Annotated in this window: 49 protein-coding genes (1 of these 49 cut by a window edge); 26 read left to right on the top strand and 23 right to left on the bottom strand. The window is 56.5% G+C overall.

The window, feature by feature from the left end; genetic code table 11:
• Positions 1-47: 47 nt before the first annotated feature.
• Positions 48-3371 (bottom strand): TonB-dependent receptor, encoded by a 3324-nt coding sequence (locus tag AC5S16_RS00640; protein ID WP_493928632.1) that lies wholly within the window; start codon positions 3369-3371, stop codon positions 48-50.
• Positions 3372-3636: 265 nt separating this feature from the next.
• Between AC5S16_RS00640 and AC5S16_RS00635 the strand changes: the two genes are divergently transcribed.
• Positions 3637-4488, top strand: coding sequence for an ABC transporter permease (locus AC5S16_RS00635; protein ID WP_493928069.1), 852 nt, complete (start codon positions 3637-3639; stop codon positions 4486-4488).
• 3 nt (positions 4489-4491) lie between these two features.
• On the opposite strand, the gene AC5S16_RS00630 is transcribed toward AC5S16_RS00635, so the two are convergent.
• Genes AC5S16_RS00630 through AC5S16_RS00620 form a run of 3 tightly spaced genes read right to left on the bottom strand, consistent with a single transcriptional unit; the run spans position 4492 to position 8027 of the window.
• Positions 4492-5820: a TolC family protein gene (locus AC5S16_RS00630; protein WP_493928068.1), complete on the bottom strand. Its 1329-nt coding sequence runs from the start codon at positions 5818-5820 to the stop codon at positions 4492-4494.
• A 45-nt stretch (positions 5821-5865) separates the two neighbouring features.
• Positions 5866-6834, bottom strand: a complete 969-nt coding sequence (locus AC5S16_RS00625) for a tetratricopeptide repeat protein (RefSeq protein WP_493928067.1) — start codon at positions 6832-6834, stop codon at positions 5866-5868.
• The gene (locus AC5S16_RS00620; protein ID WP_493928066.1) at positions 6834-8027 is read right to left on the bottom strand and encodes an efflux RND transporter periplasmic adaptor subunit; all 1194 of its coding nucleotides are present in this window, start codon (positions 8025-8027) and stop codon (positions 6834-6836) included. The genes AC5S16_RS00625 and AC5S16_RS00620 overlap by 1 nt, the downstream gene beginning before the upstream one ends.
• A gap of 512 nt (positions 8028-8539) precedes the next feature.
• Here AC5S16_RS00620 and queF point away from each other — a divergent pair.
• From queF to AC5S16_RS00590, 6 genes are all read left to right on the top strand, one after another.
• Positions 8540-8932, top strand: coding sequence for a preQ(1) synthase (gene queF, locus AC5S16_RS00615; RefSeq protein WP_493928065.1), 393 nt, complete (start codon positions 8540-8542; stop codon positions 8930-8932).
• Positions 8933-9186: 254 nt separating this feature from the next.
• On the top strand, positions 9187-10449 hold the full coding sequence (locus tag AC5S16_RS00610; protein ID WP_493928064.1) for a spinster family MFS transporter: 1263 nt from the start codon (positions 9187-9189) through the stop codon (positions 10447-10449).
• A gap of 89 nt (positions 10450-10538) precedes the next feature.
• Positions 10539-12014 (top strand): hopanoid biosynthesis associated radical SAM protein HpnJ, encoded by a 1476-nt coding sequence (gene hpnJ / locus AC5S16_RS00605; RefSeq protein WP_493928063.1) that lies wholly within the window; start codon positions 10539-10541, stop codon positions 12012-12014.
• A gap of 77 nt (positions 12015-12091) precedes the next feature.
• The gene (locus AC5S16_RS00600) at positions 12092-12520 is read left to right on the top strand and encodes an EamA family transporter (RefSeq protein ID WP_493928062.1); all 429 of its coding nucleotides are present in this window, start codon (positions 12092-12094) and stop codon (positions 12518-12520) included.
• Complete coding sequence (locus tag AC5S16_RS00595; RefSeq protein ID WP_493928061.1) at positions 12517-12912, top strand: EamA family transporter; 396 nt, start codon at positions 12517-12519, stop codon at positions 12910-12912. The genes AC5S16_RS00600 and AC5S16_RS00595 overlap by 4 nt, the downstream gene beginning before the upstream one ends.
• 55 nt (positions 12913-12967) lie before the next feature.
• Complete coding sequence (locus tag AC5S16_RS00590) at positions 12968-14845, top strand: hybrid sensor histidine kinase/response regulator (protein ID WP_493928060.1); 1878 nt, start codon at positions 12968-12970, stop codon at positions 14843-14845.
• On the opposite strand, the gene AC5S16_RS00585 is transcribed toward AC5S16_RS00590, so the two are convergent.
• Entirely contained in the window at positions 14842-16080 is a 1239-nt protein-coding gene (locus AC5S16_RS00585; protein ID WP_493928059.1) for a M48 family metallopeptidase, read from the bottom strand. The two genes, AC5S16_RS00590 and AC5S16_RS00585, sit on opposite strands and share 4 nt — an antisense overlap.
• Before the next feature lie 316 nt (positions 16081-16396).
• Between AC5S16_RS00585 and AC5S16_RS00580 the strand changes: the two genes are divergently transcribed.
• Complete coding sequence (locus tag AC5S16_RS00580) at positions 16397-18832, top strand: ABC transporter permease (RefSeq protein ID WP_493928058.1); 2436 nt, start codon at positions 16397-16399, stop codon at positions 18830-18832.
• Position 18833: 1 nt separating this feature from the next.
• On the opposite strand, the gene AC5S16_RS00575 is transcribed toward AC5S16_RS00580, so the two are convergent.
• Positions 18834-19487: a carbonic anhydrase gene (locus tag AC5S16_RS00575; RefSeq protein WP_493928057.1), complete on the bottom strand. Its 654-nt coding sequence runs from the start codon at positions 19485-19487 to the stop codon at positions 18834-18836.
• A gap of 143 nt (positions 19488-19630) precedes the next feature.
• Here AC5S16_RS00575 and murJ point away from each other — a divergent pair, with 143 nt between their 5' ends.
• Entirely contained in the window at positions 19631-21163 is a 1533-nt protein-coding gene (gene murJ, locus AC5S16_RS00570) for a murein biosynthesis integral membrane protein MurJ (protein ID WP_493928056.1), read from the top strand.
• A gap of 12 nt (positions 21164-21175) precedes the next feature.
• Here the strand turns inward: murJ and AC5S16_RS00565 are convergent, their stop codons facing one another.
• From AC5S16_RS00565 to AC5S16_RS00555, 3 genes are read right to left on the bottom strand one after another with little or no spacing between them, the layout of a single operon-like run.
• Positions 21176-21658 (bottom strand): GNAT family N-acetyltransferase, encoded by a 483-nt coding sequence (locus tag AC5S16_RS00565; RefSeq protein ID WP_493928055.1) that lies wholly within the window; start codon positions 21656-21658, stop codon positions 21176-21178.
• Positions 21659-21665: 7 nt separating this feature from the next.
• A complete protein-coding gene (locus tag AC5S16_RS00560; RefSeq protein ID WP_493928054.1) occupies positions 21666-22076 on the bottom strand; it encodes a VOC family protein in 411 nt (136 codons plus the stop codon).
• A 3-nt stretch (positions 22077-22079) separates the two neighbouring features.
• Positions 22080-23714 (bottom strand): ankyrin repeat domain-containing protein, encoded by a 1635-nt coding sequence (locus tag AC5S16_RS00555; RefSeq protein WP_493928053.1) that lies wholly within the window; start codon positions 23712-23714, stop codon positions 22080-22082.
• Between the two features lie 250 nt (positions 23715-23964).
• Between AC5S16_RS00555 and AC5S16_RS00550 the strand changes: the two genes are divergently transcribed.
• Positions 23965-25275, top strand: coding sequence for a hypothetical protein (locus tag AC5S16_RS00550; RefSeq protein ID WP_493928052.1), 1311 nt, complete (start codon positions 23965-23967; stop codon positions 25273-25275).
• 232 nt (positions 25276-25507) lie between these two features.
• Here AC5S16_RS00550 and thiD read toward each other — a convergent pair whose 3' ends face one another.
• Positions 25508-26326: a bifunctional hydroxymethylpyrimidine kinase/phosphomethylpyrimidine kinase gene (gene thiD, locus AC5S16_RS00545; RefSeq protein ID WP_493928051.1), complete on the bottom strand. Its 819-nt coding sequence runs from the start codon at positions 26324-26326 to the stop codon at positions 25508-25510.
• A 224-nt stretch (positions 26327-26550) separates the two neighbouring features.
• Here thiD and AC5S16_RS00540 point away from each other — a divergent pair, with 224 nt between their 5' ends.
• Together AC5S16_RS00540 and pyrF are read left to right on the top strand one after the other, a co-directional pair.
• Positions 26551-27090: a septal ring lytic transglycosylase RlpA family protein gene (locus AC5S16_RS00540; RefSeq protein WP_493928050.1), complete on the top strand. Its 540-nt coding sequence runs from the start codon at positions 26551-26553 to the stop codon at positions 27088-27090.
• A 13-nt stretch (positions 27091-27103) separates the two neighbouring features.
• A complete protein-coding gene (gene pyrF, locus AC5S16_RS00535) occupies positions 27104-27850 on the top strand; it encodes an orotidine-5'-phosphate decarboxylase (protein WP_493928049.1) in 747 nt (248 codons plus the stop codon).
• A 558-nt stretch (positions 27851-28408) separates the two neighbouring features.
• On the opposite strand, the gene AC5S16_RS00530 is transcribed toward pyrF, so the two are convergent.
• The 4 genes from AC5S16_RS00530 to AC5S16_RS00515 all read right to left on the bottom strand — a co-directional run bounded on the left by AC5S16_RS00530 (position 28409) and on the right by AC5S16_RS00515 (position 32054).
• Positions 28409-31072 carry an ABC transporter permease gene (locus AC5S16_RS00530; protein WP_493928048.1) on the bottom strand — a complete coding sequence of 888 codons (2664 nt, stop codon included), beginning with the start codon at positions 31070-31072 and terminating at the stop codon, positions 28409-28411.
• A gap of 19 nt (positions 31073-31091) precedes the next feature.
• Positions 31092-31442 carry a PadR family transcriptional regulator gene (locus tag AC5S16_RS00525; protein ID WP_493928047.1) on the bottom strand — a complete coding sequence of 117 codons (351 nt, stop codon included), beginning with the start codon at positions 31440-31442 and terminating at the stop codon, positions 31092-31094.
• Between the two features lie 216 nt (positions 31443-31658).
• Entirely contained in the window at positions 31659-31838 is a 180-nt protein-coding gene (locus tag AC5S16_RS00520) for an Rcat domain-containing protein (protein ID WP_158748086.1), read from the bottom strand.
• Positions 31839-31877: 39 nt separating this feature from the next.
• Positions 31878-32054 carry a hypothetical protein gene (locus AC5S16_RS00515; protein WP_493928046.1) on the bottom strand — a complete coding sequence of 59 codons (177 nt, stop codon included), beginning with the start codon at positions 32052-32054 and terminating at the stop codon, positions 31878-31880.
• A gap of 125 nt (positions 32055-32179) precedes the next feature.
• Here AC5S16_RS00515 and AC5S16_RS00510 point away from each other — a divergent pair, with 125 nt between their 5' ends.
• From AC5S16_RS00510 to AC5S16_RS00500, 3 genes are read left to right on the top strand one after another with little or no spacing between them, the layout of a single operon-like run.
• On the top strand, positions 32180-33583 hold the full coding sequence (locus AC5S16_RS00510) for a sigma-54-dependent transcriptional regulator (protein WP_493928045.1): 1404 nt from the start codon (positions 32180-32182) through the stop codon (positions 33581-33583).
• A 21-nt stretch (positions 33584-33604) separates the two neighbouring features.
• A complete protein-coding gene (locus AC5S16_RS00505; RefSeq protein ID WP_493928044.1) occupies positions 33605-35539 on the top strand; it encodes an ATP-binding protein in 1935 nt (644 codons plus the stop codon).
• Positions 35536-36153: a hypothetical protein gene (locus AC5S16_RS00500; protein ID WP_493928043.1), complete on the top strand. Its 618-nt coding sequence runs from the start codon at positions 35536-35538 to the stop codon at positions 36151-36153. Before AC5S16_RS00505 ends, AC5S16_RS00500 begins: the two co-directional genes overlap by 4 nt.
• Before the next feature lie 18 nt (positions 36154-36171).
• Here AC5S16_RS00500 and AC5S16_RS00495 read toward each other — a convergent pair whose 3' ends face one another.
• Together AC5S16_RS00495 and AC5S16_RS00490 are read right to left on the bottom strand one after the other, a co-directional pair.
• Positions 36172-36852: an energy transducer TonB gene (locus AC5S16_RS00495; RefSeq protein WP_493928631.1), complete on the bottom strand. Its 681-nt coding sequence runs from the start codon at positions 36850-36852 to the stop codon at positions 36172-36174.
• Between the two features lie 52 nt (positions 36853-36904).
• On the bottom strand, positions 36905-37762 hold the full coding sequence (locus AC5S16_RS00490) for an NAD(+)/NADH kinase (protein ID WP_493928042.1): 858 nt from the start codon (positions 37760-37762) through the stop codon (positions 36905-36907).
• A gap of 86 nt (positions 37763-37848) precedes the next feature.
• Here AC5S16_RS00490 and AC5S16_RS00485 point away from each other — a divergent pair, with 86 nt between their 5' ends.
• Together AC5S16_RS00485 and AC5S16_RS00480 are read left to right on the top strand one after the other, a co-directional pair.
• Positions 37849-38133 (top strand): type II toxin-antitoxin system Phd/YefM family antitoxin, encoded by a 285-nt coding sequence (locus tag AC5S16_RS00485; RefSeq protein WP_493928041.1) that lies wholly within the window; start codon positions 37849-37851, stop codon positions 38131-38133.
• Positions 38124-38537 carry a PIN domain-containing protein gene (locus tag AC5S16_RS00480; RefSeq protein WP_493928040.1) on the top strand — a complete coding sequence of 138 codons (414 nt, stop codon included), beginning with the start codon at positions 38124-38126 and terminating at the stop codon, positions 38535-38537. The genes AC5S16_RS00485 and AC5S16_RS00480 overlap by 10 nt, the downstream gene beginning before the upstream one ends.
• A gap of 25 nt (positions 38538-38562) precedes the next feature.
• On the opposite strand, the gene AC5S16_RS00475 is transcribed toward AC5S16_RS00480, so the two are convergent.
• Positions 38563-39309, bottom strand: a complete 747-nt coding sequence (locus AC5S16_RS00475; protein WP_493928039.1) for a TlyA family RNA methyltransferase — start codon at positions 39307-39309, stop codon at positions 38563-38565.
• A gap of 96 nt (positions 39310-39405) precedes the next feature.
• On the opposite strand from AC5S16_RS00475, the gene AC5S16_RS00470 reads away from it, so the two are divergent.
• The 4 genes from AC5S16_RS00470 (at position 39406) to AC5S16_RS00455 (ending at position 43502) form a co-directional block, all read left to right on the top strand.
• Positions 39406-41028, top strand: a complete 1623-nt coding sequence (locus AC5S16_RS00470; RefSeq protein ID WP_493928038.1) for a mechanosensitive ion channel family protein — start codon at positions 39406-39408, stop codon at positions 41026-41028.
• 55 nt (positions 41029-41083) lie between these two features.
• Positions 41084-41323 carry a CDGSH iron-sulfur domain-containing protein gene (locus tag AC5S16_RS00465; RefSeq protein WP_493928037.1) on the top strand — a complete coding sequence of 80 codons (240 nt, stop codon included), beginning with the start codon at positions 41084-41086 and terminating at the stop codon, positions 41321-41323.
• Positions 41324-41505: 182 nt separating this feature from the next.
• A complete protein-coding gene (locus tag AC5S16_RS00460) occupies positions 41506-42429 on the top strand; it encodes an MBL fold metallo-hydrolase (RefSeq protein WP_493928036.1) in 924 nt (307 codons plus the stop codon).
• Between the two features lie 26 nt (positions 42430-42455).
• Positions 42456-43502, top strand: a complete 1047-nt coding sequence (locus AC5S16_RS00455; RefSeq protein ID WP_493928035.1) for a LacI family DNA-binding transcriptional regulator — start codon at positions 42456-42458, stop codon at positions 43500-43502.
• 365 nt (positions 43503-43867) lie between these two features.
• Here AC5S16_RS00455 and AC5S16_RS00450 read toward each other — a convergent pair whose 3' ends face one another.
• Both AC5S16_RS00450 and AC5S16_RS00445 read right to left on the bottom strand, forming a co-directional pair.
• The gene (locus tag AC5S16_RS00450) at positions 43868-44803 is read right to left on the bottom strand and encodes an RraA family protein (RefSeq protein WP_493928034.1); all 936 of its coding nucleotides are present in this window, start codon (positions 44801-44803) and stop codon (positions 43868-43870) included.
• A 57-nt stretch (positions 44804-44860) separates the two neighbouring features.
• A complete protein-coding gene (locus tag AC5S16_RS00445) occupies positions 44861-45298 on the bottom strand; it encodes a RidA family protein (protein ID WP_493928033.1) in 438 nt (145 codons plus the stop codon).
• Between the two features lie 245 nt (positions 45299-45543).
• Between AC5S16_RS00445 and AC5S16_RS00440 the strand changes: the two genes are divergently transcribed.
• Positions 45544-46563, top strand: coding sequence for an ROK family protein (locus AC5S16_RS00440; RefSeq protein ID WP_493928032.1), 1020 nt, complete (start codon positions 45544-45546; stop codon positions 46561-46563).
• A gap of 32 nt (positions 46564-46595) precedes the next feature.
• Entirely contained in the window at positions 46596-47924 is a 1329-nt protein-coding gene (locus AC5S16_RS00435; RefSeq protein ID WP_493928031.1) for a sugar porter family MFS transporter, read from the top strand.
• Positions 47925-48176: 252 nt separating this feature from the next.
• On the opposite strand, the gene AC5S16_RS00430 is transcribed toward AC5S16_RS00435, so the two are convergent.
• From AC5S16_RS00430 to AC5S16_RS00415, 4 genes are all read right to left on the bottom strand, one after another.
• Positions 48177-50003, bottom strand: coding sequence for a glycoside hydrolase family 15 protein (locus AC5S16_RS00430; RefSeq protein ID WP_493928030.1), 1827 nt, complete (start codon positions 50001-50003; stop codon positions 48177-48179).
• Between the two features lie 55 nt (positions 50004-50058).
• Entirely contained in the window at positions 50059-50439 is a 381-nt protein-coding gene (locus AC5S16_RS00425; RefSeq protein ID WP_493928029.1) for a DUF5615 family PIN-like protein, read from the bottom strand.
• A 2-nt stretch (positions 50440-50441) separates the two neighbouring features.
• Entirely contained in the window at positions 50442-51041 is a 600-nt protein-coding gene (locus AC5S16_RS00420; protein WP_493928028.1) for a DUF433 domain-containing protein, read from the bottom strand.
• 104 nt (positions 51042-51145) lie between these two features.
• On the bottom strand, positions 51146-52264 hold the full coding sequence (locus tag AC5S16_RS00415) for an energy transducer TonB (protein ID WP_493928027.1): 1119 nt from the start codon (positions 52262-52264) through the stop codon (positions 51146-51148).
• Between the two features lie 313 nt (positions 52265-52577).
• Between AC5S16_RS00415 and ileS the strand changes: the two genes are divergently transcribed.
• From ileS to AC5S16_RS00400, 3 genes are all read left to right on the top strand, one after another.
• Positions 52578-55457, top strand: a complete 2880-nt coding sequence (ileS, locus tag AC5S16_RS00410; RefSeq protein ID WP_493928026.1) for an isoleucine--tRNA ligase — start codon at positions 52578-52580, stop codon at positions 55455-55457.
• 179 nt (positions 55458-55636) lie between these two features.
• Positions 55637-56155, top strand: a complete 519-nt coding sequence (gene lspA, locus AC5S16_RS00405) for a signal peptidase II (protein WP_493928025.1) — start codon at positions 55637-55639, stop codon at positions 56153-56155.
• Positions 56156-56291: 136 nt separating this feature from the next.
• Positions 56292-57671 carry the 5' portion of an ABC transporter permease gene (locus tag AC5S16_RS00400; RefSeq protein ID WP_493928024.1) on the top strand. Its footprint extends 1080 nt past the window's final position, so 1380 of the gene's 2460 nt are visible here — the first part of the coding sequence; its start codon is at positions 56292-56294; the stop codon falls past the right edge of the window.

Here is a 57671-nt window from a genome sequence, read left to right as displayed (position 1 = left end):
GCCGGACTTTTTTTGCGAAAGAAGACATGTATGCTGGACGGCTGGTTCTAGAAGAATAGCTTTGCGGAGAACTGCAACTGACGCGGTCCGTAAAGCAGACTGCTGGTAGAAGTCGGCGTACCCAGCGGCAAGCCTGTTGTGGGGGCGATACAGCCTCCGGTAATGGCGCTGCTTGTGAAGTTGCTGCATGCGCCTGATCCGGCTGACACCAACGAATATCCAGTCGCATTCACTGACTGGTTGATGCGCTGGTTCAGCACATTGAATGCCTCACCCAGGATCTGGAAATTGATCCTCTCAGTGATGGGGAAATTCCTAGTCACGCGGAAGTCGATATTGCGGATTCCCGGCCCTGGGAAAGCATTACGGCTGGCTACCTGGTTCGGCGCCCTGCCATTGGTGGCAGTGCCAGAGCTCGAGCTCATGACTCCACCGGTAACACCACCATCCGCGCCTCCGCTGGGATAACCGCTGAGGCCCGCCGTGATGGGAAAGCCAGTGGACTCAGTGGCCGTGCCTGAGAAGAGGAAATCATCCAGAAGATGTTTGGCGAACCAGTTGTTCTGGAAAATCTGCGGCTGGTAAACCACGCTGCCTACAAAGCGGTTGCGCACATCGAGGTCGGAGCGGCCATATTCCAGCTTCAGGTTGTTGGGATCAAGCGGGAAATCCGATCCATAGAACGTCCCAAACGTGCCGGGCACCTGTGCGAGGTCCAGCGCCTTCGACCATGTGTAATTCACCAGGAGCTCAAGACCATGCTCAAAAGGCTTCCTGACGGTCACTGCCATGGAGTTGTACCAGGTGTTGACAGAGCTGAAGCCTGTGTTGATCGAGCCGATGGTTGCGTCGCGGCGATCTGTAGGCAGGTAGAACGGAAGTGTAAATGGCTGCCCGATCGGGTTTCCACTCTTATCGACCTGCTGATAGGTTTTCGTGCTGCTGGGCGTTTGTCCAATGAGATTGGCATCGACAAAAATCGGCAGGCGCAGGCCGCGCGTCCCGACATAGCCAATGGAGAGAGTTGTACGACCCGGCATCTCCTGTTCGACACCGAGCTGCAGTTCATGAGCAAGCGGCGGCACAAAGTTGGGATCGAGACCGTGGAAACTGGGCACTGGCGTGAAACCATTGGGCAGCGGGGTAACCGTGGAGGCTGCTCCGCCAAAACTGGTCGGACTAGGCACGCCATACAAGGGCGTTGAGTTCAGGCCAGGTCCTGGAGGCGTGAACAGCACATTCGGAAAGAGGGGTGCGCCTGTAGGCAGAGTGCAAGTTGGATTAGAGGTGGCGCCGCATCCACTACCTGCGCCGTTAAAGCTGAAGTTGGTCTGGTAAACACCGTTTTCTACGCGCATGGCATAGTACGTACTGCCCTGATTGAGCGCGCTGAATAACCCATAGCCGCCACGAACAACCGTTCCCGGATGCGGGTTCCATGCAAAGCCAATGCGCGGCTGCACACGGTCCAACACATTTTTAAGCGTTGCATTGTAAAAAGTCGTCAATGCAGTGCTCGTGTTGGGGTGCAGAGGCTGCGGCGTCAATTGCACGTCGTAGCGGACACCAAGATCGAAGGTGAGATTGTGCGTGATCTTCCACGAATCTTCAGCAAAGCCGTCAATCATCTTCATCCAGAAATCGTCTTTGCCGACGCCGGTTATCTGGTCGATAGTCTGCACAAATGTGTCGTAGTGCCTGCCTGCATAGGGATCCGATGCAGACGCGGGAAAAAAGTCCTGAACCCAATTGACAAAGTTATCCGATGGCCCGACGCCCCTGGTATAGCTGTAAAGCCCGCCGCCCTGGAAGAGGTTAATCATGACTTCGTGAACAAGATTCAGATCGCCACCGGCTTTCAGCGTGTGCTTGCCGTGAGTGGTCGAAAACACATCGGTGATCTGGTAACGGTGCTCATCCGGCTCCGCGGTGCGTGGAAGGGCATTGGGCAATCCATAGGTCTGTACGCTGGACAGCGAAACGCTCGGCCCTGGCGCATTTGCTCCTGCCGTTTCAAGATCGCGTCCCCATTGGAAGCGTACTTCGTTCACCGAATGGTCGGTCAGAGCATCGGTCCATTGCGCCACAACAAACCGCTCGTGATAATTCGTCGAGCCATTGGTTGTGACGGATGAATTGGTGTAGGACGGATTCGAGGCATAGCTGCTGGGCGAATGATAGTTGGAGAAATTGAAGTTGGCGAAGACATGATTGTTGCTGTTAATTTGCCAGTCAAGGCGCGGGAAGAAAATGTCCTGAATACCCGTGCGTGGATAGGAACCGGAAAGCGCCTGAAGATATTGAATTGCGTTCGTGCAATTCGTCGAGCCTGGACCACCGATGCTCGCAGGGCACTGTGAAGGCGTGATGTTGTTGCTGTGGTCGCCGAACGCGCCAGCGGGCGTGAGGGAAATATTTGCAGTTGAGCTGTAGAGTACAGGATTGACGCGACGGAAACCGTCATAGGTGAAGAACCCAAAAAGACGGTCGCGAAGGATTGGACCTCCCACACTGCCGCCGAACTGCTGTTGCTGGTGGATAGGCTGGGTAAGCAACAGAGGGTTATGAGTCGCAATTCCCTGCCCTTTGTTATAGGGGTCGAGAGCATTGAGTGAGGGATAACGCAGGTAGTAGAAGAGGTCACCGTGCAGATCGTTGGTGCCAGATTTGGTGATTGCGTTCACCTGCCCGCCGGCGGCCTGCCCAAACTCAGCGCTGTATGTGGCGGTGGCAACCTGAAATTCCTTAATGGAGTCGAGACTATAGATGTATGGCGCGCCGGAAGCACGCCCGCGTGCTTCAGAAAAGAGCATCTGGTTGTTGTTCGCACCGTCAACATAGTTGCTGTTGTAGAGGCCGGAGATGCCATGGAAGCTGATAAGCCCGCTACCGCCGTCATTTACTACATTTGGCGTCAACAGGACAAAGTCATCCCAGCGGCGGCCGTTCACGGGCAAGTTCTGCACCAGCTTTTCGCTTACTACCTGCGAAACTTCTGTCCGCTCCGGATCAAGCAGCGGCGCAGCAGCGGATACCTGCACTGTCGACTGCACGGAAGCAGGCGGCAACGCAGCGTCAACCGTGAGCGTGTCACCTACATGCAGAAGCAGGTTCTTTTGCTCGGCATTGCCAAAATCAGTCGCGGTAACGGAAACAGAATAGTGTCCTGGCTGAAGAAATGGCGCGACATAACTGCCGGCGCCATTAGTCGTGATTGAGCGGGAAGCGCCTGTATCGATATTTGTAACCGTCACGGTTGCATTAGAGATGGTGGCACCTGCTGTATCTGTTACCGTGCCGCTGATCGTGCCCGCTCCCGCGGTCTGAGCCCATGTGGCAGTACATGAACCAAGAAACACTACGAGTAACACTAGCCTCAATATGGTCCTCATGAGTAGTTCCCTTTTCTTTATTTCTTACTGTTGTATGTCCGAGGAAAAGAAAATCGCGCTATTTACGGCAACTGCGTGGCTGCCGGTAACTCTATGGATACTTCTATTGTAAGGGGTGAATTGTGGGGACCTGTCAACGAGGAAAGTTGCGATTGCATCTCTTTTCATGTGGAAAAGAGGGTGTGAATTTTAATCAAAAACTGCAGCCCTGAACGAAATAGCAACTGTTTGCTACTCTTTTTCTTTGGCAAATTTCTCCATTGGACGAACTCTCCGCCGCCAGCCGCTTGCCGTGATTGGTGCAGCGCTGCTTGTTCTCTTTACAGCGATAGCGCTGCTTGCTCCGCTGATTGCTCCTTATGACCCGGCATCCATTGATCTCACGCATCGACTGATGTCACCGAGCCATGGACATTGGTTCGGCACTGATGAGCTAGGGCGCGATATCTTCTCGCGGACACTCTATGGGGCGCGGCTTTCGCTGCTGGTGGCGACATCGGTGGTTGGATGCTCGTTATTTCTGGGGCTGATTCTGGGCGGGCTTGCAGGATATTACGGCGGTGCTATCGACACCGCGCTCAACACTTTCGTGATGAATGCATTTCTCGCACTGCCGGGAATTCTGCTGGCAATTGCGTTTGTCGCGTTTCTCGGGCCGGGACTGATTAATCTTGTGCTTGCGCTTTCGATCGGCGGCTGGGTTGGCTATGCGCGTCTGGTGCGGGCGCAGGTGCTGGCCATGCGCGAGCGAGAATTTGTAGAAGCGGCGCGGGCGCTGGGCGCAAACGATCTACGCATCTTTATGCGGCATATTCTTCCGAACATCCTGCAGCCCATTATTGTGCAGGCAGCGATCGGCATGGCCGGAGCCGTGCTGGCTGAAGCTACTTTGAGTTTCCTGGGATTGGGAGTTCCTCCGCCAGCAGCAAGCTGGGGCGCGATGCTCAATGATGGACGCTCACATCTGTTCGATGCTCCACACCTTGTCATCTTCCCCGCTGTTGCGGTGATGCTCTGCGTGCTCTCGTTCAATTTCCTAGGCGATGCATTACGGGATTATCTCGATCCGCGAACGCGGATGAGTGTCGGGCTGTAACGGCTATTTCTGGGGGGCGGATTTCGCCCAATCTTCGATGGTGCCGAGAGAGCGCATTAGGCTGAGCTGCGCGCGCAGGACGGCGAAGTTCGCGTCGAGCACATCTTCGTAACGTTCTCGCTCTTCGATGCGCGCCTGCTGCTCTTCCCGAGGCGTAAGCGGAGCGGCATTAGGAGAGCCGCTTCCCTGGTTCAGCTGTGTCAGGATGGCGTCGAGCTGTTCCTGCGCAAGCTCTGCCTGCAATTGCGCGATGCGCTGCTGGGCGGCCAGCTCCGCCAGACTGTTCTTCAACTGGAAAACCTGCTCATTGACTGTATTTTGCGTCTGGTCAGCTTCAGCAAGGGCGCGGGCAGCTTCCGCTTCGGAGCGCCGCTGTTTAGCTTTGAGCGAAGCATCAAAGAGCGGCACCTTGATCTGGATGCCGACGTTGAAGTTGTTGTACTGGAAGTTTTGATAGAACTGATTGTAGTTATTGAATTTTGCAAACAGACTGTAGTCGGCGCCGAAGGAGAGCTGGGGACGTAACGTCTGCCGGGCGTCTCCAAAAGAAACATACATTTTGGATTTTGCGTTGGCCTGCGCGGCCTGTATGCCGGCATTGAACCCGTTGACATGAGGGCCCAGGTTATTGGCGGACCTAAAGTCAGGAGCCGGCGGGATGCTGTCCGCTCTGGTAACAAAGGTGGAAGCCGGAAGCCCGGTAAGATGAGCGAGTTGCTGGCGCAGAAGCGCGGCATCGTCCTGCAGGTGGATGCGCTTGAGATCGATGCGCGCAGCTGTGAGCTGCACTTTGGTCAGCTCCATGCGGTTTTCTATGCCTGCGATGACCCTGTCCTGCTCAATGCCGACGAGCTTATTGGCATATTGCTTTTCCTGGGCGAGGGCGGCCATCGCATTCTCAGTTTTGTCCAGCTGGGCATAGTTCAATGACGTGTCAAGCACAACCTGCTCGCGGGTGTCCTTCAGACTGAACTCCGCAGCACGAAGCCCGGCGCGCGCGGAGCGCACATAATCTGGCTGCGAAAAAGTAAAGAGCAGCGATTGCGAAGTGACATTGAAAACCGAAGGCTCGCCCAGCGGAAAGCCGTAAGAATAGCCAAGGCTCGAGCCGAGCATGAGATTGGGAATATAGGCGTCCTTGGTCTCGGTCAAGGATGAGGCGGCGCGTTCCACATCTGCTCGGGCAACACGAACAGAAGTGCTGTTACGCAATGCGAGATCGACTACCGTGTAGAGGGAAACCTGGGCCGGCTGCGCTGTTGAAGGTGGTGCGAATGCAGCAGACAGCGCCAGCGCACTCAGCGTTATCCAGCGGACGTGTAGCGGTTTCAATTGCAAATAGCCTTCCTCGGAAATTGCAAGCTTTGATTCTATCTGCTATCTGCCGCTGTTTGTGGCCTGCGAAGCTGGTTGGTAATCCCTAGCAAGGCCTTGCGCAGCGGCAATCTGGGCCTGCGCGCCCTGCGCATCTCCGAGCTTCGTCAGAAGCTTCGACAACTGTACCTGCACGCGGAAGGCGGGCGCATCTTCCGACTTATTGGGCGAAGCAAGATACTGCTCCATCAACTGGCGGGCAAGCGGCAGTTCGCGTCCGGCGCGAATAAGAATGGACGCACCGTCAGCCAGGGCGATTCCATGCTTTGTGTCGGCCGCCGTTCCTGACTTCACGGCCTGCGCCATATCATCCCAGCGCTGGCGACGGCGATAGAAGGAGGCAAGGTCCATCCATGCGTCGGCCGGGTCTTTGGATCCGTTGATAGCGGTCTTGTATTCCTGTTCGGCGGTGGCGTAGTCCTTCTGGTTTTCCGCGATGCGGGCACGGACATAATGAGCGCGGTCGGGAGCAAAAGTATCCAACTGCTGCGCGATCTTCGCAGCCTTGTCGATTCCCCCGCCAACAATGGACGGAGCGTCGACATAGAATTCGCCGAGATCGGTAAGCGCAGCTTCATTATGTGGATCTAGCTTTGCGGCAGTCTCAAACTCCTGGCGGATCTGCTTCGCCATTCTGAAGGCGGTGATGAAAGAGACGCGGTCGGCTTTTTCGCCCATAGCGCGCGCCAGCCACAAGTGATAGTTGCTGCTACCTGGAGCAAGCTTCACCGCTGCTTTGCATGCATTAACGGCATTGTCCCACCGCTCTTCCTGCATGAAGATGCGGCATTGAAGATTAAGCGCTTCGGCATTCTGCGGTTGTTGAGCGATGACCTGACCGAGGGTATCAAGACCATGATCAGCGCGGCCGTGGTCGAGGTCGCCACGCACGGAATCGAGAGTATCTGCGTGTACGGCAGAGAGAGCCCACAGAAGCAGGCTGACCTGAATGAGTCGTCGAGTAAAGCGCATTACTGCACAATCTGTACGGCGACGCCATCGCTCAGCGGCACACCGTTGGTGGTGCCCAGCGCGACTACATCGCCTTCTTTGAGTCCTGAGGCGATCTCAATCTGTGTCAGGTTCAGTGCACCCGTCTTTACCGGCGTACGATGCAGCTTGCCGTTTACAACGGTATACACATAGGAATTGCCCTGCTCGGTATGCAGTGCATCCCGAGGAGCATTCAAGACATTTGCGAGGTCAGAAGTAATCACAGTTACGGTTACATTTGTGCTGGGGAGCAGAACGTCATCGGCGTCGTCAATCGCAATCAGCGCCTGGCCCACGTTGCGCGTAGTGTAACGAGTGATGGTGGAGGGCACACGCTCCACATGGCCATGCCATTCCATGTCCGGCTTGGCTTCCCACTTGATGGTAACGGGAAGACCTTCCTTGAGCTTGCCAATCTCGGGCTCGTCGAAATAGCCCACCACCTGCAATTTGTGCAGGTCGGCCATTTCAATCAGCGTCTTTCCCTGCTCGACAAATTCCGATTGCTTGAATGGAACGGAATATACCGTGCCCGCAAACGGCGCCTTCACATTAGCCTGATCTACTACTGCCTGCGCCGCTGCGTATGCAGCCTGAGCATCGTTCAGTGACGCGCGGGCATGGGCAATGTCGTTTGCGTCATAGCGCGAAGTCTTTCTTTTCTCGAGCACGGCCAGCGAAGTGTTTGCCGACGCCAGACGGTCTTTGGCGGAGGACACTTCCGCAGCCGAGGCTGCTCCCTGCACCTGGAGCTTTTGGAGCGTCGCGAGATCCCGCTGTGCCTGGTCGGTGCTCGCCTGCGCGGACTCTATCTGGCCATTCAGCGATAAGCGTTCTTCCTGCGTGCCGCCCTTCATGGTGGCATCGTAGGCGGCCTGCGCACCCTTGAGGTTCGCAAGTGCGGCGGCCAGTTTAGAGCGCGCATCAGCGTCGTCCATCGAGAGGAGCAGTTTGCCGGACGGCACCCTATCTCCTTCATGCACGTAAAGGGCCTTCACCACACCGGGAAAAGGAGCATTTGCCTCAAAATTCGAGACCGGCTCTACCTGCCCGTTCGTGCTACTTGGGCTCTTCAAACTGCCTCGTGTCACCGTAGCAACGCGAACAGGGAGCGTGGTGCGGGTAAGCAGGTGCACGGCATAAAAAATGAGCAGCACCGCGATTGCTACCACTGTCCAAATCACGCCAGTACGGGTCGTTGTCGTTCTTTGTGTCGCCATCCGTAGACCGAAAGTCAGTATATAAGACTCAATAAGATGCGGCTTGGCGCCAAGAAATATGCACGGGGGTCTCTCAAAGTGAAAGCAAGGCCCTTCCTTCGTTAAGAAGGTGACAAAATCCAGTGGTATCTCAGTTCGAAGATTGAGCTGTATTCTGCTTATCGCTCCGATGAGCTTCGATCCAGGCAGCGGCATCGCTGGCACTTGGAAATGGAATGGTGGTGAGGGCAAAAGACATGCTGGTCAATCCGCCACCCCACATCCGTAACACCACTGATGTGCCGATAACCATAGCTGAATAAAGAGGCAAGGTTAGTTTGCCTTTAAGACTAAGGTTTCTCGTCAACAGCTATAGGTGTCCAGACAATCATGATGTGGCCCCGTTTCCGGGTTCATGGTACTTCAAAATTCATCTGAAACACTACTAAAGCCCAGACATGATTGCGGTGCTCTAGAATGAAGATATGGCTCTTTCAGAACGTTACACCGATGAGCACGCAAAAGCGGGCCTCGATTACAAATTCCCCGAGATCGAAACCTGGAAGAACCAGTTTCCCGGCTACGAGATCGTGATTGATGACCCGGAGTTCACCTCAGTCTGCCCAAAAACCGGGCTGCCTGACTTTGGCGTAATTACGCTGCGCTATATGCCGCGTGAGCTGTGCCTTGAGCTGAAGTCCTATAAGGAATATCTCTTCTGCTACCGCAATCTCGGCATTTTTCAGGAAAACGTCGTGAACCAGGTGCTCGAAGATGTGGTGAAGTCCTGCAAGCCGGTATGGGCTGTAGTGAAAGGAGATTTCCGGCCACGCGGCGGGATTTCAACGACAGTCGAAGCACGCTGGCCCCGGGACTAGGGACTGGCCGTCCCGGGCAGGCGCACACTTTGCGTGCCATTCTTGCCAAGGAGAACTGACTTGACTTCCCTTCCGCTCCCGATGGTCGCTCTTATTGGCTGCTGATGCTTTCCTCTTACGAATTAAACTCCGTGAACTCTGTGCTCTCTGTGGTGCAATCTTCTATCAAAATCTTCCCACAGAGGATACGGAGACCACAAAGCGCTCAACGGACCGGCTGCTCTATGAAACGGCTGATATGATTCCCTCACTGTATGAAGGCGATTTCATCAGCCGGACCATCGGCAGCGCGGACCGCCGCGATGGCGCTGTTTCTGCTTACCTGCCTGAACCTCTTCAATTTCATCGACCGCTATGTGCTGCCGGGCGTGCAGCCGCTGATTCAGAAGGAATTTTCTGCGAATGACGCGCAGATGGGGCTGCTGACTTCGGCCTTCTTTTTTACCTACATGATTGCTGCCCCGCTTACGGGATGGCTCGGCGACCGTTTTCCGCGCCGTCCTCTGATTGTGCTGGGAGCGCTGCTCTGGAGCGCTGCAACGCTGTTGACAGCGACGGTGCGCAGCTATGAAACGCTGCTGATTCGTCATGCGGTTGTGGGCATTGGCGAAGCAACTTTCAGCATTTTCGCCCCTTCGCTGCTGGCCGATTACTATCCCGAAATTGAGCGCAATCGCGTGCTCAGCATCTTCTACATCACGATTCCGGTGGGTGCGGCGCTAGGATATCTCTCAGGGGGCGTGCTGGGCCAGCACTACGGATGGCGCGCGCCGTTCTTCATTGCTGCGCTGCCGGGCGTGCTGATTGCCGCTGCCTTCTGGTTCTTTGTGAAGGAGCCGGAGCGTGGTGCGGCGGATGAGCTTAAGCCAACAATCTCGCGCATTACTCTTCGTGGATTGGTGCGCAATCCTGCCTTCTGGACAGCGACGCTCGGCATGGCCATGTGGACTTTTGCCGTCGGCGGTATCTCAACCTTTCTGCCGACTTTCTTTGTCCGCTTCGGCGGATACTCAGTGGCGACAGCGGGAATTGTTACTGGCGGAATTACGGCCATCGATGGATTGATAGGCACGGTTCTCGGCGGATGGCTCGGGCATCGCTGGCTGCGTAAGAATCACCGCGCTCTCTATCTTATTTCTGCATGGAGCATGCTGCTGGCGATTCCCGCATGCGCAGCTGCGATCTTTGGGCCACGGTCTCTGCTGGTTCCTGGAGCCTTTGTTGCCGAGCTTATGCTGTTCCTGAACAATGGGCCTCTGAATGCGTGTATTGTGAACTCAGTGGCCGCGCCGATCCGCGCTTCGGCCATCGCTATTAATCTGTTCATGATTCATGCATTGGGCGATGCTTTTTCACCGCGCCTTATCGGCCATATCTCGGATATGACTTCTTCTCTCAGGATCGGGCTGGGCATGACACTGATTGCACTGGGCATTGCCTCAGTGATTCTTGCGGCTGGATCTCGCTTTGCGCCTGTACTGCCGGAGAGTGCCAACAGTGCAACCGCGTCACATTGAGCTGTAACTTACTCAATTCCGAGGGTATATCCGCAGATACCCGCAGGCCCTGAAAATGTGACCCGGATGTTACACTTAAGGTTACGCACATGCCACTGAAAACACTGTTTCTGAACCCGCCCTCGTTCGAGAATTTTGACGGTGGCGCCAGCTCGCGCTGGCCGGCCACGCGTGAGATCGAGTCCTACTGGTACCCGGTGTGGCTTGCCTATCCGGCAGGCATGCTTGAAGGTTCGCGGTTGCTGGACGCGCCTCCACACCACGTCTCGGCGCAGGAAACGATCGAAATCGCCAAGGGCTATGAATTTCTGGTGCTGTTTACCAGCACTCCGGGCTGGACGGGCGACCAGAAGCTCGCCGAAGCCATCAAGCGGGTCAATCCAAATATCCGCATTGCTTTCGTCGGACCGCCGGTCACGACGTCGCCTGACCGCGCGCTGCAGGAGTGCGAAGTCATCGACTTTGTCTGCCGCCGCGAGTTCGATTATTCGGTCGTCGAATACGCCAACGGTAAGCCGCTCGACGAGATTCTGGGCATCAGCTATCGCAAAGACGGCAAGGTCGTGCATAACCAGGACCGGCCGCAGGTCGAGAACCTGGATGCGATGCCATGGGTCACGGACATCTATGCACGTGACATGGACGTGACGAAATACAACGTGCCCTTCCTGCTGCATCCCTATGTCTCGCTTTACTCGACGCGCGGATGCCCGGCGCAGTGCACCTTCTGCCTGTGGCCGCAGACACTTTCGGGCCATGCATGGCGCAAGCGCTCGTCTGACGATGTTGCCGCGGAAATGGCGCACGCTAAGGAGCTCTTCCCGCATGTGAAGGAGTTCTTCTTCGACGACGATACCTTCAACATCCAGAAGGCGCGCACCATTGAGCTGTGCTCGAAGCTCAAGCCTCTGGGACTAACCTGGTCCTGCACCTCGCGCGTCACTACCGACCGCGAGACATTGAAGGCCATGCGCGAAGCCGGATGCCGTCTGCTCATCGTCGGATACGAATCGGGCGACCCGCAAATTCTGAAGAACATCAAGAAGGGCGCCACTGTCGAGCGCGCCCGTGACTTCACGCGCGACTGCCATGATCTTGGGCTGACCATTCACGGCGATTTCATCCTCGGCCTGCCAGGCGAGACGAAAGAATCGATCCGCAACACGATCAACTTTGCTAAGGGACTCGATGTTGAGACCATCCAGGTCTCGATTGCGCATGCCTATCCGGGGACGGAGTTCTACGAATTCGCCAAAGAGCACGGCTTCATCATCAACAACGGCCAGATGGTCGATGATCAAGGCCACCAACTTGCGCATATTGAGTACCCCGGCCTGCCGAAGGAATACGTGCTCGAAATGGTGCACCGCTTCTACGACGAATACTACTTCCGCCCAAAGGCCGCGTGGCGAGTGGTAAGCAAGGCGATTGTGAACCGTGACCTGCCGCGCCTGTATCAGGAGGCGAAGTCGTTCCTGAAGCTGCGTTCGCAACGCAACAAGATTGTGAAAGAAAGCAAGCTGCAGAAGACGAATGAAACCAACCCGGTAAGCGCGGAAGTTTAACCGGCTTATAGCAGAGAATTTTGTAATCCCGGCCAGCCATGTGCTGGCCGCTTTCTCTTTTCATGACAAGAAGCACGATGACATTCCGGCGGTATCTGGTGCTGGCCTTCGTCACTGTTTCTGCACCATTGGGTGACTCATTTCTCGATCGCGGCATGAAACAGATTGGCCCGGTGTCGCTTGCGCATATCACGACGTTGTTTCACGCCGTCGCCACGCCGTGGGTTGCCGGAGGCATTCTGCTGCTGATCGGTTTTTTCGCCTCGTGGCTCACTGCCCTTTCCTGGGCAGATCTGACTTACGTTCTACCTGCATCCGCATTTGGAAACGTCATTGTCGCGCTGCTGGCCAAATTCTGGCGGCATGAAGATATTTCGTTTTCCCGCTGGATAGGGATTTTTCTCATCACTGCAGCGGTTGGATTCGTGATGCAGGGGCCATCCTACACGGAACACGAAAAGCCCGATTCTGCACCAACAAAAACCCCAGAAAAGGTCTGCTCATGATAGCGCCACAGCACTCAACGCTGGCAAATGCGGCGATGATTGCAAGCATTATTGTTGCCGCTACGACGGGAGACATTCTGATTGCTTCCGCTATGCGCCAGATCGGCGATCTGGATGAGATCAAGGTACATTCCGGACTGGCCGGCGCTATAAAAGCTGTTGTCACCAATACGCGATTCTTCTGTGGTGTAGCAGCGATGGCAGTCAGCTTCTTTTCTCTTCTCTTTGCTTTAAGCCATGCGGACCTGAGCCTGGTCGCTCCCGCCTCTGCTTCGCTTACGATTGTGACCAACACCCTGGCTGCGAAAATTTTTCTGAAAGAAAATGTGGACAAGCGGCGCTGGATTGCGGCGCTCTGTGTCTGCGCGGGCGTGATCCTGCTGGCTCATTAAGCGTGATACAGTCAATTTAATCGTTTAATCGTTGCAGCACCTATTTCCGGATTCGATGGCGGAATCTCTTCATACCGGCGATGTACAGGAGGTTACCGTCGACCTCTTTCGCGACAATCCCAATCCTATGTATATCTATGACGTCGAGACACTGCAGTTTCTCGATGTGAATCAAGCGACGGTCGACACCTATGGCTGGTCTCGCGAAGAGTTACTCCGCATGTCGCTTCTCGACATCCGTCCGGAGGAACAGCGCGAGATTGTCAGCGTCGCCGCGAGAGCCCCGGGACCAAAAGTATCTTTCGGCCCATGGCGTCATCGCTATAAAAACGGGACAGAGCGGCTCGTGCGTGTCACGCTGCACGACATTTATTTCAACTCGCGTGCTGCCCGCGCCATCACTGTTATTGACATTACCGATTCGATCCGAGCTACCGAATCACTGCGGATGAGCGAAGCTGAGCTACGCGCCCTTACGGACAGGCTTCCGGTGGCGCTCCTCTATCTCGATGCTCAGGGGAAATGCCGGCGCGCCAACCGCGCTTTTAAAGAATGGTTTGACATCTCCAGCGAAGAACTCGTCGACCAGGATTTCGAGTTTTTTATCCATCGCGGAGATGGTCAGCAATACGAAGGCGAGATGCGCCAGGCATGGACGCAGGCTTCACTGGGCGAAGCAGCCACCTTTGAGAAGGCAATCCTCATCCACAACAGAAAACGCAACATAGAGGCGACTTACACCCCGGACTTCGATGCTGCAGGCAATGTCCGCGGAGTGATCATACTGCTCCATGACATTACCGAACGCCGCGCGCTTGAAGACCAGTTTCGGCACGCGCAGAAGATGGAAGCAGTTGGACGTCTGGCCGGCGGCATCGCCCACGACTTCAACAACATTCTCTCTGTCATCAATGGCTACTCTTATCTTCTGAAGCAGGAGCTCGAAAACAAGAGCCGCCTTGAAGGCATGGCTGTTGAAATTCATCGAGCCGGCGAACGTGCCGCACGCCTGACGCAGCAGCTGCTGGCCTTCAGCCGGAAGCAGATCAGCCAGCCGCGCATTGTGCGCATTGACGAACTTGTCAGTGAGGATGAGACCATGCTGCGCCGTCTGATGGGCAATGAAATTCAAATCATTGTTCAACAGAAGGCCGAAAGTGCTTATGTCAGGATCGATCCTCAGCGGTTCAGTCAGGTTCTGCTCAACCTCGCTGTAAATGCACGCGATGCTATGCCGGCAGGCGGAATATTGACCATTCGAACCTCCGCCAATTGCCGTGAGGCGATCATAGCTGTCGAGGACACAGGCTCCGGCATGACAGAAGAAGTAAAGGAGCACCTCTTTGAACCATTTTTTACCACTAAGGTCGAAGGCAAAGGTACAGGGTTAGGGCTTGCGACCGCCTATGGAATCATTCGCGATGCAGGCGGCAGCATCGCAGTGAAGTCTGTGGAAGGTCAGGGCTCGATTTTTACTATGACGATCCCGCTTGCGGGCAATTCTGAAATGCAAGAGGCAACGCGACTGCCTGAAGAACACAATCATCGCGGCAGTGAAACCATTCTGCTCATCGAGGATGACGCCAATATTCGCTTCCTGCTGGCGCACACGCTGAAGACCTGCGGGTATAGCGTGATGGAAGCAGCCGATGGAGCCGAAGGGCTGACCATCGGCCGACAATTGTTGCCCTCGATCGACGCTGTAGTCAGCGATGCACTGATGCCGAAAATGAATGGGCAGGAAGTGATTGCGGAGCTGCGCCGCCTGCGTCCGGACCTGAAGGCTATGCTGGTAAGCGGCCACACAGACGCAGGTCTCGAAGACCTGGCCAATAAAACGCACGTTGCGTTCTTATATAAGCCGGTTCCGCCGGAAACACTGATCGCGGAACTGCGGCGTCTGCTCGACGCCGCTCCGGTCAGTCAGACTTAATTGTTATTGTCGCGCCGGTGTAGTGTTGGCCGGTCGTCGCCACCCTGCTGCGGATTATTCGGATCCGCATTGGGATCGGCTGTGCTCACGCGCCGTAGAGTCGGCTTTCCATTCTTGGTATCGGTCAGCTTGCGCTTATTCTCGATGCGCGCAAGACGCGCCTTCACATCGTCAAACTCCGACGTGGTTACGAGGTACTGGTCCCTGGCGGGCAAAATCTTGGCGATCTCTTCCTGAGTGTGCTGGATTCTGTCCGGAGTCTGCGGATGGTTGGAGAATGCCTTGGCTACCGCTCCCGGCTTGGTCTTCTCAAGATTCTGTACCTTTTCAAAGAACGTGACGAAGGCCTGAGGATCGTAGCCAGCGCGGTACATGTACTGCACACCGAGGTAATCGGCCTGTCCTTCGAATTCACGCGAGAACATCAGGAAGGTCATGGGGACAGCGAAGCTCACGGCTTCATAAATGCCGTAGCCGGTCCAGCTATAGCCCGTCATCATAATCAACGGAATCGTGCCCAACTGCGCGTAGTTCATGCGCGTCATCTCACGCGCTGCGTGGTGCGCGCAAACGTGCGCCGTCTCATGCGCCATAACGCCGGCGAGCTCTGACTCTTCGTCAGCTGCCAGAATCAGCCCTGAATTCACATAGAAGAAGCCGCCAGGCAGCGCCATGGCGTTGATCTCATCGGTGTCGATCACCTTGATCGTAAAGGGTACTTTGCAGTCTGAGTTCTTCACGATGTTCTGGCCGATACGGTTGACATACTCCGTCACAACCGGATCGTTGATCATCTTCGTGCTTTTCTCAATCTCGTCGGCGTACTGCTTGCCCATCTTGATTTCGGACTCGGTCGAGTACCAGTTGCCCAAGCCGCGCCCGCCGATGTTCCGCGTTCCAACAGCGTTCACATCATCGACGCTGCCCTGCTTTACATGGACCTCCTGAGGCTCCATGTTTACGGGGGGCGAAGTCTGTGGCGGGTTATCCTTCTTTGCAGCCTGCTGATCGCTGGTCTGACCGGATGGGATGGTGGGAGGCGTAGGAGTGTTCGTAGGCGTCTGCTGCGGCTGGCTCTGCGGCGCTGCGCTCGGCGGGCCTTGTGTCTGAGTCTGCGTTGGATCTGAAGGCGTGCCGCTCGGAGAAGGGCTCTGCGCAAACACTGCCGGGGCCAATGCCAGACTGGCGGCCAGCAACAGCTGAGGAGCAACTGTTTTACGAATCATTGTGGCCATAGAGCACACTCCTATCCATATAGACGATAGTATGCTCCTTTTTATAGACGATAGTATGCTCCTTTTTGTCAGCTTCTGCGCGGAATCCAAGCGACTGAATCCGTGGCATTTCATGGAATCAAAGGAAACATCTTCTGCCCTGTATCGTGCCAGATTCAGCTGCAGCCGTCCATTTCCGGTCAACTTGTTTCCGGAATCGAACACTTTCCTCATGTCCAGATGGCGGTTGGCCTGCAATTGATTGAAAAATCTACTTATTGCCCCAATAGCATGTTGGCCTTCTACATGCTTTTACCTCTCATTTGGGGGCCGATCAATGTATCTGCGCTACACACTACGCCAGCTTCGCAAAAATCTCGGGTTCACACTTACTGCGGTGCTGACCCTCGCCATCGGCATTGGAGCAACAACGGCCATCTTCAGCCTGGTCTATGCTGTGCTGCTGCGCCCGCTGCCCTTCCCGCAGCCTGACAGATTGGTCTGGCTGAGCCAGCAGGATCACTCACTTCCTGGAGTTGTACCCGAATCCCCGAGTTATCCCGATTACTTTGACTGGCGCGCGCAAAACCATACTTTCAGCGGTATCGCATCGTTTCGCGGAACCACTGCAACTTTCTTCCAGAACGGCGAAACGCAGCTTCTGGAAGCGCAGATTGTTTCCTCAAATTTCTTTCAGGTACTGGGTGTCGCTCCCACGATTGGCAGGGATTTCCACTGGGATGAGGAAAAAGCAGGCAATCATGCGGTGATGTTGAGTTATGAAATATGGCAATCAGCCTTCGGGTCAGCGCAGAACATTGTGGGTCAATCTATCAAGCTTGGCGATTACAGCTATCTTGTGGCTGGAGTCATGCCAAAAAACTTCCAGTTCCCACTCGGAAGTTCTGCTCCTCAGGTTTGGCTCTCGATTGCTACGGATGCAGATGGAGTTCATGGAAAAGATTCGGCAACCACTCAGCGTGGAATGGACATGCTGGAAACCATCGGGCGTTTAAAGCCTGACGTCACTCTGGATCAGGCCAAAGCTGATCTTGGAGTCATTGCAAACAACCTTGCGCAGCAATACCCGGACAATAACAAGTGGTACACGTCAGCGCTCATTGAACCCGAGCTTGACCATATCATCGGTGATACCAAACCCGCGCTGCATGTGCTTTTCGGAGCCGTCGCACTTGTCTTGCTGATCGCCTGTGCAAACGTTGCCGGCCTGCTGCTCGCCCGCGGATCGCAACGCCGCGCGGAATTTGCTCTGCGCACAGCTATCGGCGCCAATCGCGGCGAAATTATTCGTCAGCTGCTTTCTGAGTCCGTGATCTTGTCATTATGTGGCGGCATCGCCGGAATCGCCATGGCTGGTGGAATGCTCAAAGCAACCATCGCCCTGCTTCCGATAGATATTCCTCGCATCCATCAAGTCAGCGTGAATGAGACAGTTCTCGCATTTGCTGTCGCCGTCTCCTCACTCACCGGGCTGCTCTTCGGAATACTCCCTGCCTGGCGCATGTCGCAAGTTGAACCGTCTTCCGCACTGCGCGAAGGCATGCGTTCGATAAGCAGCGGACAATCCCGGCACAGACTTCAGAACGCGCTCGTCATTGTGCAGACCGCCATCGGCCTTATTTTGCTTGTCGGGTCAGGACTGCTGGTTCGCAGTTTCATCCATGTGCTGCAGGTTGATCCCGGCTTCGATGCAAGACATGTGCTGACAGCAAGGATCGGCCTCTCACGTGAACGTTATGGACACGACCAACGCTATCAATTTTTCGAACAGGTCTTGGAGAAAATTTCAGCCCTTCCAGGAGTACAGTCTGCATCCGCAGGATGGCCGCTGCCTTTTTCACATAGCTCTGCCACGGTCTCTATCGCAATTGAAGGAAGGCCTGTCGCCAAAGGAGATGAGCCCAGTGAAGCACTTGGTGTTGTTATGCCCGGCTATTTTGAGACGATGCGCATCCCGCTTCTTTCAGGCCGAACATTCACAAAACAGGACAATGTCAAAAGCGCTCCTGTCATGATCGTTAATCAGGCATTTGCTAAAAAATATTTTCCCCGGGAAAACCCCATCGGCAAACACATCCGCGCGGAACTTGGTGATGATGTGGTCGAGCATCCGATGCGTGAGGTCGTCGGAGTTGTGGGAAACACTAAGCATAATGGCCTTACCGCCAACGCTGCGCCTGCCTACTACCTGCCTTATGCGCAAGCTGTAATTACAGATCCGTATCTCACCATCCGCTCCAATGGCAATCCGACAATGCTGGCAAATGTTATTCGTAAAACCATCTCAGAGATGGATGCAACTGCTCCTGTCTACCAGGTCTCAACGCTTGAAGACTATGTTTCAAAATCTGCTGCACAGCCACGTTTCCAAACCATGCTACTTACTTGCTTTGCCGCGATTGCGCTGTTGCTTTCAGCAATCGGACTCTATGGATTACTGTCCTATATCGTGACCCAGCGCACCTTTGAGATTGGCCTTCGCATCGCCATCGGCGCACAGCGGCAAGATGTGCTTCGGATGATTCTGCGCCGCGGGCTGCGGCTTGCAGTCGTAGGTCTTGCCGTTGGTCTTGCGGCTTCGGCGGTTCTCACGCGCTTTCTGACGCACATGCTCTATGGCGTGAAGCCCATCGACCTGGTCACTTTTACTGTTGTCAGCTTCGTCTTGCTTGCAGCTTCGGCGCTGGCGAGCTTCGCTCCCGCATGGAGGGCCTCGCGGCTCGATCCGATGAAGACACTGCGCGACCAGTAAATTACTTCGTGGGCTCTGCAGCGGTCGGAGCCGGCTGCAGTTCCAGAGGAACGAACTGCCCCGATTCCATATCGAGGGCTTCGAGCGTGCCGTTGGGAATGTCGTACGTCCAGCCATGCACCAAGAGCTGACCGCTTTCGAGGCCTGCCGCAACATACGGATGTGTACGTAGGTGCTCTACCTGCTGCACCACATTGGCGCGGATCAGCGCGAGCAGCCGTTCATCATGCGGCGCATCCGGCGGAAGCGTCTGCTCGACCATGTCGAGCGCGTTAGCAGAAAAATGCAGCCACGCGGCGACATTCGGCAGGCCGTCGAGACGCCGATGGTCTAGCACCCCCTGCATGGCTCCGCAGTCAGAATGGCCGCAGACAATCACATGCCGCACCTTGAGCACGCAGACCGCGTATTCGATGGTGGCCGAGACGCCGCCCAGCATGTCTCCATAAGGAGGCACGATGTTTCCCGCATTGCGGCAGATGAACAGATCGCCCGGGCCGGTCTGCAGAACCAAGTCTGGAACGATGCGCGAGTCAGAACAGGTGAGAAATAACGCTTCGGGATACTGCACCGAGGCGAGCTTCTGAAACAGCTCCTTCTTTTCAGGAAACACCTGCTCGCGAAACTGTTTGTATCCCTTAACGAGGCCTTCCATCTCCTTCCATCTTCAGGCATGCGCCTCAAGATGTGCAACGGAGGGTGAAGAAGTGACCGAAGGAAGCGTAGTTCGAAGAACCGTATAATCATGGTTTGACCGAACCCAATCCACGCAAAAAAACTTCATCGCGGGCAGCGGCTGTGGCCGTTGCCGCAGGCATTCTTTCGAGCCGCATTGTCGGGCTTGTACGCGAACGTGTCTTCGCGCACTACTTTGGAAATTCCGGAGCAGCAGACGCATTCCGCGCTGCATTCCGCATTCCCAATTTTCTGCAGAACCTTTTTGGCGAGGGCGTACTCTCGGCTTCGTTCATTCCCGTGTATGCGCGCCTGCGCGCAGAAGGCAGCGATGAGGAAGCATCGGAATTAGCTGAAGCGATCTTTGCGCTGCTCTTCCTGATTACATCGATCCTGGTACTTGCTGGAGTCTTTGCTGCTCCGTGGCTCATTGATGCGATTGCGCCTGGTTTTCATGGCCCCAGGCGGATACTCACTATCCATCTTGTTCAGATACTCTTTCCCGGCGCTGCATTGCTGGTCTTTTCTGCATGGTGTTTGGGGATTCTCAACAGCCATCGCAAATTTTTTCTGTCTTATGCAGCACCAGTGATATGGAATATCTCGATCATCGCGGCGCTCTATTGGAAAGGCGGACATCAGGATCAGGATTCGCTTGCCGTAACTGCTGCCATCGGCTCGGTCATCGGCAGCGGATTGCAGTTTGTTGTCCAGCTGCCGACGGTGATGCGTTTTCTCTGGCCGCTGCGATTGAAGCTACACTTCGGCTCGGAACAGGTCCGCATCGTTACTCGAAATTTCTTTCCTGTCTTCATCAGCCGCGGAGTGGTGCAGATCAGCGCTTATGTTGATTCCATGCTGGCGAGCTTTCTTCCTATCGGAGCAGTATCTGCTCTGGGCTATGCACAAACGCTCAACACGCTGCCTGTCAGTCTCTTCGGCATGGCGATTTCTGCTGCCGAACTTCCTGCGATGTCGAGTGAACTGGGTACACAGGAAGAGATCGCCACGGCACTGCGCAACCGTCTCGCAGCCGGCCTGCAAAACATTGCATTCTTCGTCGTTCCTTCGGCTGTCGCGTTCATCGTGCTGGGCGACATGATTGTCTCTACCATCTACCGCTCGGGACACTTTCAAGGGAGCGACGTCATCTTTGTCTGGAGAGTGCTTGCAGGTTCGGGCGTTGGCCTTCTTGCTTCTACTTCTGGACGCCTTTACTCCTCGGCTTTTTACGCGTTGCGCAACACGCGCACACCGCTGAACTTCGCCATCATCCGTGTAACGTTGACACTGGCGCTGGGATATCTATTCGCGCTGCCATTGCCCAAGTTGCTCGGAATTGACCGGCTATGGGGCGTGGCTGGTCTGACTTTGTCAGCAGGCATGGCCGGATGGGTTGAGTTCACACTGCTGCGCCGCGCTCTCCATCAGCGCATCGGCGTTGTTCCATTTTCCGGCTCGCGACTGGCAAAGCTGTGGCTGGCAGCCATCGTGGCCGCAGTGATTGGGTATGGCGTCAAGCGCATCTTTCCTATTCACAAGGCGCTGGTGCTTGGCCCCAGCGTGCTTGTGGTGTTCTCTGTGTGCTACCTGGCGCTGGTGATGATAATGGGCATTGCTCTTCCGGGAAGCCTGAAGCGACTGCTGCGCAGGTAATCTCGGAGTCTGTCATTCTGCCGTGATCATATCCCTATTCAGGACTATCTCAATATCTTTCCAGACCAGGAAATATTTATTCAGATCTTCGGCGCCATGACGCCGATAGAAGCGTTGCGCCGGCAGATTATCCGGAGCAACATTCACACAAATGCGCCGGGAATTCTGTTCCACAAACCAGGCCGCCAGCAGACGCAGCAACTCCGAAGCAGCCTCACTTCCGCGCCTTTCCGGAACAACATTGATCCACTCGAGTTCGCCGTCACATTCATAACGCTGTGTAAGGTGCCCTGCTATGAATCCGATGACGGAATCCTTGTCTAACGCAACAAAGCTTATGCGAGGCTTCAGAGCTCGCTGTGGATATAACTCGCAGTTCAAATATTTCGAAATGCGATCACACCAGTATTCTTCCGTTTCCCATTCCTGAGAGCGGATGCGAGCCATAGCTGGAATGTCAGATTCTTTAGCCTGCCTGTAATTGAACTTGAGCATGCGGATTTTACGACTCCTGCTTTACCGACCACTGAAAGCACAGGTTGTATCCATCCGGGTCGTGCAGATAAAGCTGCCTCATGCCATACCAGGCATTTTTGGGTTCCTTAATATCGAGGCCCTTTTCCCGAAGATAGCGGTACACTGCATCCACGTCCCGATGGCCGAAGTACAGACAGGTATCGTCATGAGTCAAAACCCGAGCCTTGTCCGGAGCAGGCGGTCGATGTTCGCGCTCATACGCGGTATTGAGCATCAGCTCCACGCCATTCAGCTTGAGCCAGGCCCAGTCGCAGTCTCTGCCGGGAGCCGACGAACCGATCACCTCAAAGCCGAGCACATCGCAGTAAAACGCAAGCGACGTGGGCATATCGAAGACCTGAAGCAGCGGCGTCATGCCGCGAACATCGATAGCCATCGTTCACTCTCCATGCTGCGCAGCCATTTTCCCATATTGCCGCAACAGCGCATCCACCTCTTCATAGCCGCATGGAAACATCAGGCCATCCATCGATGCTCCTGAGCGAAGCAGCACTTCTACTGACTCCGGAGAACGGCTGTCCTTCCAATAGGAATCGATGCATGCGCGCACAGCGAGGGCGAGAGCTGTCCGTCCGCGCCCGTCAAGCGCATTCAGGGGAACACCGCGCTCAAGAAGCAGTTTCACTGTTGAATGTCGCGCGCGCCACGCCGCCACATGGAGAGCCGTACTGTTTTTCTCGACCTCCCAGTAGCCATCGCCTTTGTATAGCACTGTTGGATTCACCCCAAGATCAAGCAATCGCCGGACGCCTTCGGTGTTTCCGTTTCCGCTAAACTCAGCCAGCAGCGTTCCGCCTTCTGCTAAGAGTTCCTGCACCAGATTCGGCTCATGCTGTGCAATGGAATGAATCGCATCATCATCTGCATTCGCACATGCGGCGATGAGTCTGTCGACGCCTTGCAGCTCAGTGGGAAGTCCACGCCGTTCAAATTCTTCAAGCACATCACCGCGACCTCTCCGGGCAGCCATGGCTACAGCAGACCTGCCATAGCGGATATTTTCCAGTGCGGGATCGGCGCCATGATCCAGCATGGCCTGAATGTTTTTCAGGTGATTGTCCCGCTCGATGGCGTGTTGGAACGGAGTTGTTCTCCAGTGCATGCCCCGGTTGGGATCGGCTCCGTGCTCGAGCAGATACACTATGCCGTTGTAATCATGCCAGTCGGCTTTGCGCAGCAGCATGGTTGCGAGGCTTTCACCGCTGAGCTTCCCGCTCTCAAGCATGATTTTCAGGACTGTATTGTCATAGCCTTCGGGCACATGGTATGGGGTCTCCTCGTCATTCGGGTCGGCTCCGCGTTCCAGAAGGAGCCGCGTCAACTCTGCGTGTTGAGCAATCCCCGCCGCACCGTAGAGTGTTCCCTCCCACGCCGGACGCGGGTTGGGATGGTCGATCATCTCGTACCAGCCGGTGTTGGCATTCGCTCCCGCATCGAGCAGCGCACGCGCCGCTCGGACAAAGCTTTCCGAGCGCTCGTGATCGAGCCGCAAATACCGCGAGAAGCAAAGGTATGTCAGAGCATCCCATCCTCGCGGACCACCTCTGGCCGTAGCATTTTTAGAATCCTGTGCAAGAAAGCGGCGCACGCCGGCATCATCGCCAAGAACTGCCGCGGTATAAATGCTGGCTGATGCTGCCTGCGGATACTCGCCAAGAATTGCTTCCGCCCGCTCCAGCGTTCCTGCCCTGTGCCAGTCATTCATAGGAACGCACGCAGCCTGCAGGAAGGCGAAAACAGGGTCTTCAAGCGAGACTACGTCGCGCTGGATGTTTACGGTCTCGATGTACCCAGCGAACCTGGGCCAGCTCATGAATCCGTGTTCGCGGGCGATTACCAGCTGCGCATCGGTGAGCGCAAATCTGGCAATCCGAAAACCATCCGGGCAAGGATGATGCTGTTCGACGCGCTCCATCGCTTCGGAATCGCCGGCTTTGAAGCTCTCAGCAAGCTCCTTTGCTTGTTTCTTGTATTGTTCGAGGTTAGGGCGGGACGGTAATTGTCGTACGGGCATACGAAGCTCCTTTCGTTGCATGCCTGGAGTCCGCACGAATCAGGCTGGAAAGAAGATTCGCAATCTTCGCTGAATTGTAAAGGTGGGCACTGCCCTTTCCGCGGACTGGATGCGCCCTTCGCGCTGACTGCAAGCGTAATCGCGCGCCTCAATCGAAGTCAATGACCTTAAGCTTGTCTTCACTTTCCTCGTGCTAGGTTCGATCTGTTCGCGGCTCTATATTTCCCAAGCTCGACCGTCCAAGAGGCAGATGCGCTACAGATTCACGTTTGTATTTCTCCTGGCAGCCTGCTCAGTCTGTATCGCGCAACAAGCCACGATTCCTGCAGGGGTTCCGCTGCGCATCCAGATTGACAAGCGCTACCCCATCACGCCGGGCACAAAAATTGAAGGGCATCTGATTGCTCCTGTCTATCTTGTCGATCACGAGATACTGCCCGTTCATACGCTGGTGACAGGTTCTGTCGTTGCTGCGCATCCCGTCGATCATGCGACACGCAGGGATGCAGTGCTCAACGGGGACTTCACTCCGCTGGCCATGCCGGAACTGCACTTTGACCAGATCATGCTGCCTGATGGGACGACCGAATCCATATCGACGCACGTGGTCCAGCGCGACGGAGCGATCGTGCGCATGAAGTCGGGCAAGAAGCCTTCCATGACACAGCAGGCCGAGGAGCAGATCAAGCAGCGCGAGCACGATACGCTCGACCAGATCACGAAGCCGGGAAAATCGGACCGACTGCTGCACATGCTCTATGCCCAGATGCCTTATCACCCGCAGCGCATCTGGCCGGGAACACAATTTGACGCCGAGCTGACTGCCCCGCTCGCGCTTCCGCAAAAGGATCCACCTGCTCCCTTGCCGATAAAGGCGCTCGATGAAAAATCTCTTACAGGTACGCTTGAAGCGCGCCTTACAAAAGATCTGACCTCCGCCACTGCCAAACAAGGCGAGGTAGTTGACGCTGTGCTGACTAAACCTCTGCTCGACAATACAAACAAGCAAGTACTCTTGCCCGAAGGCACGCATCTTGAAGGAGTCGTACTGCAGGCAAAACCTGCACGCCGCTTCGCCCGCAATGGCAAGCTGCGTTTCACCTTCCGGAGTATGGAGTTGCCGCAGTCACTTGCTGCCGCTCAGGCACCGACTTCCGGACCTGTGTTGCAATCACCTACGCAACCTTCAACAGAACGCCAGATTCATGGACGGATGATCTCGTCAGAAGCCAACCGGCAGCAGAACGTCGCGATTGACTCCGAAGGCGGCGCCCAGGCTACCGGAGGACCGGATAAATACCTAGCTCCCCTGGCGCTGGGCCTTCTGGCTGCTGCCGCCGGAGAAGGCGACGGTGACAATGTAGTAAAGAATGGTGTTGTCGGCAATGGATTCGGCCTTATGGCACGCATAGCTACCATGGCAACTGCCAACAAAAGCGTGGCCATGGGCTTTGCTTACTATGCTCTGGCGAAATCCATCTACAAGCGCTGGATCGCCAAGGGCAGCGAACTGACATTCCCCAAGAACACGCGCCTTCAGATTGAGCTCTCAGAGCGTTGAAAATCTGTATGCTCTCGAATCTTCACTCTCTCCACACTCATCAAAAGAACAGTTCAAACAGGAGAGAATCCATGGCCGCATTTTGTGCTTGCTGCGGAGCAGAAATTACACCCAATGCAGGACCCTGCGTAATTTGCGGCACGCCGCAACACGGCAGCCTGCCTTCCGGTTCCCGGTTGGTTCCAGTTCCTCAGCGTAAGCTTCTCAAGGAAAATACCCGCGATTCCGCAGCTTAATGCCGGCTTTTCAGCATAAACAAATGATGCATCGGCCCCTTGCCGCGACCGACCGGATAAGCCGCTTTGAGCGCTGCGGCCACATAAGCCTTGGCTTCCCGTGCTGCGGTTTCTGCATTTTTGCCATGGATCAACTGACAAAGCAGCGCTGACGAAAGAGCGCAGCCAGTCCCGTGGGTTGAGTTGGTCTCGACCTGTTCTCCCTCAAGCCATGTGGGCCGTCCATCCGGGGCAAGGAGAAAGTCGTCGGGGTGGTCAAGATGGCCTCCTGTCACTAAAACATGGAGATCAGGATTCCCTGCCTTCGTTGCCAGCTGCTGCAATTTTTTGGCGGCATCCGGAATTTCATCCCGCTTTAAAGTCTTCACCTGAACCAAAGCAGCCAGTTCATCCAGGTTCGGCGTAATCCAACCTATCTGGCTGAGAAGCTCGCCCCGCAGGCGGTCGACTCCCGCCGGACTCAGGAGTTCTTTACCTGAGCTGGAGCGAATGATGGGATCGAGAACGATCCTGTGGCGCTCGATTCCTGCGGAAGACAGAAACGCTGCTACTTCTCCGACTGCGTCCGCCGTGGCCAGCATCCCGATCTTTGCTCCGGCAGGAGTTACGTCTTCCCGCAGGCATGCCAGTGTCTCCCGAATGGTTGCCGGGGACAGCGGTTCTACCCGCTGGACTCCTAGGGTCGATTGGACGGTGAGCGCTGTAATGCATGCCATTCCATAGACCTGATGGGCGGCAAAGACTTTTAAATCTGCAGTGATTCCAGCACCGGAAGACGGGTCGAACCCGGCAATCGTCAGTGCTATGGGCCGCACAGATTGAGAAAAATCCTTTTTCTCTTGCCCGTCGTCAGCAGAGTTTGTTATCACTCTTTCATCTTAGTGCCAGATTTCTACCGGGCCTAAGGCGAAGACCATCCCGCCGAAATGGGATAGCGTTTACCACAAAAGCTGGATTCCAGCAAGTGAAAAATCTGGCAACCCCTGATTTTGGTTTGACTTAGGTCATCTGCCTCCCTACAATTCTTAATGGAGGTCTCGTGAACGCTATCGGCAGCGATACGAAACGAAATCCTAAGCTCTCGACCTATGCTGGGGTATTGCTGACCGCCATGGTTGGCCTCTTCAGTGTAAAGACCGCGGTGCCGGTTTCCACCCATAACCCGCAGCCGCCTGCGCTCCCCGAACAGAAACCGGATGCCAAGAAACAGGATGCTCCCAAGAAGCGTCATTGGTACCAGCTTGGCCGCGCCTCCTGGTACGGCGAGGACTTCCAGGGACAGCAGACTGCCAGCGGCGAAGACTTCGACATGAACAAACTAACGTGCGCCCATCGCAGCCTTCCTATCGGCTCGCTGATCCGGGTCACGAATCTCCGCAACCACAAGTCCGTTGTGGTGCGCGTGAATGACCGCGGTCCCATGCTCGAAAGCCGCGTGATCGACCTTTCTTATGCCGCTGCGCATTTCCTTGGTTTCAACAGCAGAGGGACGGCGCCTGTGCGCCTCGACCTGGTGGACACGAAGAAAGATCTGGCCCAGTTGACTTATCCGCTGACGCCGGCTTTAGCAAAGCCGTAAAATCGTCTTCGATATGTCCCCCTCTCAGCAAGCACCACAGGAAACCCCTGCGCGCGATCTGACTTCGGCGCAGGGGAAACTGATCGTTGCCCTTGATTTCCCTTCCGCTTCGCAGGCTCTCTCCCTTGTCGATCACCTTGAAAATCAGTGCCGCTGGTTCAAGGTCGGGCTCGAACTCTATCTTGCCGCCGGAAACAGCGTTGTCGAAACTCTCAAAAGACGCGGCTATTCCGTCTTTCTGGATTTGAAGCTGCATGATATTCCCAACACCGTGGCGGGAGCGGTGCGCTCGGTCGCAACCTTAGGAGCAGACCTGCTGACCGTACATGCAGGCGGGGGGCCTGCCATGCTGGCTGCCGCGGCTGGGGCTGCCGCTTCGGTGTCCAGCGCGCCGCGACTGCTGGCGGTCACGGTCCTCACCAGCATGGACGCTCAACAGCTGGCGGCCATAGGGATTCCCTCCTCCCCGGCCGAGGAGGCGCTCAGGCTGGCCAAGGTGGCGCACGGTTCAGGGATCCATGGACTTGTGTGCAGTCCGGAGGAAGCAGCCGAGATGCGGCGGGCGCTGCCGGATTCTATCCTGGTGACTCCGGGGATTCGTCCGGCGGGATCAGAGGTGGGAGATCAGAAGCGTGTGGCTACGCCTGCCGCGGCTCTCACTGCGGGAGCTGACTATCTGGTGGTGGGCAGGCCGATCACTCAGGCTGCGGACCCGGCGGCTGCTGCCGGCGCCATTCTTGAAGAGATGAAACAGTTCTGAGAGGGGTACCCCCCTCCCCCTATGTAGCACTTCGTTTTATTTGTTTTCAATGACTTACGAGGGGGTCACCCCCTGCTATGTGATTGATTCTTCTATTGCTTGTGCACTACTCCAGTGTTTTCATATATTTAGAGGGTAATCTGTTTGGGGTATTACCCTACGGGGTGCAGCGCTCAGGGTACGGATTTGTGGTCTCACTCATCTTTACTACCCCACTCAAGCCAAATGAAGGCTTGAATAGGCCCACCCGCTGCCGTCTCAAATCCGGGCCTGAAGGCCCTCTTCGTTGCTTCCTTATTCACCGGGCTAAAGCCCGGTGCTTCTACCCGTTCCATTCGTGCGCATCTTCGACAGCAGTCATGCACGTCTTCGACGGCGGTCTTTCAGGATTCAGGGACAGAAATGCCCGCGAGAAGCGGGCATTTCTTTGAATTCTTCCTCTATTTTTAGAATATCAAATTCAGCGAGGTGGTACGCCAAGTTTCTTTGGCTTATAAGCTGCTCTGTTTGTGTATCTTATGCAAATGTTGAGCACCGTGGAGGCTTGACATGAATTGCCTATTCGAGCCGGAGCGCGGTTATTGGATCGACGCGAGTCGCTCGTTTTGCGGGAATCCAGATGGCAAGCAGCGCGACGGCGCTCAGCAGCAGAGGCGTGACGACGAAGGCAACCGGGTCCAGCGTCTTTACTCCGAAGAGAAAGCTCGCCAGAAAGCGCGTGAGCCAGAAGGCCCCGCCGACGCCGATGATCACACCGATGAGGGCGAGCGTCATTCCCTGCCTGATCACCATATTGCGAAGATTGGAAGCCTGTGCCCCAAGCGCCATGCGTACACCGAGCTCCTGCGTGCGCTGCTGTACAGAGTAAGACATCACTCCATAAATACCGATGGCTGCCATGAACAAGCCAGCAGACCCGAAGACGGTAAGCAGCAGCATATTGAATCGCTGACGCGCTGTGTTGCGCGCCTCGATTTCGTCCATGGTGCGGATATGCGCAACCGGCAGGCCGCCGCTCGAGTCGCGCAGAGCAGTGGCGATGGGCGCTGCCAGCGTGTGCGGATCAACCTGGCTGCGGACGATCCACCAGAGCGGCGCTACGCGCGAGTTGAGCGCGGTTTCGAGGTCCGGCATCTGCGCCAGCGGGATGTACATGATGGGAAAGGGGGCGCGGTTCGGGCCGCCGTCGTGCGTGTCGCCGACGATGCCGACGACCTGACGGGGGCCTTCGGCAAAGGCCGGGCCGGCACCCGGCGCGATCTGGATGCGGTCCTTGAGGGGATCGCCTTTGGGCCAATACTGGCGGGCCATGGCCTCATTGATGATGACGGCGCCTGGAGCTGCTGCATCATCCTGCTGGGTAAAACCGCGTCCTCGCAACAGCGGAATTTTGAGCGCATTGAAATAGCGCCAGGAAATGGAATAGAAGCCAGCGTCGCCGGTGAAAGGCGAATTCCCCTTGGGGCGTCCGACCACGTCAAAGATCATGCCGAAACCACCAGCCATCGGCAGGCAATTGGTTACGCCAACATCGATGACACCGGGAACGGAGAGCACACGATCCGTGCCGTCGCGAATGACCTGAGCCACAGGCGCTGTCGTCTGGAAGCGTCCGCCGCTCATAGACATGGCCATACTGATGACATTGTGCGTGGCAAAACCGGGATCGACGGCCTGCAGCTTGAGGAAGGTGCGGATGAGCAGGGCGGCTCCGATGACCAGCACGAGAGTGAGGGCCATCTCGCCGATGATCAGCGCGGAGCGGAGCTTGCCGCTGCGAAAACCGACGCCGGAGCGGCTGCCGTTCTCATTGAGCGTAGCGGCCAGATTGGGCCGCGATGCGGTGATGGCCGGCATGAGACCGAAAAGGATTCCTGTGAGAACAGAAATGCCAAGCGTAAAGAGCAGGATGTTGATGTCGAGCGTTACCGCCGAGCCATCTTCTCCGATCCGTGGAATGTTGCCGGGATTGATGCCGAGCAGGAAGCGAACACCTGCAAAGCCAAAAAACAAGCCGAGCAGTCCGCCGGCAAGCGAGAGGGTAAGGCTTTCGGTAAGCAACTGCCGGATGATCTGGCCGCGTCCAGCACCAAGCGCAGCGCGCGTAGCGAATTCGCGCTTTCTCGACGAGGCCCTGGCCAGCAGCAGATTGGCGACATTGGCGCAGGCAATGAGGAGAACGAAGCCGACCGCTCCTAACAGGACAAGAAGCGGAAAGCGCGTATCGCCGATCGTCGATTCCTGCAGCGAGGCGACATCGAATCCGCCATTAGGCGGGAGCGAATCTTTGCCATAGATACGGCGGTATTGGTCGGCGGCGAGGCGCAGCTGCGCATTGGCCTGCGGCAGCGTCACACCGGGCCTGAGACGCGCGGCTACGGTAAAGTAATGAGCCATGTCCTGCGAGTTCAGATCAAACTGGAAAGGCACCCAGAGATCGGCGGGCGTCTCGGTCACGAACCCGCGCCCGATCACGCCGACAATCAGATAAGGCTCTCCGTCAAGCTGGATGGTCGATCCAATAACATTTGGATTCGCCCCGTAGCGGTTCTTCCACAAGCCATAGCTCAGCACGGTAACGTGCCCGCCGTGCGGGCTGTCTTCCGCAGCGGTAAAGGCGCGTCCGGCAACAACCGGAGCGCCGAACATGGCGAAGTAATCTGCAGAAACGTGCATGCCCTGCACCTGTTCCGGATGATCTCCGCCGGTGATATTCATTCCGGCGCCGCCGAAGTCGTAGGCCGCGACCTGCGAGAAAATATTCGTCTGCTGGCGCCAGATGTTGAACTTAGGGATGTTCGCGCCGGCGAATGTACCCTGGGCGCTGGTGTTTCTCAGCTGCATCAGCGCCTGCGGATCGGGATAGGTCAGCGGCTTGAGCAGCACCGTATTGATGACCGAAAACACCGCCGTGTTCACACCGATGCCGACGGCAATCACAAGAATGGCGACCATGGTGAAGCCCGGGGTCCTGGAGAGCCCGCGCAGCGCGAAGCGCAGGTCGCGCCACAGGTCTTCGACCCAGGGAAACGACCGATAGCGCCACACCCGCTCACGGGTCGAGCGGGGGTTGCCGAAGCGCACATGCGCCTGGCGGCGCGCTTCTTCCGGAGAAAGACCGCGCGCGGCGTTGGCGTCCTGTGCATGGGCAAGGTGAGAGTCGATCTCCTCGGCCAGGTCTTTGTCTTTCCCGGTCCGGTCCGTGAAGCGCCGTAAGCTCATGTGCGTTTCCCTTCTGCTTTTATTCGAATGATTCACCCAGAATGAGGCCGATGGCGCGCGTCATCCTCCGCCAGCGCCCAGTCGCTGCGTTGAGCTCTTTGTGTCCCCTGGCGGTGAGCTGGTAGAACTTTGCCCTACGGTTGTTCTCACTGACTCCCCACTCGGAGGAAACCAGGCCGCGGTCTTCAAGACGATGGAGCGCGGGATAGAGCGATCCCTGTTCGACTTCGAGAGCATTCTCTGAGGTGTGCTCGATGACCTGAGCAATGGTGTGGCCGTGCGCTGGTCCCATCACCAGGGTGCGCAGGATGAGCATGTCCAGCGTGCCCTGCAGAATATCTCCGGCATCCGGCGGCCGTTTCGTAACCACAAGCGCCTCCACTCGAATGACTATGGGGAACCATATTACTCCACTCGAATGGCTATGGGAAGGCCTGTTTGTTGACGGTGGATATAGCACCGGCTTGCGCAGAGCTGAGGATCAAGTAAGAAGAAGCGCATCCGGCGCAGAGTGCAGGAAAAAGAAAACCCGCCTTCTCGCTCCATGCTGGGGAGAAACGCGGGTTCCGGTGTTGATTTCTGCTGTTTAAAGTTTTTCGTAGAAGTCGCAGGCTGAGCAGGAGATATAAACTCCGCCCGGGATGCCGCGCTCGCGGTCCTTTACCCGCTTCACGATGCGGGTGGGCTTGCTGCACTTCGGACAGTCGGTGCTCTTCGACGTATCCATTACCTTCTTGCGGTCTGCTGTCTTGGCGATTTTAGCCATGGGAAACTCCGTCTCCTTACAAATCTCGAATCTCGTTTGCTATGTCTTTGCTGTGTCCTTTGGGGGCTTTTTCATCGGAGTGGAGGTGGTCCATCCGGGAAGCGCGTCGACAAAGCCGGGCGTCCTGACTTTCTTCTGCCCCATGGACAAAAACCTGCGCGGACGCGGTTCTGCCTGCTGGACTTTGTGCAGAAGAACATCGGACTTTACTCTCACAATTTTACAACACCTGGGGTAAAAAATTCGTATGGACGTTTCCCTGTGATTTTACGCAGCAAAATTTGTTCCACCGTGTTACAAACGAAGGAGCTTTCCCCCAAGCGAGGTTGTACAGAAGTAGTATGCCGATTCAAGAGAAAGTCTTGATCGTTGAGGATGAAGAGAATGCCCTCACCGGTCTGGCAGAGCTGGTTTCCGGGTGGGGTTACAGAACAGAGACTGCACGCGATGGTCTGGAAGGACTGGAGCGGGCCCAGGCATGGCAGCCTGGAATTGTTCTTACTGATTTAAAGATGCCCAGGATGGATGGCCTCGAACTGCTGGAACGTCTGGGTGAACTCAAACTCGACGGTACTGCTGTCATCGTGCTCACGGCGCAAGGCAGCATTGAGCAGGCCGTGGAAGCGATGAAGATGGGCGCTTATGATTTTATCCAGAAGCCCATTGACCCAAACCGGCTGCGTTCGATTCTTTCAAACGCAAGCCGCCAGCGCGAGACACAACGCGAACTCGAAGTCACGCGCCGCAAGCTGCGCGAGACCGGAGTGCTGGGTTCGCTTGTCGGCTCTTCCAAGAAAATGCAGGAGCTCTTCGGGCTCATCGAGCGCGTGGCTACGAACAACGTCTCGGTGCTGATTACGGGCGAGAGCGGCACGGGAAAAGAACTGGTAGCGCGCACGCTGCACGATCTGAGTCCGCGCAAGGTCAAGCCCTTTGTGGCGGTGAACTGCGCTGCGATTCCGGAAACGCTGATCGAGAGCGAAATCTTCGGCCACGAAAAAGGCGCATTCACCGGAGCTCTCGAACGGCGCGCGGGATGTTTTGAGCTGGCTGAAGAAGGCACACTGCTGCTGGATGAAATCGGCGAAATGCCGATCGGCACGCAGGCCAAGCTGCTGCGCGTGCTCGAAGACCGCAAGCTGCGCCGCCTGGGCAGCAAGGTCGAGTCGCCAGTGGATGTGCGGGTGCTGGCGGCGACGAATAAGGATCCGGAAAGCGCGGTGAGTGACGGCCATCTGCGCGGCGATCTTTTCTACCGATTGAATGTCTTCAATATCCATATGCCTCCGCTGCGCGAACACAAGGAGGACATTGCCGAGATTGTTGACTCCATGCTGCAGGACATGAATGAAAAGCATGGACGGCAGGTTGCGGGCATAAGCGAAGAGATGATGGCGCGCCTGATGGCCTATGATTGGCCTGGAAATGTGCGCGAGCTGCGCAATACCATAGAGCGTGCAGTCATTTTGTGCGGGGATGGCTACCTGGAGCCGCGGCATCTGCCTCCGGGCTTCGGCACCAAGCCGACGAAAGCTGTTCCTGAAAGTGCTGGAAATGTTGTGCAGGTCGAGGTTGGAACGACGGTGGACGAGGCGGAGCGCCGGCTCATTATGAAAACTCTCGAATCGACCAACAACAATAAGACCAAGGCTGCTGAAATTCTGGGAATCAGCCTGAAGACGCTGCACAACAAGCTGAAGGAATACGGAAACGCGAACGCCAGCGTGGAGGCAGTCGAGGAGTAGCCTCCTCCGCTCTCTTTTTGCATGCGGCTTAAGACAAAACTCGTTGTTGCGATCACCGGACTTGTGTTCGTAGTGGCTTCTGTCTTCTCAGGGCTCTACTTCAGCCGGATGCTGCAGCAGCACATCGAGCAGTCGTACAATGCAACCGACATTGTGGCCCACCAGGTCCGCTTTGCGACCCAGCAGTCCATCGAAAACGGAACTCGCAATCAGGTAATCGACCTGAACGATCCAACTGCGGTGCGCGAAGCCGTCGCGCATGCTCTTCGAAACGACCCCGGGCTGAATGCGCTGCTGAATTCGGTGATCAGCTACTCGCCCACAGTGTTTGACATCACCATTGCCGACCAGGAGGGGCGTGCATATCTCAGCACCGATCCGGCACAGCAGGACCAGCCTGTTCCGCACCGTCAGAATTACGCGTTCCTGCAGAACGCTTCCATGTTCGAGATTCTGGGAGTGGTCTTCGGACCGCCGCGCGTCTATGATGTATCGCTCGGCCTCGACCGCAACGGGCAGCCCTTCGTTACGGTGCATATCGGCATCCGTACGACCTTCCTGAGCAATGCTCTCCGCCCGTGGTGCCTTGAGGCGCTTTACCTGATTGGCGTCGCTACTGTCATCACGCTTCTGCTTGCGGCAATCGTGGCTAATGTGGCGCTCAAACCTATTGAGCTGATCAGCCGGCGCCTCGACGCGTTAACAGCCGGTGTCCAAACTCAAGAGAACGAATTAACAGCTGAAGTCGAAACGAGCGGCGACACCGTATCCCAGGTCTCGCATAAGATCGAGCGCCTTGGCCGCCGGATGCGGAATGTTGAAGAGGTCTTCTCCGCACTTAAGGAAAACCTGGATCAGATCCTGTCGAACCTGCAGGACGGCATGATCCTGTTCACCCATGATTCACGCGCCGTCCTTGTATCGAGTTCGGTGGAGCGCTTTCTCAGCAAGAGCCGCGATGAAATTCTGGGCTCGGTCGCGCAGGAGATATTTGATCGCTCTACAGTCCTGGGCCGTGTCGTCCGCGAGGCCTTCGATCGTGGAATCGGCCTGGTGCAGGAAGAGATCACTACAGAGACCGGCCGGCGGGTTGAGGTTTCGCTCGACTTCATCCATGACGACAGTGTTCCGCAGCAGCGACATGGCCTGGGCGCTCTGCTTACGCTGCATGATTTTGAATCGGTGCAGGAGATCGAATCAGAGCTTGAAATCTCAAGACGCATGGCCGCCATTGGCCAGCTCACGTCAGGCGTCGGCCACGAAGTCAAGAATCCTATCAATGCCATCGTTGTGCATCTTGAACTGCTGCGGAACAAGCTGAGTTCTCCGGATGCTCCGGCAATCCGGCATCTCGATGTAATCCAGAGCGAAATTCAGCGCCTGGACCGGGTGGTGCAGACGCTGGTTGACTTCTCTCGCCCGGTGGAATTGAAGCTTCATGAACAGGATTTGCGAGCTGTCGTGGAAGCTGTATTGGCTCTCGCCTCCGTCGAACTTGAGACGCGCAATGTGCGGGTGATGAACTTCATGCCCAGCCGCCCCGTGATAGCCAAAGTGGACTCTGACCTGATGAAACAGGCTCTGCTGAACATTGTGCTGAACGGCGCCCAGGCCATGGCCAATGGCGGCTCCCTGAAGGTTCAGCTCACGGAAGATGGCCGGTCCAGCTATCTGAGGATCACGGATGAGGGCGAAGGCATTCCGGATGAGATTCGCTCGAAAATCTTCAACCTCTATTTCACGACCAAGAAGGACGGCAGCGGCATCGGCCTGGCCATGACTTACCGGATCGTCCAGCTGCACAGCGGCCAGCTTGACGTAGAATCACAGGTAGGCAAAGGAACCACGTTTACTTTACGGATTCCAGTCGTTAATACAACAGAAACGAAACTGCGCGGCCATCTGGAAACAGGAACTACGAGCAGCGCATCATTTGTGAAGGAGCCTTGGCGATGAACACCGCACGTCAGACTGCGGTGATCGCAGTATTTCTTGTTGCTACGCTTTCGGGGTGCTGGCGGCATAAAGACAAGCCTGTGCCGCAGCAGGCGCAGGCGCCTGTTCCCCCGCCTTCGGCCATGGTGCACAACCCCACTATGCCCGCTCTGCCGCCTCCGACCCCGCCGAACGTGATTCTGGCCAGTGTGCAGGAACCGCCTGCGCCCGCGCACCACCGATCAACGCCCCGTCGTAAGCCCTCGCCGGCGAAACCTACAGTAGCTGCCGACCAGACTGCTTCTACTTCCACTGAGAAACCTTCGTCAGGACAACAGTCGCAGGTGGCAGCCAGCGGCACTCCGTCTGACCTTTCGCCGATTGGGCAATTGACGTCGGGCGGAGATGTAACCAACATTCAGCAGCGGCACGACATCGAACAGCTGATTAACAACACCGAAAAAGGTCTGAACGGCATCAACCGCTCCCTCAGCTCGAACGAGCAGCAAACCGCTACGCAGATCAAGACTTTTCTGACGAAGGCCAAACAGGCACTGAACGCCAACGACCTTGATGGCGCGAATACCCTGGCGACCAAGGCCAAAGTTCTGCTCAATGAATTGACGAAAAAATAGAGCTGCAGCGCCCGGGCATCAGTTCGCGATGGGATAGTCACGGTTAAACGGAAACACTACCTCTGCGACCGAAGGCATGGCTTTGCCGTTCAGCATCGCGGGACGAAACTGCCAGGTGCGCACGGTGTCGAGCGCAATCTGATCGAGCGCGTTGCCGATTCCACTGACAAGCCGAGCTTGAAGGACATGTCCGCTAGCGTCGAGGTCCACATCCACAATAACTCTCTGGTCAGTCTGCGGCAGCAGGGAGCGGTCCTTTACCTGCGGCGAAGGAGAAACAAGCGGAGATGCAGGGTCCATGCTCTCGGCGTCATTGCCTGCACCAGTTACGCCGGGATTGCTCTTCTGTCCGGAAGACTGCGCATCGCCCTTTGCCGGCGCGGGAGAAGCCTGCTGCGCTGTATTTGAGGGGGCGGGCGTGAGCCGCGCCTTCCGCACCGGCTGCGGGCGAATGGAGGTGTCGGCTACATCAGGCATCCTGGTAGAAAGGCCGTTCACCAATGCTCCGCGATTGTACGCGATGGTGGAGATGGCCCGGACTGATCCTCGAGTCTTGGGATAGAAGACGACAATACGACGCGCGCGGATGGTACCGGTCACAATCAGCGCGAGAAGCAGCACATGAATCACAGTCGAGGCTGCCGCCACATAACTTACCTGCTTTCGCTCCGGCTGCTGATCGTGAAACAGGCTGTGCATCACGGCTCCATCTCCTCTGTGAGGTGTTAGACGGCTTGCACTGCAAATAGGCTTATCTCTCTCCCCACTTGAGCTTCGAACGCAGTACGTCGAAGAATCCGGTGGAGCCCATCCGCACCAGGCTCACACGATACTCCGACTTCCGACAGCGTAACTCATCGCCGACACGCAGGGGAACAGCTTCCTGTCCGTCAACGGTGAGATAGGTCTGATCGGGAATGCCTTCGACGCTCAGGCTCAGGTTCGCATCACCACGCATGACCAGAGGACGAAGCGTCAGCAGATGCGGGCAGACAGGAGCGACAATCAGCGCATCGACGTTAGGAACCATGATAGGCCCATTCGCAGCGAGAGAGTAGGCTGTTGATCCAGTAGGGGTGGAGACGATGACGCCGTCGGCACGGAAGGTTGCGACCAGCTGATTGTCCAGCTTAATGGTGAAGTTCACCATGCGGGCAATCGCGCCCTTGGCAACCACGACATCGTTCAGCGCTTCGTGTTCGGCAAAGATGACGCCATCGCGCCACAGCTCGCTGTGCAGCAGGATGCGCGTGTCGATGGTGTGACACTGATCGCACCATCCCTGGAGCGTCGTGTAAAGATCGGCGAGGCGCACTTCAGTCAGGAAACCAAGCGAGCCGAGATTCACGCTCAGGATCGGGACATTCGTCTTGGCAAAGACGCGGGCCGCTGCGAGCAGCGTTCCGTCTCCGCCCAGGACAACGACGAGCTCGGGATTTTCTCCGGGCAACTGCTCGCGCGGAATGACATTTTTTTCCTGCGCGTAGTTTCCGCTCACGGGATCAAGCACTGGCGTAAAGCCGTGCGCCCGCAGCCAGAGCACCAGCTCCGGCAGCAGCGTAACCAGCTCTTCCTTCTGGGGTTTCGAGATAATGGCGATGCGTCGCATGAAGACTTAGTGTACTCGCTGCGGGGGCGCTGGCTGGAATGGAATTCGTCTGATATGAGAAAACTGAATGAAGGTATCATAAAAGCATGGCAACGGTTCACATTTCGGCAACCGAAGCGGCCCGCGATTTTGCGGGACTGCTGGCCCGCGTGCGCGCCGGGGAAGAGATCATCATCGAGGATGGTTCAAGACCTGTAGCCGTGCTGCGGTCACCAGAACCGCTGCGGCGCACTATTTCCGAATCCATCGCACTGGCCGAGGCCCGTTCAAAGAAATTAGGTTATAAACCGGTTATGGATGCGGATTTCGCCGCTGACCTTGAAGAGATTATTCGCAACCGCAAGCCGCGTGATACTTCTGCATGGGATTAGTCCTTGATACAAGTGTTCTTATCGCAAGCGAACGACGCGGTGAGGGAATTGAAGATATTCTGTATCGATTTCGGACTTTGCATGGCGAAGTTGAAGTCGCACTCTCTGCTATCAGTGTAGTGGAGCTTACCCACGGTATTTACCGCGCCAAAACTAATGCCGCTCGCATACGCCGGCGTACTTTTGCAGAAGGTGCTTTCGAAGATTTAATTATCTATCCGGTGACATTTGAGATTGCCCAGCTCGCCGGACGCATAGAGGGCGAGCAAGCTGCTGCTGGTAACGTCCTTGCCTTTGAGGACCTCATTATCGGGGCCACTGCCCTGCATCTTGGATTCAGTGTAGTAACACTCAATGCGAAGCACTTTGAGCGCATCCCCAGCCTGAATATATTTGCCGGTTGAAGGCTATGGGAGCCAACCTCCCCGTTTATTTCCCAAACCTCGTATACAGCAAAAACTCTCGATTGCCTTCCGCGCCCAGAACAGGCGAATCGATCACTTCGATTCCCTGCCCACCAAGGGACTCGACGCATGCATGCACTTTTTCAATTGCTAAAGCATGTGCCTTCGGATCGCGCACGATTCCGCCTTTGCCTACGTGCTCACGGCCGGCTTCGAACTGCGGTTTCACCAGAATGACGGCTTCGGGCTGCTCAGCATCGCTTCCGAATCCCGCAGAGATCACGGAAGGCAGAACCAGTGTTGCCGAGATGAATGACACGTCCATCGCAAGAAAGCTTAGTCCCCGCGGGAGGTCGCCCGGTCGCAGATGGCGGGCGTTGGTGCGCTCCATCAATTCGACCAGAGGGTCGGAGCGGAGCTTCTGGGCAATCTGTCCATATCCGGTATCGATGGCCAGCACACGCGAGGCCCCATGCTGCAGCATGCAGTCAGTGAAACCGCCGGTCGATGCGCCGACATCGAGACAGAACCTTCCGGCGAGATCAATCTTCCAGTGCTCTAGGGCTGCTTCGAGCTTCAGCCCGCCGCGGCTTACATAACGAAGATCGTCGCCGAGGATGCGAATGGCAACGTCCTCGGCCACCGCATTGCCGGGCTTGTCGATCTTCTGCTCATTGACGAGCACGCGGCCGGCCAGCACCAGCGCCTGTGCCCGCTCGCGCGACGGCGCGAGTTGTCTTTCGAGCAGCAGCTTGTCCAGACGTACCTTCATAATCAGCGTGTATCCGTAGAATACCCGTGAACGCGGATAGCGGGCATTGGTAGTATGGAGCCAGCTATGGGCGGGCAAAGAAGTCGTTCTCTAAACATGAGGCGCTTGTTTCTGCTGTTCGTTTCTATCAGCGCCGCCACACTATTCGCTTTCGCACAGAGCTCACCAACAGGCTCTCCCGTCATCTTCGACGGCAAAACGATCATCACCATTCACTGGGGCTATGCGAACTTCACCGCTCAGGCGCGCGCGAACGGAATCTCTTCGCGCCTGAAGCAGCTGGCCAGCGATCCAACCACGCGGCTCGAACTTACCCAGGAACCCGGCATCTTCAGCGTCGATATCAAATGCGGGGATACCATCGTCGCCTCCGTCTTTGATGGCGATGCAAAGGCGGAAGGCACGACACGGGACGCTCTCGCGAAGCAGTGGTCGGCCAGTTTTCTCGCGGCCATGAAAACTTATCGCGCAGAGCACGGCTGGCAGCAGATCATCATGCGTGCAGGGCTGGCTCTGCTTACGATTGGTTTCTGTATCCTGCTGCTACTGCTTGTCCGACGCTTCACAAACCGGATAGCTCTCATAACCAGCGCTGTGCTTGAACGGCGCATTAAGGGCACACCGTCCCGCCTAGCGCGAGTTGTCTCAGATTCTCAATTGCGCAGCGTTGTGATGCGTGCGTTCGTGCTGGTGCGCGTGTTTCTTTGGCTCGTTGTATTGGCTCTCGCTACACATTTTCTGCTCAGTATTTTTCCAAGGACCCGCCCGATTGCAACTGAAATCTATAAGGGCGTAGCGGGGCCGGCACAAAGTTTTGCCCAAGCTGTCCGGGCAGATCTGCCTTCGATTATCTTTATTGCGCTGCTTGCACTTGCCACCTGGTACATCATCAGGCTAGTTCGTTATTTCTTTCAGAAAGTCGCGCAGGGCGCGGTCACGCTTGAAGGCTTTCGTCCGGCATGGGCTACCGTCACTGAACGCCTGATTGCGATTACACTGGTTGTCCTCGCTGTCCTCATCGCTTATCCCTATATTCCCGGATCGCAGTCCGCGGCATTCAAGGGCGTTTCGCTTTTCCTTGGCGTGCTGGTTTCGCTTGGATCTACCGGGCTGGTAGCAAACGTGATCACCGGCGTCATGCTCACTTATATGGATGCCTTTGAGGTTGGCGATCTGGTCGAGATCGGGGACATTACTGCTTACGTCAAGAAAACATCACTGCTTACAACACGCCTTGTTACCCGAAAGAATGAAGTCGTTACCATGCCCAACTCCACCATCATGGGCAAACACATCACCAACTTCAGCAACCGGAACAACACGGAAAGCATTCTCATCAGTACTACTGTGGGTATCGGATATGACTCTCCGTGGCGGCAGATTGAGGCCATGCTGATGGAAGCAGCTGCCCGCACAGAATCCGTATTACAAGACCCAGCGCCATTCACGCTACTGCTTTCGCTCGGCGACTACAGCGTGAACTACGAAGTAAATGCTTATGTCAAAGCAGGGGTGCGCCGCTATGTCGCGCTATCCGAGCTCAACCGCAACGTACTTGATGTCTTCAACGAGTACAGCATTGCTATTATGACGCCTTCTTACGTGGCCGATCCGGCAGATGCTAAGGTCGTCACCAAGGAAAACTGGTTCGCAGCACCCGCCAGGCCAGATCAAACACCGGCGCCTCCGAAAAGAGATTATCCACCGCCGCGCCTGTAGCACGCAGATATACTCAGACTCGAGGTCATAACTTTTCCTAAGGAGCAGGCACCGCATGTCAGAAAACGAAGTGAAGATTACTGTACGCCCCAACGGCCCTTTTCGTGTGGAAGGTCCCGTTAAGCTGATTGACGCGGATGGCAAGGAATGGGACCTTACCGGCAAGCCGGCGTTTTCGCTCTGCCGCTGCGGCGGATCAACCAACAAGCCTTTCTGCGACGGCACGCACTCGAAGATTGGCTTTCAAGCCGCCGAAGCAGCCGTTGCCAAGGCTGATGCCGAGAAACAATCGTAAGATAACACTGATTTGTCATCCTGGGCTGGTAGCGAAAGGTATACTTTTTGCCAATGCTGAAGGTAGAAAAGCAGATCCTTCGCTGCGCTCAGGATGACAATTCGTTTTGCTGTAGCTCATTCGCCCAGCATTTATCGCATCTCTCCGCCGCGCTCCCGCATCTTCTATAGGCAGGAGACAATGTGGCAAAACGTCCTCCGTTCAGCTTCCTATTTAACCTAATCGCTCGTTCCGCCTTCAGCCCGATGGAGGGCACGCAACAGCAGCCTATCCTCGCCGCTCCCGATCAGCTTGGCATCACCTTCATCGGCCATTCGTCATTCCTGGTGCAGATCGGCGGGCTCAACTTCCTCGTCGACCCAGTCTTTGCGAACTGGCTTATCGTTCTTCGGCGCGTGCGTCGCCCGGGTATTGCCGTAAAACAGCTGCCGCCGATTGACGCAGTCCTGCTATCCCATGCGCACATGGACCACCTGAATCTTCCCTCGCTGCGAAGAATTATCCGGCATACGCGCCGTGTTTCCGGCAAGGCCCCGGCAGTTATCGTGCCCTGGGGAGTTGCGGACATTGTCGAAGGACTGGGATTCAGCAATGTTCATACCCTCGAGTGGTGGAAGTCCATGCGTCTCGGCAATGTCGAAATCACGATGACGCCCGCAAAGCATTGGGGCGCGCGCAAAATGACCGACACGCATCGCGGCTACGGCGGATATGTTCTGCGCAGCGGTACGCAGTCTGTCTACCACTCCGGGGACACAGCTTATTTCAAAGGTTTCCGCGAGATTGGCGAGCGGCTTGCCCCGCAGACGGCGCTGCTTCCCATCGGAGCCTATTCGCCGGACAGCTTCCGCTCTGTGCATACCAGTCCTGAAGACGCGCTGCAGGGGTTTATCGATCTGAATGCAGCCACGATGGTCCCCATGCACTACGGGACATTCTGTCTTTCTGCGGAACCAATGAGCGAGCCGCTGCCGCGCCTGCTTCGTGCGGCAGAATACGACGGGCTTAAAGACCGCATCCTTCCACTCGTAGAAGGCGAGAGTAAAATCTTCCCGGCCAGCGATGAAGAGACGCGTCCAGCATTGACAGCAATCGAGACTGCCTGAATACTGGTGCAAGCCAAAGCTGCACGATGACTAAAACAGGCTCGCACCCAACACTTGCTGATGTAGCGCGCAAAGCCGGAGTCGGAACCACAACTGTCTCCCGCGTCATTAACGGCGGAAACCGCGTCAGTCCACGCACTCTGAAGCGCGTTCTCGCCGTCATTGAGCAGCTCGGCTACATGCCCAACCAGGCCGCGCGCATTCTGAAGGGCGAGCGCACGAAGACCATCGGCCTGGTGATTCCCAGCATTGCCGATTCGTTTTTCTCAAGCTGCGCCGAGGCCGCGCAGGAGATTGCCCGCGCGCACGATTCCCTGCTCATTGTCACCGTCACCAACAACGATCCGCACATCGAGATGGAAAATCTCAACGTGCTGATGCGCCATCGCACGGACGGCCTTCTGCTCGCACCAGCCAACTACCAGAGCGAGACTCTGGCTGAGTACCTGGGACGCATTTCTACGCCGATCGTCAGTTTCGACCGCCCCATTCCTAAGACCGGCATTCCCAGCGTGGTTGCTGACAACTATAACGGCGCGCGCATTGCGACGGAACATCTCGTCAGTCACGGCTACAAGCGCATCCTCTGCCTCGGCGGCGAACCTACACTTTACACGCTGCGCGAGCGTTTGCGCGGATACCGCCACGCTATCGAAGAGAATGGGCTGCCGCCGATCATCGATATGTCGGTGAAGGACTATAAGTCGGCGGAGTATGCGATTGAAAGCTATCTGGCCACGGCGCAGCCGCCCGACGCAATTCTGACGCTCAAGAACAGCACGACTATCTACGCATTTGAAACCCTGCAGAAATTGAAAGTGTCGATTCCGAAAACCATTGCACTGCTTGGATTCGACGATTTCGAGCTGGCCTCTACGCTGAAGCCTTCGATCAGCGTTATCCAGCAGCCGATCGAGGACATGGGCCGCATTGCCGCTGAGATTCTTTTTGAACAGCTTCTTCCGATCAAGAAAGGAAAGCACCAGCCAGCGAAAAAGCGCCCGGAACTGGTAAAGCTCGAGACCAAGCTGGTGCTGCGGCATTCGTGCGGGTGTAATCCGGCTGCGAATTAGAGCAGAACTTTGCTCCGGCTCGAAAGCGAAAAAGACCCAGGTTAGCTTCTCACCCCAACGCGCGAACACCGCGCGCCGGGTCCGATTCGCGAACCTGGGGCACCCGGCATTCGTGCGGATGTAATCCGGCGGGGAATTAAAGAATTTTCGAAAATGATGGGAGCCGGGCCTGAAGGCCCTTCCTGCGTCGTCCTTTATCACCGGCCTAAAGGCCGGTGCTTCTACCCAAAACCTTTAACCCTAGAATGGTTTTCGTACAGTGCGTCATTGCTCCTCACGGGCTGAAGCCCCGTTGTTTTCGCTATCGGCACGGCTGAAGCCGTGCCCCTTCAAAACTATGACTTTTCAGCAATCTCTTAGTCTGTTCAGTGCTCTTTCTTTTTTCGCTCATCGAGCAGCTTATTGAATTCATCACGCGGCATCTTCAGCTTGTCCGGATGAGCATCGATCCACTTCGTCAGCGCATCATACTTTGCCGGTGTCCACCCGCCTTCGAACTCGCCGCCATTTTTGCCCGCCTTATTCAGTTCGAAATTAAAGGCATCCTGCAAGTTGGTGAACTCGGCTGAGCTGATCGCGTCTTCGGCGAGAATGGCCGGAATGAAAATCACGCCATCCGTCTTAGCCAGCACCAGATCGCCTGGCAGAACTGTGGCTCGCCCGATGCGAATTGGCGCATTGATGGCGGTCAATGTCATATCGGCCCACGCGGAGGGATCGTAGCCGCGATAGAACCCATTCAGGTTGGGAATCTCGCGGTTCTCTTCCTGATCGCGGATACCGGCATCGAAGATAAATCCGGAGTGCGTGTGTGCGGCGATGCCGCTCCCGAGATTGGAACCGATCAGCGTGCCTTCCACGATTTTTCCGAAGCCATCGGCCACATAGACATCGCCCTGCTGCAGCTCCTTAATTGGCCAGCTGTTGTTGCCGCTCACGCGTCCTTCGGCTTTGCCTTCGGCAGTGATGGCCTTCGCCATGTCGGGACGCAGCGGCATATATTGCGCGGTCAATGCGCGGCCGGCGAAGGGCTTGTCGATGTGCAGGGCCTGCCATCCGCTTTCAAACTGGCAGTGGTATCCCTTGCTTCGCAGGTAATCCCACACGTCTTCAATGGAGACGTCGAGGGCTCTCTCAAGCAGATCGTCCGGCACCTTCGGGCGGCCGTCGGGAAAGCGCTCGCCCTTCCAGTCTGACGTGTAGAACTGGATCTGTTCTTTGGTTGTCTTGACTTGCGAGAAAGCGGGCGACGTAACGACAAAGCCGGCAACCAGGAGGAGGATAGATAGAACTTTCTTCATAAGCTTTTCCAAAATGCTCAGGGCCTGGAAATTCCAGGCCCAAGCATACATCGAAAATCAGTGCTTTACCGCGATGGCCGAAATTTCGATCTTCGCGCCGCCGATCAGGCCTGCAACCTGCACCGTAGCCCGCGCCGGCTTCGGGTCGGGCATGAGTTTTTTGTAGACCTCATTCATCTTCGGGACATCGTTCAGGTCTGTAACATACACAGTTACAGAAACAATGTCCGTCATCTGGAAGCCTGCCTGTTTCACAACCTTTTCAACGGCAGCGATGGCATTCGTCGTCTGCAGGGTGATATCGGTACCTGTGACTTTGCCGTGGGCATCCGGTCCCTGCTGGCCGGCAACATAGAGGGTATTGCCGGCGACGTATCCATCACTGAAAGGCATGCCCTGGGTAAATCCCACGGCCTGGTTCTGGGCGAAGGCGCTTGCTGAGGCACCGAGGGCGAGCGCTCCGGCAAGCCAGAGGCGGCGATTCATCTTCTTCATGCTTTGGTCTCCTTATCGTTGCGTGCAGGTCTTGATTCATTTCTCTGAAACATCATCCACCGGGAAGAGTAACTTTACAAAACTGAATAAATGGAATCGTTTCCACTTCCATGTTTTTCATGTATATTGCAATAGTCTGCTACATGCTGGCAGTCGATTTCTGGTCTCGCGTTATTTTTTGTGATTGTCATGCCGCAACGCAACTGTAAACGTGCCGTCCATCGTACTGGGACTCTCTATTGCGTATGAGCTCATTTTCTGTCGGGGTCGATTTAGGTGGAACGAACCTCCGCATCGCGGCTTATAACCGCGCAGCGGGTCTGCTCGAAACCATTCTTCTCCCCACACGGCTGGCTGCCGGAAGACATGCGGTGGTCGAAGACATGTGCCAGGGTATCCGCAGGCTACTGGATACCTGGTCTTCGCAATATACATTAACCGGCGTTGGCATCGGTACCCCCGGACCTCTTGAATTGCCTGCCGGAAGGCTGCACAGCCCGCCCAATCTGCCCGGCTGGGACGGCTTCGAGCTTCGGGCAGAGGTCGAAGCCTGCCTTGACATGGCGGTCACCGTAGAGAGCGACGCCAACCTGGCTGCGCTGGCCGAATGCGAACTTGGCAGCGGACGCACACTCGACATTGATTCGCTCTGCATGCTGACTCTCGGCACCGGCATCGGCAACGGCATCATTCTCGACGGGAAAGTCTGGCACGGCGCGCACGGCATGGCTGGCGAGGCCGGCCACGTCAATATTTATCCCGATGGCCCTGCCTGCGGATGCGGCAGCAATGGGTGCCTCGAAATGTATGCATCGGCGACCGCTGTCCGCCGCATTGCGCTTGAGACCGCGGCAACAGGCAAAGCGCCCGGAATTGCAGCTCTGGCTAAACGGAATCCTAATTTCACGACACGCGATCTAGCCGATCTGGCCGAACAGGGCGACGCGAGTGCGAAGCGCATCTACGATGACGTTGGACGCGCGATCGGCATCGGCATCGCCGACCTTGTGAATACGCTGAACCTTCCGCTTTACGTTGTTGGCGGAGGCCTCGCAAACGCATGGGAGCTCTTTTCTCCGGTTCTGTTTGCCGAGGTGCGCCACCGCAGCTATGTGTACCGGCTGACGGAACCCGGCCGCTCGGTTTTAGATGGCAATGCCAGCGAAGGCACGCGTATTATGGCCGCTGAGCTTGGCGCGGATTCGGGATTGCTCGGAGCCTGCATCCTGCCCTACACCATCGCGCAAAAAGAACCTGTGCCATAGCGAATGATTCCTGTTCCCTGGATTATCCAAGCATGAGAATTAACTTCTACCTTTTCAAGAGCACGATCGTGGGCGCGCTCGGCGGCCTTCTCTTCGGCTTTGACACGGCTGTCATTTCAGGCACAACGCACCAGCTCACGCAGGTCTTTCATCTCTCTCCGAGCGAGCTTGGCACCACTGTATCGATTGCCCTGCTGGGAACGGTGATCGGCGCCATGTCGGCGGGTGAGCTGGGCCAGAAAATCGGCGGGCGCGAGGCCCTGCGCATCATGGCCGTGCTCTACCTGATTTCGGCGGTCGGCACGGCCATCTCGTGGGATTGGGTGTCCCTGCTCGTGTTCCGCTTCATCGGCGGACTCGGCATCGGCGGATCTTCGGTTCTCGGCCCCGTCTATCTTGCCGAGCTTGCTCCGGCAAAACTGCGCGGACGCCTGGTCGGTCTTTTCCAGATCAACATTGTGATCGGCATCCTGCTCGCCTATGCCTCGAACTACCTGATTGCCCGCCTCGACCTCGGCCTGATGGAATGGCGCTGGCAGCTCGGCATCGCGGCGGTCCCTGCGCTTCTCTTCTTCATCATGCTGTTCGGCATTCCCCGCAGCTCGCGCTGGCTGGTTACACAGAACCGCATCGATGAAGCCCGGCGGGTTCTTCAGCTCATGGGCACTCCTGATTCGGAAGCGGAGCTCAAAGAAATCGTCGACTCCATCCACCTGGAGCGCTCGGCGAAGTCAGAGCCTCTCTTCCGCCGCAAATATCTTCTGCCTATCTTCCTCGCTGCCTCGATCGGCATGTTCAACCAGCTGTCGGGTATCAATGCCATTCTTTATTACGTCAACGATATTTTCGCGGCAGGCGGATTCAGCAGCATCTCTGCTGACAAACAGGCTGTCATTATCGGCGCCATGAACCTCGTCGCCACCCTGATGGCCATGACCGTAATCGACAAGCTGGGCCGTAAAACGCTGATGCTCATCGGCTCGGTCGGAACAGCCCTAGCCCTTGCGGGCGTCGCTGCTGTCTTTTTCACCAAGAGTCATCAAAGCAGCCTGCTCTGGCTGCTGGTCGGCTTCATTTTCTTCTTTGCCGTCTCGCAGGGTTCCGTCATCTGGGTCTACATCAGCGAAGTTTTCCCGACGCGGGTGCGCTCCAAGGGACAAAGCCTGGGCAGCTCTTCGCACTGGATCATGAACGCCATTGTCTCGAAGGCCTTCCCTTCCATAGCGGCACATTCCGCAGGCGCGCCGTTTGTCTTCTTCTCGGCCATGATGGCCCTGCAGTTTTTCGTGGTGCTGTTTGTGTATCCGGAAACCAAGGGCTACACGCTGGAACAGATGCAGCATCGGCTGGGGATCGAGTAAAGAACACACCCAGGTTAGCTACGCGAAATCAACATGCGAACACCGCATGCCCGGGACCTCGATGAAGGCCAGTGCTGAAAGATCGTTCTGTGAAGAAAAAGCATCCCTCAGCGGCTAAAGCCACATTGATTCAAGGCTCTTACGGCACGGCTGAAGCCGTGCCCCTTCAAAACAACACCCTTTTCAGCATCTTCCAAAAGGGCCAGTGCTTCTACCCCGAAAAACGATGCTTCCTGATTCGTCAGGCACTGCCTAGTGCCAGGGTGTGCTGATTCTTCCGGATAGCGCCCTGTCCAGATACGTGGCTGCGCTGATCAGGGCCAGGTGCGTAAAGGCCTGGGGGAAATTTCCGAGATGCTCTCCACTGCTGCCGAGCTCTTCCGCGTACAGCCCAACATGGTTGGCGTAGCCAAGCATCTTGTCGAAGAGGAGCCGCGCTTTTTCCACCTGGTGCGCCCGCGCAAGACATTCGATGTACCAGAAGGAACAGGCTGTAAAGCTCCCTTCGCTGCCTGTCAGCCCGTCAATCGGCTCAGATACTGTCTGGTAGCGGTAAACGAGGCTGTCTTCGGTCAGGTCGTTCTCGATCGCCTGAAGCGTCGAGAGCCAGCGCGGGTCCACCGGGCTGATGAAACGCAGCAAAGGCATCAGCAGCACCGATGCATCGAGGCTCTCTGAGCCTTTGTATTGCACGAAGGACTGCAGCTTATCATTCCAGAAATTCGTGTGAATGTCGTCGTGGATCGCATCGCGCACCGCCTGCCACTCGGCAAAGGGCCCGGTCAGCGAGCGCTTGTCTCCCAGGCGAATAGCGCGGTCAAAGGCGACCCAGCACATCAGGCGTGAATGCAGAAATTCGCGGCGGCCTCCTCGCACCTCCCATATGCCGTCATCGGGGCGCTGCCAGTTTTTGCTGAGCCAGTCCAGAATGCGGCTTACGCCTTTCCAGTCATCATGCGAGATGCCGTCGCCATACTTGTTTGAGAGATAGATCGAGTCCATCAGCTCGCCGTAGATGTCGAGCTGCAACTGGTCTGCCGCTCCGTTGCCGATGCGCACAGGCCGCGATTCCCTGTAGCCGCGAAGATGCTCGAGTATTTTCTCGTCGAGGTCCTGGCTTCCATCCACGCAGTACATCACCTGCAGCGGTCCATGCTCCGCATCATCATGCAGACGGTCACGCAGCCAGTGCGAAAAGCCCCGCGCTTCCTCAAGAAAACCGAGACGGATAAATGCATACAGGCTGAACGCTGAGTCGCGTAGCCAGGTGTAGCGGTAATCCCAGTTGCGCACGCCGCCGATGTCTTCGGGCAATCCGAATGTGGGGGCCGCGATCAGCGAACCATATTTCTGGTCACAGAACATCTTCAGCAGCAGGGCCGAGCGATCCACCATCTCGCGCCAGCGGCCTTTGTAGTTGGAGCGGCTGATCCATCCGCGCCAGTAGTTCGCAGTCTGGTGGAAATGGTTCTCGACCGCCTGCTGACTGAGATGTTCTTTTATGTCCTCTGCTTCGCCAAAGGTAAAAGTCGTCGTCTCGCCGGGCTTCAGAGTAAAAGAGGCCACGGCATCATCGCCTTCTACAGAGAGCGGCACGGTAGCCTTCAGACTCATGCTCGGACATTGGCTCCCTGTGGGATTGAAGTGGACCGATGCACTGTTTGGCTGCACCTGATGAGCGCAGCGCGCATAGTCAAACCGGGGAGCGCAGCGCATCTTCATGCGGACTTCGCCCTTGATGACGCGCACGGTACGGATGATCTGGTGCGCATGGATATCACCCTTTTTTCCTTCAAGGATCGGCATGAAGTCAACCACTTCTGCTACGCCGGAAGAGGAAAGAAAGCGCGTCAGCAGGATGTTCGTATCGGGCAGGTAGAGCTGCTTGGTGCGCAGGTTCTCAAGCTCCGGCTCGATCGAGAAAGCGCCGCCTTTTTCGCTGTCGAGCAGCGCCGCAAAGACCGTGGGCGAATCAAAATTCGGAAAGCAGAAAAAATCGATGGAACCTGTCATGCTTACCAGCGCAATCGAACGCATATTGCCGATCACGCCATAGTTTTCAATCGGCTGTACAGCCATGCCACCTCGCTTCATCCTGCTTAGATGTATTCCCACCTTGAAGATTTATTCCTAATTAGAGTTGTTCAGACGGCAAAGAGTATTCCCAACATTCAATTCGATTGCCCCGGTATTCAACCTCGATGACAGAGTTAAGCAGCTGCCTTTCGCCGATATGGTTCAACACAGCTTGAAATAACTCTCGCTGACATACAGGCGCAACATTCGGAACGATGATGATGAGGCCTGCGTGCAATAAAGCCTGGCGATAGAGGGCAAGGAAATCAGACCGGTTGTTCGTGACGAAGACATAGTCCTGCTTGAGTGCAAAGCTCATCAACTGCCAATCCTTTGCGCTTCCCAAGCCGAGATAGTTCACGTGGTCAGCGATATGTCCGGCAGCATGCGCCAGGTTAACTAAAGACGTGTGCAGACATTCATCAATCAGCAGCTTCACCGTTATCTGGTTACCGGGACAGAGGTTCGCCTTTGTTTAGCCCAGGGGCGATACGCAGGCCGTCCGCGACGAGGGAAGGCTTTGACATAGAGCGGAGCCAATTCTACCTGTTCATGGCTGAGAGCAGGATAGCCTTCGAGTATCTCTTCTACCGTTCCTCCCTGAGCCATCATCTCAGCTACAAGATCGACGGGAATGCGCGTCCCCCGAAAAACCGGGGTGCCACGCATGACTTCCGGGTCGGTGACCACCATTTGCTGTACTTTTCTGAGCCGTTTCAATTCCTGCTCCACCTCGCGACGCGCAGCTTTCACCTGAATCACTAGTGCCGGTCCTCCAGAAACTGTGACGACATCCGTATTCGGAGCGGAGGAAAGTGCCTGCGCCACTTCACGGCGGGCTGCCAGCGGCAGCAGCCGGACGCCCTCTGCTTCCAGCCTGAGATACACCAGCTGTTCCGACGAAAGGAGCCGCTGCCGTTCGCGCCCCTTGCGTTGCGACCGGGGGCGAATAAGACGGCTGTCAATCAGTTTGTGTACTGCCTTCAGAGGCAGCTTAGCAATAGCTGAAGCCTGCGCCGGGGTGTAGCCGTTTTCGCTCATGAAATAATTCTACTCTTAACAGGGAAAATTTAAGGCGCTGTTCAAGAAAACGGCAGCCGGAACAGCTGCCGTTGTGATTCCTTTCACTGCGCCCTATTTTGTCATCAGTAAATGCGGAAGTTCACCTCGACATTCACTTCCACTGCGACCGGCTGTCCATGCAGCATGGCGGGCTTGAACTTGTACTGCTTCACCGCTTCGATGGCCTTTTCATCGAGCCCCATGCCCAGCGGACGCACCACACGGACACGCTGCGGGTTTCCCTGCGCATCCACGATCAGAGCGACCACGCAGATACCCTGATACTTCGCGCGCCGCGCCTCGTCGGAAAACTCCGGATCCGGAGCATAAATGACCTGCGGAGCAGAGACGCCGCCGCCCGGATGATAAACACCGCCGCCAGTGCCGCCGCCGGAACCGGGTCCGATACCTGCGCCATTGCCGGGACCGATACCACCGCCGGAGCCGTTCCCGAATCCAGAGCCAGAGCCCTGCCCTTGCGATGCCAGCGCCACCTGATTCGACTGCGGAATGCCCAGGTTCGGCATGTTCGTGTCGGGCATCTTGATGTTCGGCATCACCACGGTTGCGGGAACCGGAAGCTTGGGCTTATCGATGAGCAGCTTTTGCGGAGGCGTGATCTGCTGCTTGTCAAACTTGGGGAGCTTGCCCTTGGAAGCATCGACCAATTCGTGATTGCCACCGCCGCCGCCACCGCCCATTACATCTTTTGCCGGAGCCATGGGCACAAATGGAGCGATATCGACGGGTGTGACCTGCGCCTTCTTTTCGACTGGCTTGGCGTGGATGCGAGCTTCAATGATCGCCAGCACAATCAATCCAATAATCAACAGGTGCGCACCAAGCGAATACGCACTCGACTTGGCGTCCCGCTGCGACTTCAGCAGGACATTCGATTCAATCGGCTTGGAGGTGAGCTCCAGCGGAGGCAGCTTCCGGGGGAAGAACGCGTCCTGGATATTGGTCCAGAGCGAGCTCCAGATGGATTCTTCTTTCAGGGTTTCCACGAGATCATTGCTTGCGTCAGGCTGAGAGGTCAACTGAAGCGGAGGCTGCTTCGAAGAGGAAAAGGCGTCGCGCAGATTCCTGATCAGCGACTGCCACATGGAACCGTCGGCTTCTACAAGAAGTTCGGGCTGTTCTTCCTGCGGCCGGTTCTTATCTGGTTCCAATTCCGGTGGTGTTAAGACCTGATTGCCCATATCACTTCACAGCCAGGAAAAAAGTGCGTCCCTGACTGTATATCTCTCCATTATGGACGACGCAAGCCCCGCTTGTCTTTACTAACGATGCACGCGAGTGCATTTCTTTTTGCAATCCTCAGCGAAGCGTCACTCTCTTCCAGATTTGTTCTGAGCGCAGAGAGAACCTGCTTTTTCCGCTTCGGTTGCCACAACGCCCAAGCCACCGGCCTTTGATTCTTCCAATATAGACGATAGCCCTATCACAAAGTCACGCACATAAACAGATACAATAAAGTTTTACCCCTATCAAATACTTCCAGTGGGAGAAGTGATGTCCAGTAAGTCCGATTCCGGCAGCCCATACCCCGAACTCAAGGCTACCCTCACGCTGCCGCAAACCGATTTCCCCATGAAGGCCAATCTGCCCCAGAATGAACCCGTCCGGCTGAAAAAATGGGCCGACGAGGGACTGTACCAGCAGATCCGGGTGGCCCGCAAGGGGGCTGACCGCTACCTGCTGCACGATGGGCCGCCCTACGCTAACGGGCCGCTCCACCTGGGCCATGCGCTCAATAAGTGCCTGAAGGATTTCATCGTCAAGTCGAAGACCATGGCCGGCTTCGACGCTCCGTATGTCCCCGGGTTTGACTGCCACGGCCTGCCCATTGAGATCAAAGTCGACGAGCAGTTCGGCCGCAAGAAGCTGGAAATGTCTTCGGTCGACTTCCTGCGCGCCTGCCGTGCCTATGCGCAGAAATATGTCGATCTCCAGAGCAGCCAGTTCATTCGCCTGGGCGTTTTCGGCCGCTGGGAAAACCCTTACGTCACCATGTCGAAGCAGTACGAGGCCAAAACGCTCGAAATCTTCTATCGATTTTTCGAGCGGGACTTCGTCTACAAGGGACTTCGTCCGGTTTATTGGTGTATTCACGACCGCACCGCTCTGGCTGATGCCGAGATCGAATACGAGATGCACACCAGCCCCAGCGTTTATGTAAAGTACGCGCTGACGAGCGATCCCGCCGCTATCGATCCGGCACTTGCAGGCAGGAATGTCTCGACTATTATCTGGACGACGACACCGTGGACGCTTCCTGCATCTCTAGCTATTGCATTTCATCCGGAGCTGGATTACGTCGCCCTTGAAGTTGACGGCAACACGTACATCGTCGCGGATGCCCTGCGCGCCGCGGTCACGGAAACCTGCAAGCTGCAGGATACTAAAGAGGTCGCCCGCTTCAAGGGCGCAAAGCTCGAACGCGCCACCTTCCAGCATCCATTTCTCGACCGCAGCATTCTTGGCGTGCTCGCTGACTACGTCACGACCGACCAGGGGACCGGTGCTGTCCACACCGCGCCTGCTCACGGCGCTGACGACTTCTACACCGGAGCCAGATACGGTCTTTCCCAGACCTGCGATGTCGACAATGCCGGACGTATCCGCAATGGCCTTCCGGAATATGACGGCCTGACGGTCTTCAAGGCCAATGAGCCGATTATCCAGCTTCTCGAAGCGCGCGGCGTGCTCATGGGCCGGAGCGATATTTACCACTCCTATCCACACTGCTGGCGCTGTCACAACCCGGTCATCTTCCGCGCGACGGAGCAGTGGTTCATTGCTATCGACACGCCTATGAAGCGCGCGGACGGATCGGAGACGACCTTCCGCCAGCTGGCGCTTGACCAGATTCGGAATCACATCAAATGGGACCCGGCATGGGGCGAAGAGCGCATCGCCAACATGATCGAGACGCGCCCCGACTGGTGCATCTCGCGCCAGCGCATCTGGGGCGTGCCTATTGCCGTCTTCCTCTGCAACAAGTGCCACACGCCGCTCAAGGACGCTGCCATCAACCGGAGCATCGTCACGCTGCTTGAAAAAGAAGGCATCGACGCCTGGCACACGCATGAACCAGAGCAGCTTCTGCCTGCCGGAACGAAGTGCGCTTGCGGCAATGCTGACTTCCGTAAGGAGATGGACATTCTCGATGTCTGGTTCGATTCCGGAGTTAGCTGGCACGCCGTCATGGAGGCTGAGCCCGGCATTGCGCCGCCCGCTAATCTTTACTTTGAAGGCGGCGACCAGTACCGCGGCTGGTTCCATACTTCCCTGCTCACGTCTGTTGGAGTGGGCGAGAAGAACGAGTCGCCCTACACCATGGTCGGCACTGCAGGCTGGACGCTCGATGAGCAGGGCCGCGCCATGTCGAAGTCGCTTGGCAACGGCGTCGATCCTGTCGATATCGCCAATCGCCTCGGTGCGGAGACGGTGCGCCTGTGGGTGGCATCGGTTGACTTCCGCGAGGACGTGGCCGCCAGCGAAAACATCATGCTGCGCGTAGCGGACAACTACCGCAAGCTGCGCAATACTTTCCGCTTTCTCTTAGGGAACCTGCACGGCTTCGTTCCTGCGGAGCATGCGCTGCCGTATGAAGACCTGCTGCCGCTCGACCAGTACATGCTGGCGCGCACGCGCGAGCTGGTGGAGAAAGTCTGCGGCAGCGATGGCAAGGGCGGATGGTACGGGGCCTTCGAGTTCCACCGCGCCTACCATGCCATCAACGAGTTCTGCATCGTCGATCTGAGCGCGATCTATCTCGACGTGCTCAAGGACCGCATGTATACCTTTGCGCCTGAGAGCATTGCCCGGCGCTCGGCGCAGACGGTGCTTTGGAAGATTACTGAGGCGCTGGTGCGCATGGTTGCTCCGATCCTCAGCTTTACGGCGGATGAGGTGTGGCAGTATCTGCCACAGGTGGAAGGGCGTGCGTCCAGCGTGCATATCGCGCGCTTCCCTGTTCCGGATGAGATTGCTCCTGCGTCGCCTTCGCTGCTGGCGGACTGGGCCCAGCTCTTCGCTGTCCGCGATGAGGCTTTGAAGAGCCTCGAAGAAGCGCGCAAGGAGAAGCGCATCGGCAAGGCGCTCGAGGCCAAAGTGCAGGTCGAAGTCAATGCAGACATGGCTGCGGTATTCGCAAAGTACGCACCCAGCCTGAAAGAGCTATTCAATGTTTCGCAGGTAGAGGTCGCGGGCAACGCATCGCTGAATGGCACAGTCAATACAAAGACCCTGCCCGCCGATGGCACAAAGTGTGATCGCTGCTGGAACTACTATGCCGACGACGGCCCGAACCGCGTTCAGCCCTTCGGCCCATGGCCTAAAGTCTGCGGGCGCTGCGCTGTTGCGCTTGAACAGATGGGGTACAAATAAACCGTCGGAGTATAAAAACATTTGTCATCCTGAGCAAAGCTGAAGGACCTGTTTTTTCTTATCTGGTGCCACAGTTCTCAAGCATCCAGCCGACCTGTGGTCGGCATCGCACGAACGCTGTTCGTGCGGGTCCTTCGACTTCGCTCAGGATGACAATTTTGGAAACGTAAGAGGATAAGTTGAACAAAGACCGCCGCGGCTGGCTCCTGCTCATCGCCGCTTTCATCATCGCGCTCGACCGCTGGACCAAAATCACAGTCGCGCACCACATTGCCGAAGGCGATGCCGTCACCGTCATTCCCGGATGGTTCTGGATCTCGCATGTTCTTAATCCCGGAGCGGCCTTCAGCCTCTTCTCTGACTCAGCCACACCCGGACGCATGCGCTGGGTGCTGACCATCTTTTCGCTGATCGCCGCGCTCGTGGTTCTCGGGTTCATCCTCAAGGCAGGGCGCCGATTCACTGCTACTACGATTGCGCTGGCCTTCGTTCTGGGCGGAGCCATCGGCAATATCTGGGACCGCCTCCGCTACGGTGTTGTGACCGATTTCCTCGAAGTCCATCTGCATTTCGGTCACTGGAGCTATCACTGGCCCGACTTCAACGTCGCTGACTCGGCCATTGTCTGCGGCGCCATTCTCATCCTGCTGGGTGCTTCCCGCACGGGGACACGCGCCTCCAGCGCAAAAGACCAGTAATTGCATCCCGAGAGTTGTCAGCTCCTCAGGAACTATCCACACCCCGATTCACGTATATTTTCCAACGGCAAGAACGAACCGCTGTCTGGGCACGTCTAAGAAATCAAAATCTGAGCGGCGGAAAAGGGGAATACCGGTGGCCAACCTGTGGCATGACCTTAAGCACTCCCTGCGCAGTCTCCTCAAGAGCCCCGGCTTCACGGTCGCTGCGGTGGCGGCCCTGGCCCTCGGCATTGGAACGAACACTGCCATCTTCACCGTGGTCAATACCGTGCTGCTCAAGCCGCTCACATACCCCGATTCCGACCACATCGTTGAGTTCCTGCTCACTTCACCCGAAGGCAAAGGAGCGATCGCCTCTCCCACCAAGTTCAACAACTGGAAGGGGCAGACGAGCGTCCTTCAGGACATCGCAGCCTATGACTTCGGCGGCCCCGGCTTCAACCTCACCGGCGATCATCCGGAGCAGGTCCATGGTATCCACGTCAGCGAAGCTTATTTTCGGCTCTTTGGCGCGCCGGTCATGCTGGGGCGCACCTTCACTCCGCAGGAAGACTCGCCTAACGGTGGGAAGGTCGTCGTGCTCAGTTACGGCCTCTGGCAGCGCCGCTTTGGAAGCAACCGCAATATTGCCGGCACCTCGATTTCGCTCGGTAATGAGCCCTATACCGTCGTCGGCGTGCTGGGGAAATCCTTTGTCTCCGATCCTGAAGCCGACGTCTGGCTTCCCTTCCAGATCGATCCCAACAGCACTAATCAGGGACATTTCTTTCAGGCTGCTGCGCGCCTCAAGCCCGGGGTAACGCTCGCTCAGGCCAATGCCCAGCTTAAAGTCGCCGCCGATCAATTCCGACGCCGTTATTCCGATCGCGATCTGGGCCCGAAAGATGGCTTCGCCGTCGAGCCGCTCCGCGACACCATCGTCAGCGAGGTGCGCCAATCACTCTTCGTGCTTCTCGGAGCTGTCAGCCTTGTGCTGCTGATTGCCTGCGCCAACGTCGCCAACCTGCTGCTCGTCCGCGCTTCCGGGCGCAAGCGCGAGTTCGCTATCCGCGTCTCCATGGGAGCCACGCGCGGCCGCATCATCCGCCAGCTTCTGGTGGAAAGCATTCTGCTCGCCGTCACAGGCGGAATTCTCGGCTCGATCCTTGGATTCATCGGCGTGCGCGCTTTGCTCGCGCTTAGCCCCGGCGGCATCCCGCGCATTGGCGAAAATGGAGCTAATGTCTCCCTTGACTGGCGCGTTCTGGTTTTCACGCTTGGCGTTTCTCTGCTTACGGGAATTCTCTTTGGCCTGTTCCCTGCCATCGGAGCTTCGCGCCCTGACCTGAACTCCACTCTGAAGGAGAGCAGCAATCGTGCCGGCACAGGGTTCCGCCAGAATAAGGCCCGCGCACTGCTCGTCATCAGCGAAGTTTCGCTCGCGCTTGTACTGCTGATCGGAGCGGCGCTGCTCATTCGCACCTTCCTTGCGCTGCGCAATGTCAATCCCGGCTTCAACGCGCATAACGTGCTC

This window comes from Acidobacterium sp. FHG110202_01, assembly GCF_059115305.1.
Note: the sequence above shows the minus strand (reverse complement) of the source record. Positions and strands in the feature narration are given on the sequence as shown.

Excerpts from the sequence above, each read along its gene's own strand:
- AC5S16_RS00575 (WP_493928057.1), bottom strand. The coding sequence starts at position 19,487 with ATGGAAGGCCTCGTTAAGGGATACAAACAGTTTCGCGAGCAGGTGTTT.
- AC5S16_RS00550 (WP_493928052.1), top strand. The coding sequence starts at position 23,965 with ATGCGCTACAGATTCACGTTTGTATTTCTCCTGGCAGCCTGCTCAGTC.
- AC5S16_RS00560 (WP_493928054.1), bottom strand. The coding sequence starts at position 22,076 with ATGGCTATCGATGTTCGCGGCATGACGCCGCTGCTTCAGGTCTTCGAT.
- ileS (WP_493928026.1), top strand. The coding sequence starts at position 52,578 with ATGTCCAGTAAGTCCGATTCCGGCAGCCCATACCCCGAACTCAAGGCT.
- AC5S16_RS00530 (WP_493928048.1), bottom strand. The coding sequence starts at position 31,072 with ATGAGCTTACGGCGCTTCACGGACCGGACCGGGAAAGACAAAGACCTG.
- queF (WP_493928065.1), top strand. The coding sequence starts at position 8,540 with ATGGCTCTTTCAGAACGTTACACCGATGAGCACGCAAAAGCGGGCCTC.
- AC5S16_RS00430 (WP_493928030.1), bottom strand. The coding sequence starts at position 50,003 with ATGGCTGTACAGCCGATTGAAAACTATGGCGTGATCGGCAATATGCGT.
- AC5S16_RS00580 (WP_493928058.1), top strand. The coding sequence starts at position 16,397 with ATGTATCTGCGCTACACACTACGCCAGCTTCGCAAAAATCTCGGGTTC.
- pyrF (WP_493928049.1), top strand. The coding sequence starts at position 27,104 with ATGTCCCCCTCTCAGCAAGCACCACAGGAAACCCCTGCGCGCGATCTG.
- AC5S16_RS00500 (WP_493928043.1), top strand. The coding sequence starts at position 35,536 with ATGAACACCGCACGTCAGACTGCGGTGATCGCAGTATTTCTTGTTGCT.
- AC5S16_RS00505 (WP_493928044.1), top strand. The coding sequence starts at position 33,605 with ATGCGGCTTAAGACAAAACTCGTTGTTGCGATCACCGGACTTGTGTTC.
- AC5S16_RS00490 (WP_493928042.1), bottom strand. The coding sequence starts at position 37,762 with ATGCGACGCATCGCCATTATCTCGAAACCCCAGAAGGAAGAGCTGGTT.
- AC5S16_RS00495 (WP_493928631.1), bottom strand. The coding sequence starts at position 36,852 with ATGCACAGCCTGTTTCACGATCAGCAGCCGGAGCGAAAGCAGGTAAGT.
- AC5S16_RS00470 (WP_493928038.1), top strand. The coding sequence starts at position 39,406 with ATGAGGCGCTTGTTTCTGCTGTTCGTTTCTATCAGCGCCGCCACACTA.
- AC5S16_RS00445 (WP_493928033.1), bottom strand. The coding sequence starts at position 45,298 with ATGAAGAAGATGAATCGCCGCCTCTGGCTTGCCGGAGCGCTCGCCCTC.
- AC5S16_RS00565 (WP_493928055.1), bottom strand. The coding sequence starts at position 21,658 with ATGCTCAAGTTCAATTACAGGCAGGCTAAAGAATCTGACATTCCAGCT.
- AC5S16_RS00590 (WP_493928060.1), top strand. The coding sequence starts at position 12,968 with ATGGCGGAATCTCTTCATACCGGCGATGTACAGGAGGTTACCGTCGAC.
- hpnJ (WP_493928063.1), top strand. The coding sequence starts at position 10,539 with ATGCCACTGAAAACACTGTTTCTGAACCCGCCCTCGTTCGAGAATTTT.
- AC5S16_RS00585 (WP_493928059.1), bottom strand. The coding sequence starts at position 16,080 with ATGGCCACAATGATTCGTAAAACAGTTGCTCCTCAGCTGTTGCTGGCC.
- AC5S16_RS00415 (WP_493928027.1), bottom strand. The coding sequence starts at position 52,264 with ATGGGCAATCAGGTCTTAACACCACCGGAATTGGAACCAGATAAGAAC.
- AC5S16_RS00450 (WP_493928034.1), bottom strand. The coding sequence starts at position 44,803 with ATGAAGAAAGTTCTATCTATCCTCCTCCTGGTTGCCGGCTTTGTCGTT.
- AC5S16_RS00465 (WP_493928037.1), top strand. The coding sequence starts at position 41,084 with ATGTCAGAAAACGAAGTGAAGATTACTGTACGCCCCAACGGCCCTTTT.
- AC5S16_RS00520 (WP_158748086.1), bottom strand. The coding sequence starts at position 31,838 with ATGGCTAAAATCGCCAAGACAGCAGACCGCAAGAAGGTAATGGATACG.
- AC5S16_RS00595 (WP_493928061.1), top strand. The coding sequence starts at position 12,517 with ATGATAGCGCCACAGCACTCAACGCTGGCAAATGCGGCGATGATTGCA.
- AC5S16_RS00610 (WP_493928064.1), top strand. The coding sequence starts at position 9,187 with ATGAAGGCGATTTCATCAGCCGGACCATCGGCAGCGCGGACCGCCGCG.
- AC5S16_RS00420 (WP_493928028.1), bottom strand. The coding sequence starts at position 51,041 with ATGAGCGAAAACGGCTACACCCCGGCGCAGGCTTCAGCTATTGCTAAG.
- AC5S16_RS00480 (WP_493928040.1), top strand. The coding sequence starts at position 38,124 with ATGGGATTAGTCCTTGATACAAGTGTTCTTATCGCAAGCGAACGACGC.
- AC5S16_RS00600 (WP_493928062.1), top strand. The coding sequence starts at position 12,092 with ATGACATTCCGGCGGTATCTGGTGCTGGCCTTCGTCACTGTTTCTGCA.
- AC5S16_RS00555 (WP_493928053.1), bottom strand. The coding sequence starts at position 23,714 with ATGCCCGTACGACAATTACCGTCCCGCCCTAACCTCGAACAATACAAG.
- AC5S16_RS00435 (WP_493928031.1), top strand. The coding sequence starts at position 46,596 with ATGAGAATTAACTTCTACCTTTTCAAGAGCACGATCGTGGGCGCGCTC.
- AC5S16_RS00485 (WP_493928041.1), top strand. The coding sequence starts at position 37,849 with ATGGCAACGGTTCACATTTCGGCAACCGAAGCGGCCCGCGATTTTGCG.
- AC5S16_RS00455 (WP_493928035.1), top strand. The coding sequence starts at position 42,456 with ATGACTAAAACAGGCTCGCACCCAACACTTGCTGATGTAGCGCGCAAA.
- AC5S16_RS00510 (WP_493928045.1), top strand. The coding sequence starts at position 32,180 with ATGCCGATTCAAGAGAAAGTCTTGATCGTTGAGGATGAAGAGAATGCC.
- AC5S16_RS00475 (WP_493928039.1), bottom strand. The coding sequence starts at position 39,309 with ATGAAGGTACGTCTGGACAAGCTGCTGCTCGAAAGACAACTCGCGCCG.
- AC5S16_RS00625 (WP_493928067.1), bottom strand. The coding sequence starts at position 6,834 with ATGCGCTTTACTCGACGACTCATTCAGGTCAGCCTGCTTCTGTGGGCT.
- AC5S16_RS00440 (WP_493928032.1), top strand. The coding sequence starts at position 45,544 with ATGAGCTCATTTTCTGTCGGGGTCGATTTAGGTGGAACGAACCTCCGC.